Raw genomic sequence first — 57,671 nt, forward strand, 5'->3', positions numbered from 1 at the left:
CCATAGACCAGCCAGTCACCGATCACAAAAGCAATGCCGCGCGCGGCATTCCCCAGGGAAGGGGCGACTTGGCTCCATTCCTCAAAGGTTAGAGGCGCGAGGACATCCAGACCCGTGGGAGAGATTTGGATCTTGGAATGGCTGGGCAGGGCGAGACTCATGCAGGAACTGGATCACGAAACCATGACAGTGACCGCCGGACAAGCTCATCGGCGAACAAAATCAGGCAGCACCAGTCTGGGCTGTAGCAGGGCCACAATCTTCATTTTCACGGAACCAGAAACCGCTTTCCGGCCCAGTGCGCTATGGGCAGGTAGTGTAGGGCTTGAGGCGGTGGTGAAGGCGAGGCACCCGATAAGACTGGAATTTCTCTCTGCGCTTGTGACAAGCGAACGGGGTCAATCCTCAAACCACTGCTTCACAGCTTCGGGACTAAATCTGACCAAGCGACCCAGTTTGCGATATGGAAGGCCCTTCTGCTCGCGGAGCGTGGTGACATGGCGGGTGCTGCAACGCGCATAGCGGGCAACATCATCAACCTTCCAAAGAACGGATTCAGACTGGATGGCGGACTGAGGATCAGGAGATGGTAGTGGCGTATCTGGGTGAGTTTGAGATGGGCTCATAACACAACAAATAACCTGACCAAATCTTGGCGCTAGTCACCCTTTGAGGTTTCGAGGGTGCATAAGAACGTTGATCGTTTGAGGGTGCGTTCCGTTGCTCGGATGGGATGACATCTATTGTTCAATCCTCAAACCATCGTTTCACTGCCTCAGGGCTAAACCGGACCAGGCGACCAGTCTTGCGGAAAGGCAGGCCTTGGTTTCGCAGATTGCTGACATGTCGAGTGCTACAGCGTGCATATTCAGCCACATCCCGAACAGTCCAGAGGACGGGTCTGTTTTGGGTAGAAGAGTTAACGGCAGCAGGGGTTTCAGAGGGATTTGGGGTTGCGTTCATCGCCATGATTAGCGTGTCAACCAGTGGGTGCATGTCATCACCATTAGCTTCCACACAAAGCAACTTGTTGCGCAACGAGCACTGCTGCACCTCTGGGCACCCTCACCATTCTTTGAAAAGGGTAGAGATTCGTGTCATGACAAGTTGTGACAACCAACTTTCAAAGTCATTCCATGATGAGCACGATGCCAAAAACCAAGGGGAGAACTATAGCCAGTGAAATGGAAGAGGATGGCAGTATGGTGAACAATGATTGCCCGATAAGTATCCATTGCCAATCGAAGCTACATCGCCGCCAGCGTCGTCGTGAGCAGCTTCCAGAACTTCTGCACGGAGGAAATGCTACAGCACTCTTTCTCAGAGTGAGCCTCATGGATGTTCGGGCCGAAGGAGATCATGTCGAGATCGGGGTAAGAAATGGCGATGACGCCGCATTCGAGACCGGCGTGGCATGCGCTTACTTTGACTTCATGGCCGAAGAGTTCGCGATAGAGTGTCTTCATCTTCTCCAAGATCGGCGATTCGGCGCTGGGACTCCAGCCGGGATAGGGGTCGCCAGATCGGACGTAAGCACCGATGAGTTCAAACGGTGCGCGGAAGGCACAGGCCACATCGAGCTTGCTCGACTCCACGGAACTGCGTTGAAGGCTGCCCCACTCGGCCTTGCCGCTGCCGAGTGCGATGGTGGAAAAATTTGAAGATGCCTCCACCAGTCCGGGCACGACTGGACTCATGCGATAGACTCCGTTCACAACCGCCTGCATGGCGAGGACGAGGGACTTCTGATGCTCTGCGCACATCGTTTGAACGTCGGCACTTGCGACACTCACAGGGGTCGTGGTGATGTTCAGTCCCGGTTCGATCAGGCTAAACTCTGCGCGAATGCCATCGGCTTCGCGTTGAAAGCGTTCCTCAAATCGCGACTGATCCAAAATCACCACATGCGCCACGCATTGCGCCGGGATGGCGTTGCGCGCGCTGCCGCCGCGCATCGTCGAGAGAGCTGCGACATCCTCGCCGCACGCATGGAGAAGCCGTGTCATAAGCTTGATCGCATTCGCACGTCCTTCGTGAATCTGCAGCCCGGAATGCCCGCCGCGCAGACCGCTGATCTGGATGGCGACCATGGGTGCGGTGGTTGCATGGGTAGTTTGGGTGTATTCATAACATCCCGTCGTGTCGATGCCGCCCGCGCAGCCGATGGTGAAGGTGTCGTCTTCCTCCGAGTCGAGATTGAGCATCGTTTTGCCCGTCAACAGCCCGGGTTGCAACCCCAGCGCACCGCCCATGCCCTGTTCTTCATCCAGGGTGAAAAGCGCCTCAATGGGGGGATGCGACAGGTCTTTAGAGGCCAGCACCGCGAGGATCGCCGCCACGCCGAGGCCATTGTCTGCACCTAGCGTGGTGCCGCGCGCCCGCACCCAATCGCCATCGACCCACATGTCGATGCCCTGCGTGTCGAAGTCGAATTTCAGCCCATCCGCCGCCTTGTGGACCATGTCGAGATGCGCCTGCATGATGACCGCTGGCCTTCCATGTCGATCCGGTGTTGCTGGCTTCTTCACGATGACATTGCCAGCGCTATCGAGCATCGACGTGAGGCCGTGGCGCTCTGCAAAACTGCGCACAAAAGCCACGACACGTTCCTCGTGCTTCGAAGGCCGCGGCACGGCATTCAGATCGACAAAGCAGTTCCAGAGAGGGCGAGGTTCGAGGGCGCGGAGGTCAGACATGTGGCGAATGGTTAAACATACGCTGCATTCAAAGCCAGCGCGCATGTTTCATTTCAACGAGCCATGGCCAATTCGGGTGGTTGTTACGCCTCCGCGTAAGCCTCGCCCAGCTTGGTGAGGCTGCCGCTAGCATCGAAGAGGGCCGAGCAACCGGTCGCGCTATTTCCCGGACCGGTGCCGAACCATGCGTAGCGCTGCACATCGTTCGAGCGCTCCAAACGCGGCAGCGCATCCTTGATGAAGCGAAGCACGTCTTTCTCCGCGTGCTGGTTCTTGCCGGTCTTGGTGGCGCTCCAGTCAGCGGGGCAAAACTCCGTGATCCACACGGGCCGCTTGTAGAGTCGCGCGATCTTGTCCACGTGCGAGGTGAGCTGCGACGCGCTCGGACCGCCATACCAATGGATGGTGATGAAATCGATGCGGTATTTGCGCTTCAGCGCCTCCTTCATGAAGGCCTGCATCCACGGGCTATCGGCATGCACGCCCGCCGGACTACCGAGTGGCAGATTGAGCTCCTCCAGCTTCGGCCAGACCGCCAGCGCCTGCTCGACGGTCGTGTTGCCCTGGTCCTTGCCTTCGGGTTCGTTGAAGCCGAGCACGGCGGGCGGTTTGTTGGCCAAATCGCCGCGGATTTCCTCGACGGCCTTCGCAGCAAACTGGTTCTCGTTGTCTTTGAAGACCATCGGCACCCATTCGATGCCTTCGGGAAGTCCTGCGGGGCGTTTCGAGGTCCAGTTGTAGATCCACTTCACGTTCAGCTCGGAGAGCTTGGTCGGTGTGACCGCGCCGCGAAGGCCGGTCGCGTAGCCTTTTTTACCGGCCTTCTTGCTGGCGGACTGCGCTTGAGCCGCGCCGGAAATGAGCAACGTGGAAAGCGAGAGGCTTGAGTGCAGAAAGTGACGGCGCGTGGGGAGAGTGATCATGCGCAGTGTTTGTATCAGAACGGCTCTGCCACGGTCAATGAGCATGTTCAGCCCCCAATCGGCCGCACACTCGGCCCATCGACCCAGCGCGGCGGGATCATGATCTGCCGTGGCACCGCGGGAACGCCGTGCTCGTGCTGCGAGAGCTGCGTGACGACCAAATCGACCGCAGCCGCCGCCAGATGATCGCGTTGCTGATAAATGCCGGCGAAACCGGTCATCTTCGGCGTCCAGTCGTGAACGACGAAGCCGATGTCTTGCGGCACACGCAGACCGAGACGCTTCAGCCAGCCGGGCACATGCGTGTCAAAGGTGATGAGCGCGTCTGGCTGGTGCTCGCGCATCCATTTCGAGAAGGCGTCGAAGCCCTGGCTGATGTCGTTGCTCGGAAAGAGCAGCAGCGGCACGCGATCCGCCTCTGGCAGGCCGTGCTGCCAGTGAAACAGGCCGCCGCTGTAGCCGAACTGCGAGCGATTCACGATCCACTTCGTCACCGCCACCCCGATGCGCTGGTAGCCGCGCGCCGCGAGCTGCTCAGCGGCCATGTGAATGCCCAGCGTCATGTTTCCGGCGCACATGTGCAGCGCGGGCGTGCTCATGGCATTGCCAAAGGTCACCACCGCGAAAGGCGAGTAGTCGAGCCTGCTGCACGGCAACTGCATGCTCTGCGGCGACACGATCACGCCCTCGATGCCGCGTGCGTGGAGGATCTTTTGCAGCTTTTTCGGCGTGAGGCCGTCCTTACCGAGATAAAACTCCTCCACCGCATAACCATGCCCGTGCGCACGACGTCGGATGTCCTCGATGGGCACATATTGATACGAAGGCCCCAGCAAACCATCCTGCGGCACATGCTCACGGATCACGGCGATGACCGCCCGCAGCCGCTTCTCCTTCTTCCCGCGCACGACCTGCATCATGCGCATCAAATGCGGGTCCGGTTGGTAATCGAGCCGCTTCGCTTCCTTCAAAATGAGTTCCCGCTTCTCCGTCGCCACTTTCGGCGCCCCACGCAGCACCCGCGACACCGTCATGATCGACACGCCCGTGGCACGGGCGATGTCTTTGAGCGTGGGTTGTCCGGTGGTGGGCATGATGTTAGCATAACACGCCACGCCACCATTCAAGACGCGAAATGCTTCCGCCGCTCCCGTTTTCTCGAATCATGTCTCTTCGATCCCTTTCCTGCTTTCTCGCGATCTCCTGCAGCGCCTTCATCCATGCGGCGGACGTGCCCACCTTTGCCGGGCCTACTCCGGGCACCTTGCGCACCATTTCGATTCCGACCGTGGACATCTCGGCCGATGCGGCACGGCATGTCATCATCGCCCGTGGCACGGAGAAGGAATACCAGGGCCATTGCGATACGGTGCTCATGGCGGATGGCCGGGCGATGTTCACGGCATGGTGCATGAATCATGCTGGGCACCTCGGCCCGCTCGCCCGCAGCGATGACGGTGGCCTCACCTGGACTTCGCCTTTGTCCACGCCGCCGGACTGGCAGCTCGTGAAAAAGACCACGCCTGTGCTCCATCGCCTCACCGATCCGCAAGGCGTCGAGCGCCTCTTCATCTTCGGTGGCTGTGACTTTCCTGGCAATCTGCGCAGCGCGTTCTCCACGGACCTTGGCAAAACGTGGTCGCCGATGAAGGAACTCGGCCTCGTGGGCGAAGTCGCCCCCAAGAGCATCCTGTCCTTCGATGGCGGCAAGCGGCTCGTCATGTGGTCCGACCGCCGCGATCCCAAAAACGCCAAGGATCCGCATCCCGTCGTCTGGCAGAGCGAATCGCTCGATGGTGGTCTCACTTGGAGCAAGGAGCGCGTCATTCTCATCGTCCCGGGCCAATGGGCGCAGCCGAGCGTGACCAGATCCGATGATGAAAAGCAGCTCGTCATGCTCCTGCGCGAGAACACGCGCCAGCACCACTCGCTCTACTCGATCAGCACCGACGACGCACGCACCTGGAGCGAGCCCAAAGAACTCCCCGCCGCGCTCACGGGGGACCGCCATGTCTTCAAACATGCTCCAGATGGCCGCCTCGTGATCGCCTTCCGCGACATGGCAAAAACAAGCGCCACCTACGGTCACTACGTCGCATGGGTCGGCACCTTCGAGGACATCGTGAACCGCCGCGAGGGCCAATACCGCATCAAGCTCCTCCACAACGCCAACCACAAGCCCAGCGACCTGCCAGGCACCGGCAACACCGATTGCGGCTACTCCGATCTCGAACTCCTCGGCGACGGCACCCTCATCGCGACCACCTACATCCAGTATGCCGCCGGTCCGGAAAAGAGCAGCGTCGTCAGCACTCGTTTCAAGCTCAGTGAGACCGATGCTCTGGCCAAGAAGGCCATCGCATCCACCAAAAGCCTCCTCCCCGCCAACTGGGACCCCGCGCTCGCGGGCGACATCGTCATGCAGGGTCTCGTCCGCGTCTCGGCACCGCAGGTGAAAGGGGCGCATGATGCGGAGTTCGTCTGTGTGGGCGAGCGAGCCTACCTCGTCGAGCATGACAACGACGTGTCACCCGGCCATGGCGCGGGTGCGGCGATGTATTGTGTGCTGTCGGTGGTGAACCTGAAGACGCTCCAGGTCGAAAAGACGCACCTGCTTGCCAAAGCGGGCCAGGCATTCGCCAACGTCACGTTGCCACAGGCGCAGGTTTTCGTGCCACGCATCATCCGCAAGGACGAGCACACGTTGCGCACCTACTTTTGCAGCAAGTCGGCGAGCGAGCTGACGTGGTATCGCGACTTCGATCTGCGCACACAAAGTTTTGAGGACAGCATTCACAAAGCCAAGCTCAAGACCGCAGCCGGCACCTTCGACATGGAACCACGTCATTTTCATGCCGATGCAGCAGCCCTGGGCTTCAAAAGGCCCGCCGTGAACCACGGCCTCTACATCTTCGATTCGTTCAAGGAGTTCGACGGCCGACGCTACGTCGCGCTCAACAACTTCCCCGGCAAACAAAACGCCCTCGCCGTGCTGCATGATGACTTCACCACCTTCGAAGTCATCGGCCACTACAACGAGCCGCAGTCGCAGCAGCTCAGCGAATCCGCCGTGAACCGCCTGCCCGACGGCACCTGGATGGCCATCGTGCGCAACGACGCGGGCAACTACCACTTCACCACCAGCCAGGACGGCAAAACATGGACCGCCGCCGAGCCAAAGCCCTTCGTGCCGAACGGACTGAACTCGAAACCGACCTTCGACAAGTTCGGTGGCGTCTATTACCTCGGCTGGCAGGAGAACACCAAGATCCAGAACTGCAATCGCAGCGTCTTCAACGTGGACATCTCCCGCGACGGCAAAACCTGGCAGCGCAAATACCGCTTCGAGTCCCCGCATTCCTTCCAGTATCCCACCTTCCACGAACACGAAGGCACGCTCTGGCTCACCGTCAGCCAAAGCGACCACGGCGGCTCTACCGACCGCATCATGTTCGGCAAACTGGAAGCCGTGGGCGACTTCGAATCGCAAAAAGGCCAAAAACGCATCGAATGGCCCGCACCGCCGCCACCCGCGCCCGCCGTCATGAAACGCGGCGTGACGCTCTTCACCGACCGCGACTACGTCATCGATGAAATGCCCGCTGAAGTGCGTGATCGGCTGTTTCTGCGCACGAGCATCGAGAAATGCGCCGTCGAGGTGAAAAAGCCAGGCGTGCTTTTCGCGCTCACACCAACGATTCGTCCGGGGGCGGCGAGTCAGGACCCGGCTTTGCTTCGTCAGGGCTTCACGAAGGTGAATGTGCCCGAGGTGCAGCTTTTTCCCGGCGAGATCAATCGCGTGAGTTTGTATCAAAAGACCGCGAAGGCGGGCGAGCGGCTGCGATTCACCAAGATGGTCGTGCTCATCATGGGCGAAGGCTGCGAGATCGGCCTCTACGAACCAAAAGCGCCGAACCCATGGCCGACGAACAACGGCGAGAAGCTCTACAACGGCATCGTGCTGCCGAAGGTGTGGCCGCCGGAGCATTACGATCAGGATTCAGCCGAGCCGATGCCGGTGCCGTATGTGCAGCATCCGCCGAAGGTCATTCCGATTGATGTGGGCCGTCAGCTCTTCGTGGACGATTTCCTCATCGAGAGCAGCACGCTGAAGCGCACGTTTCACACCGCGACGAAGTTCAGCGGCAATCCCGTCTTCAAAGCCGAGACGAAGCACGAACTCGGCTCCTCGGGCGGCGCGGAAGGCGCGCAGGAGGCCGTGACCTACCTCGGCCACGGCGGCGTGTTTTACGATCCGTCGGTGAAGCTCTTCAAGATGTTCTACACCGCCGGCTGGCGCGGTCCGCTGGCCCTGGCGACGAGTCCCGATCTGAAAAAATGGACGCGACCCAGTCTCGGCATCCGCGAGGACAATCTGCTGCGCGACAAAGGCAACGAAGCCGGCGGCGACAACTGCGTTTGGCTCGATCTCGCATCGCAGGACGCACGCATCAAGTTCATGACCGATCGCGGCAAGCTCGGGCATCAACTGCAAACCTCCGCCGATGGCCGCGAGTGGACGCAGCCCGTCTTCACCGGCCCTGCGGGCGACTACTGCTCGTTTTTCTTCAATCCCTTTCGCGAGCGCTGGGTTTACAGCATCAAACAAGGCAGCAAACAGGGCCGCAATCGCTGGTATCATGAATCGCGCGACTTCATCGCGGGCGCGGATTGGTCCAAGTCGGTGTTTTGGGCCAACGCCGACCGCCTTGACCTGCCTGATCCGCAGATCGGCAAACCCGCGCAACTCTACAGCCTCAGCGCCGTCGCGTATGAGAGCGTGATGCTCGGGATGTTTCAGATTCACCTCGGCCCTGACAACAAAGTCTGCGATGCCGGCAAGTTCCCGAAGATCACCGAGCTGAAGGTCGGCTTCAGCCGCGATGGCTTTCACTGGGATCGTCCCGACCGCCGCGCCTTCATCGCCGCCACGCGCCGCGAAGGCGATTGGGATCGCGCGTATCTGCACACGACCGCAGGCGTGTGTGTGGTGCTCGATGACCAACTCGTCTTCCCCTACTGCGCCTACTCCGGCATCGCGCCGAATGGCCATCGCGGCATGTATTGCGGCGGCAGCATTGGCCTCGCCACGCTGCGTCGCGATGGCTTTGCCTCAATGGACGGCTCCGGTGAGCTGATGACACGGTCTGTTCAGTTCAAAGGCAAACATCTCTTCGTGAACGTGAACGGCGAGTTGCGTGTGGAGTTGTTGAATGAAGCTGGAGAAGTCGTCACGACCTCGAAACCGATCTCGGGTGATCACACCAAAGCCAAGCTGGAGTTGCCTGAGCTATTGTCGTTTGTTGGCAAACCGGTGCGTTTCCGCTTCCATCTCACGAAGGGCTCGCTGTATGCCTTCTGGGTCACCGACGATGCCAGCGGCGCCAGCCACGGCTTCGTCGGCGCAGGCGGACCGCAGTTCAATGGCGTGCGTGACATCTCGAATTGATCCCACATGAAACGCTTCCTCGATTGGTTCAACAATCTCTACCCCGTCTGGCTCGTCACGCTGGCGGTCATCTCATTCATCAAGCCGCAGACGATGCTGTGGTTCGACAAGCCGTGGATCTTCTGGTCGCTGGCCGCTTCGATGCTCGGCATGGGGCTCACGTTGAGCCTCGATGACTTCAAGGCCATCGGGAAGATGCCGGGAAGCGTGGCGCTCGGCTTCGTAGCACAATACACGATCATGCCGTTGTCCGGCTGGCTCGTTGCCACGACGTTGAAGCTTGAGCCAGGCCTTGCCGTGGGCATCATTCTCGTGGCGAGCTGTCCGGGCGGCATGGCGTCGAACATGATCAGCTACCTAGCCAAAGCGAACGTGGCGCTCTCGGTGGTGCTCACGCTTGCCTCGACGATGCTCGCATTCTTCTTCACCCCGATGTGGACGAGCACTCTGGCAGGCAAATACGTGCCGGTGGATGCGTGGGGCCTGTGCGTGTCCGCTTTTCAGCTCACCATCGCGCCGGTGGTGATTGGCGTGCTCATCCGATGGAAGCTGCCGCGCACTGCGGATCGCATTGGTGCCTGTGGTCCCACCGTGGCAGTGCTCGCCTTTACGCTCGTGAGCGGCGGCATCGTGGCCGCGAGTGCGGACGCCATCGCATCCAACTTCGGTCGTCTGGCACTCGCTGCGTTCGTTCTGCATGTCCTTGGCTTTGGCGTCGGCTACGGAGTTTCCAAAGTGTTGCGTTATCCCGAATCCGTGGCCCGCACGGTGAGCATCGAAGTTGGTATGCAAAACGGTGGCATGGCTGCCTCATTGGCACGTGAGCACTTCGCCACCATGCCGCTCGCGGCTGCCGCAGGTGTCTTCAGCGGCGTCATGCAAAACATCATCGGCGGGCTCATGGCCGCTTGGTGGAAACGCCGTCCGCCGTCCGCATGAGCCGCCGCGACATCTACTACTGGAAGTGCGACCGCCCGGCGGCGTTTCACGGCACGCAGGCGCGTGGCGAGGCGGATGCGGACATCGAACAACAACTCCGTGAAGCCCTGCTGCGCAAACTGAACGCGAAAGTCGTGAAACTAAGTCCTGGAGCGGGGCAGGGGAATCACCTCACCTGGAATGCCGAGGTGGATGGCAAGGCGATGTTTGTGCGCGTGGAGAACGGGCCGGAGAAGGATGATCATTTGGCGATTGAGTCTGCTGTGCTCGATCAAGTGCGTGCGGTCGGCGTCGTCACGCCGAAGGTTTTCGGCTGCGATGCCGCGCGGAGCCGTGTTCCTTTTGCCTGGCAGGCTTTGGAGCGGATCGCCGCACCTGATCTGAATCATTGGTTCAAGCTCGGGAGTCTTGATGTCTCGCGCATTGCCTTCGACATCGGTCAGGCGGTGGCGAAGTGGCAGTCGATTACCTTTGAGGGCTTCGGCGTGCTGGAGCACGACGATGTAGGCCGGGTGTGGCGACAGCCCGCCCGGCTGTTAGCGGTCACCGAGGAGCCGGGCGGTTCGGCGAAGGAATGGAACGTGTCATCGGAGTCTCATCCGCCGAACACACCCGGCCTACGAGGCTGTCGCACCTCTTACGCCGACTACTTCCACCTTCGTCTCGAAGAGCATCTCAAATTCCTCGTTTCGCGCGGCTTCCTCACAGTCACACAACTCGACGAAATCGCTGCCGATCTCAAAAACCACCGCGCCTTGCTCGATCTGCCGCAAGGCTGCCTCGTCCACAAAGACCTCGCGCTCTGGAACATTCTCGGCAGCGAACATGAAATTGCCGCCTTCATCGACTTCGATGACGCGATCAGCGGCGATCCGATGGACGATCTCTCGCTGCTCGCCTGCTTTCATGATCAGGCATTTCTTCAAAGAGCTTTTGAGGGCTATCAAAGCATCCGCGACTTGCCGGAGCATCACCTGCGTCGCTTCTGGCTGCATCTGCTGCGGAACATGATCGTGAAGGCCGTCATTCGCGTCGGCGCGGGTTACTTTGATCGCGATGACGGCTTCTTCCTCATCAGCAGCGGCTCCTCAGGCTCAAACCTGCGCGAAATGACGCATTTCCGGCTCGCCCTGGCTTTGCGCGGCTTGCGGGAGGGCAGTGGCCTCGACATTCTCTCACCATGAAAACACACATCGGCACCTTTCTCTCCATCGGATCACCAGCAGTCACGGAACTCGCGGCGGAATGCGGCTTCGACTGGGTGCTCATCGACCTGGAGCACGGCTGCGAATCGGAAGCCGCATTGCCAAACCAACTGCGTGCCCTCCGCGGCAGCCAGACGCTGGCGATTGTGCGTGTGAGCGCTCCGCATCCTGACTTGATCAGCCGTGTGCTCGATTGGGGCGCGGATGGCATCATGGTGCCTCATGTGGACACCGCCGCGCAGGCGCAGCACTGTGTGGACGCGGCGTATTATCCGCCGAAGGGGCATCGCGGAGTTTCACGCACCGTTCGGGCTTATGGCTACGGCATGAGGCTTCCTGCGGGTGAGATGCCGAAGCCGATCATTCTGGCGCAGATCGAAACTGCTGATGCCGTGGCGAACGCGGATCAAATTGCTGCCGTGGAGGGTATTGATGCGCTCTTCATCGGTCCGGCGGATTTGAGCTACGACTTGAAGGCCCGGAACTCGCCGCTGCCTTACGATGACTGCGTGAACGCCATCGCGAAAGCCGCGAAGGATCACGGCAAAGGCTGCGGCATCCTCGTCCGACATGCGGATGACAAGGAGAAGCTCAAAGCCTTGGGCTTCACCTGGCTGGCGATGGATTCCGACCTCTCGCTCGTGCGCGAGGGCTTCAAGCGGAATCTGGAGATGGCTCGAAGCTGGTAAGGTTCATTTCGATAGCTCGGCCACCTTGGCAGCCAGCGCTTCAAACGAAAGCCGGTCCGCGTTGCTCTTGCCAACATAACGAAAGACCTCCTTGCCATCCGGGCCTATCACAATGGTGGCGGGATAATGCACGACTTGGCCGTGGAACTTGTAGCCATCAGGGATGTCGAAGGCTTTGGCGATCTTGGCGTAGGGATCGCGATAGATGGGATTCTTCGCGAGATCCTCGGCAGGCAGTTTCGCGGCCCATGCCTCGATCTCGTTGTCAGAGTCGGGCTTGAGGAAGACTTGGACGACGTTTAATAGCGCGGGCGCTTTGGTGAAGTAGTCGCGCGTGTGTTTGAGGCACAAAGGGCACTCGGTTTTGAGGAGAAAGTGGATCGCCACGAATTTTCCACGAGCCTCTTTGAGAGCGAAGCTGCCTTTGCCCGCAGCAGCTCTGACGATGAAGTCCTCAGGTGTGGCGGCATTGGCGGAGAGTGTGACGAGTAGCAGGCTGGCAAGGAGGTGTTTCATGGCGCGTCATGCTGTGAGCCGGTGCGGCGGTAAATATTCCGACTTTTTCCTGCGCACCGGGCTTTTTTGCCTACCCTCGCGGCCCCATGAACGCGTCCCCCCAAATCAAATCCAAGATCGTCGAACTGTGTGAAACCCTTGTGGCTGACAACGAGGTGCAGAGCGCCCGCGAGAAGGCCGAGGCCTTCCTCGCCAATGAAGAAGCCGTGTCGCTCTATCGTGAGATGGCCACTATGGGCCGTGCGCTCCACCAGAAGCAGCACAATGGCGAAGAACCCACAGGCGAGGAAATCAGCCGCTTCACCGACCTGCAGGACACTTGCGATGCGAATCCGGCCATCTTGAGCTTCATCGAGGCGCAGGACGTGCTGCGCGGCATCGCCGAGGTGGTGACGAGTTTCGTCGGCAAGAGCCTCGAACGCGGCCAGGTGCCAACTGAGGCGGAAATCTTTTCCAAGGGCTGTGGCGAAGGTTGCGGCTGTCATTAAACCATCGCATGCGATGAAAGCGATCGTCCTGCTCGTTTCGCTGCTGTTTTGCGTCTCGTCCGCGCTGGGCGAGGCCAAAACGGTTCGCATCCTCACCATAGGCAACAGCTTCTCCCGCAATGCGACGAATCATCTCGATGACCTCGCGCTGGCGGGCGGGCAAACGTTGATTCACACGCCGCTGGTGATCGTCGGCTCGTCGTTTCAGGTGCATTCGGATAAGGCGAAGACGGAGGGGAAGGCGCGGTTGTACACGAATGGCCGTGATTTGATCGCGAACCTCACGGCGGAGAAGTGGGACTACGTCACGATCCAACAGGCGAGTATCAAGAGCCACGACTTCGCTACTTACCAGCCGTATGCGGGCATCCTGCGCGACTACATCACCGGGCACGCGCCGCAGGCCAAACTGCTGATTCATCAGACGTGGGCGTATCGGAAGGATGATCCGCGCTTTACGAAGCCTTCGGACAAAGCGGGCGAGCCGAAGACGCAGGAGGAGATGTATCGTGGTCTGACCGCGGCCTACGACAAGATCGCCGCTGAACTCGGCGGGAAGGTGATTCCGGTGGGCGATGCGCTTTTCATGGCCGACACGGATGCGACCTGGGGTTATCAAACCGACACCTCGTTTGATCCCAAGACCGCCAAGCAGCCCGCGTTGCCAAACCAGAAGCATTCGCTGCATGTCGGCTGGCGCTGGGCTAAGTCGAAGGATGGCAAAAAGGTGTCGCTCGGCATGGACGGGCATCACGCGAACACAGCGGGCGAGTATCTCGGGGCCTGCGTGTGGTATGAGGTGTTGTTTGGCGAGAGCGCCAAAGGCATCAGCTTCATCCCGAAAGGGCTCGATGTGGAGTTTGCGCGTTTTCTTCAAGAGACCGCTCACCAGGCGGTGCAGGCACGGATAAAATGACTGTCCAAATCGCGGTCTTCGTGACCTACTGAAGGCCATGACACGTTTACTCGCCTCCTTTTTTCTCCTCGCCTTTTCATGCCATGCGGCCACGCAGGCAGATGTAATCGTTTATGGAGCCACACCTGGCGGATTCTGCGCGGCCATTGCGGCGGCGCGTGAAGGCGCGTCCGTCATCCTGCTGGAGCCGACGGGGCACGTCGGGGGCGTTAACACGGGCGGTCTTTGCTTCTCGGATTCAAACCAAACGGTGCGCAGCACGGTGATGGGGCTGTTTGAGGAGTGGCATGCTCGCGTCGAGGCGGACTACAAGGCTCGCGGTGTCACGTTGCCCTATCAGGTGAGTGTGAAGGATCACGCGCACTGGACTTATGAGCCGCATGTGGCGGCCAAGATCACGCGGGAGATGCTCGATGAGGCGAAAGTGAAGGTGCTGACTCGGCAGGTGCTGAAATCGCTGATCAAAGACGGCACGCGCATCGCGAAGCTTATCACGAGCGGCGGCGAGTTTGAGGCAAAGATGTTCATCGATGGCACTTACGAGGGCGATTTGATGGCGGCGGCGGGTGTGAGCTGGACGATTGGTCGCGAGGGCCGGAAGGAGTTCGGCGAGTCGCTGGCGGGGAAGCAGTATCCGAAGCCGAAGATGCGCATCTCGGGTCTCGGTGACGATGGGAAGCCGCTGCCGTTGATCACGACGACGGATGCGGGGCCGGAGGACGCGGGAGACAAGAATGTGATGGTGTATAGCTTCCGTCTTTGTGTGACGAAGGACGCGGCGAACCGCGTGCCGTTTCCGAAGCCGGCGAAGTATGACCCAGCGCGGTTTGAGGTCGTGCGGCGCTATTTCGCGAAGGAAAAGCGGCCTGTTTTGCCTTGGGATCTTTATCCGCTGCCAGGGAACAAGTTCGATGCGAACAACGGCATCGGAAAACAATTCTCGATGGGCCTCGTGGGTGCCTGCAACGGCTGGAGCGAAGCGGATGAGGCGGGTCGTGCTGCGATCTGGGAGGCGCACAAGCAATACACGCTGGAGTTTTATCACTTCCTCACGACGGACGCGGCGGTGCCGGAGAAGATCCGGAAGGAGATGGGCGAGCTGGGGCTGTGTCGCGATGAATTCGCGGACTATGAGCACTGGTCGCCGCAGCTTTATGTTCGCGAAGGTCGGCGCATGATCGGCGAATACGTCGTCTCGCAGAAAGACATCATGGAACAGCCGAAGAAGGATGACGCCATAGTCGTGTCGTCCTTCCCCATCGACTCGCATGACTGCCAGCGTGTAGGCACTGCAAAGTTTGTGGTCAATGAAGGCACCATCATGCCAGTGCGTGTCCCAGGTCGAAAACATGGCTACGCGTATCACATCCCGTATCGCGCCATCACGCCAAAAGCGGCCGAGTGCGCGAACCTGCTCGTGCCGGTGGCGCTGTCCTGCACGCACGTGGGCATGTCGTCGATCCGCGTGGAGCCGACGTGGATGATCCTCGGCCAGAGCGCAGGCATCGCTGCGGCGATGTGCGCGAAACAGAACGTCACCGTGCAAAAGCTGCCGTATCCCGCGCTGCGTGAACGGTTGCTCGCTCAAAAGCAGGTGCTCGATCTTCCCATCCTCGCTGATCTGCCACCTGAACCGAAAGGCGCGATGAATATCGACCCGAAGACGCTTCCCGGCATCGTGCTCGATGACAAACAGGCCGATCTCAAAGGCGAATGGAGCCATTCCTCCGGCTTCAAGCCACACATCGGCACCGGTTACCTCCACGACGACAAACGCGCCGATGGACAGTCCATCGCCATCTTCCGCTTCAAAGCACCGAAGCCAGGCCAATACGATCTACGCATGGCCTACTCCGCGCACGAAACCCGCGCCACGAAAGTGCCGGTGACGATTGAAAGCGGTGGCCGCAAGATCGAAATTAAAGTTGATCAAACGAAGCCGCTGCCCGCTGGCGAGGCATTTCGAAGCATCGGCACCATCGAACTTAACGGCGACAGCACGATCACCGTCACGAACCAAGAGACAGAAGGCTTTGTGATCCTCGATGCGCTGCAATTGCTGCCTGTGCCTTGATGGCAAAATAGGCAGGTTTTTTTGTAACCGATTTCCTCGGCTGGAATTTCATGAGAAGACGCTCACCCCTTCGCCAAAATGAAACACCCCACGCTCAAATCGCTCGCCTTTCTAGTCGCCACCATCTGCCTGATGAGTTCCACCTTCGGCCAAGGACCGTTGATCAAGCGGCTGCGTGAACGCATGGCGGAACGGAAAGGCTCTGTTGACGCGGTCGAGCTGAGCTACGGCAAAGATCCGCTTCAAAAACTCGATTACTGGAGGCCCACGAAGGCAGGATCGCCGCTGGTGATCTTTGTGCATGGCGGTGGCTGGAAACGTGGCGACAAGAAGAATGCCACGGGTGAAGAGAAGCCGGAGCATTATCTCCAGCAGGGCTATGCCTTCGCATCAATCAACTACCGTCTCGTGCCCGCCGCCACGGTGGAGCAGCAGACGCAGGATGTGGCGAATGCCATCGCGCATCTCATCGGTCGTGTGGAGTCGCTTGGTTTTGATTCGAGTCGTATCGTTTTAATGGGGCACAGCGCCGGGGCGCATTTGTCGGCGCTGGTTGGCACGGACATGAAGTATCTGAAACAGGCCGAGCTGGGACCGAAGTCGCTACGCGGCGTCATCCCGCTCGATGGCGCGTGCTACGATGTGCCGCGCCAGATCGCCGATGGCGGTGATTTCATGCATGACACCTATCTCAAGGCCTTTGGCAGTGAAAAGGATCGTCAGCTCGCGCTTTCGCCGACACATCATGCCACCGCTCCAAACGTACCTGCTTTTCTGATCCTGCATGTGCAACGTGTGGATGGCACGGCGCAATCGCGCGCGCTTGGTGAGGCTTTGCAAAAGGGGGGGCGCCCGCCGAGGTGCGCGGCTTTGACGGTGTGGGTCTCAAAGGTCACGTCGAGATCAACCGCCGCCTCGGTGATCCGTCGTATCCTGCGACTCCGGTGGTAGATGCCTGGCTGGAACGAGTGTTTGCCAAGTGAAAATGGAAAGCAGGCCAGATCGTGTCCAAAACGCCGTTTCAGCGACCTTTCCAAGGTCTCCACACATCATGTCCACACGCCGTCATTTCATCTCCGCCCTCACCGCCGCTCTCGGCGGCTCCGTTCTTGCCGCTGATGGCAAACCGAAGACCCTCGTGCTGCAATCCGCGTGGGACACCATCAACATCGGCGACATCGGCCACACGCCGGGCACACTGCGTGTGATCGAGCAGCATCTGCCGGAGCTGAAGGTCATCGTTTGGGCGATGAAGGTGGACGAGCGCATCCTCGCGATGCTGAAGCGCCGCTTTCCGAAGGTCGAGTTCCTGCAAGGTAAGCTCGACGGCAAAAGCGAGAAGGACCTGAAGCTTCAGGACGCGATCAAGAGCTGCGATCTCTTCATCCGTAACTCCGGCATGGGCCAGGACCTCAGCTACATGAAGTTCTGCCGACAGCACGGCCGCCGCTACGGCCTCTTTGGCCAGTCGTTCTTCCCCACGATGGTGCAGGGCGTCGACGCGGCGGAGCGCATCGAGCTGCTGAACGCGGCCGCTTTCATCTACACGCGTGAAACGAAGACGCTGAGCATCCTCGAAGGCGCGGGCGTGAAAGCGCAGTTCGGACCGGATGGCTGTTTCGGCATCGACGTGCGCGATGACGAGCGCGGGCTCGCCACGATGAAGAAGCTCGGTTTGGAGGAGAAGAAGTTCATCACCGTCATGATCCGTACCAACACGCCGAAGTACCCCGGCGTAGATGATTCACGGCCCGAGAAGCTCAACCCGCTGCATCCCACGCCGAAGCAAATCGCCGATGACGAACGCCGCGCGGCAAAATTCCGCGAACTCGTCACGCAGTGGGTGAAAAAGACCGGCCACAAGGTGCTCATCGCGCCGGAGACCATCAAGGAGATGGGCCACAACAAGCGCCTCATTCACGATCCGCTGCCGCCGGAGATCCAGAAGCACGTCGTGAATCTCGAAACGTTCTGGAATGCCGATGAAGCCGCCTCCATCTTCGCGAGAGCGCACACCGTCGTCTGCCACGAGCCGCATTCGCCGATCATCGCCCTCGCGAACGGCACGCCGATCATCCACACCTACTCCGAGTTCCACTCGCCGAAGTGCTGGATGTTCAAAGACATCGGCCTGCCCGAGTGGTTGCTCGAAATGGACGAAACACCCGTCGAGAAGATCCTCGAAACCCTCAGCGCCATTGATGCTGACTATCCCGCGGCCCAAGCCAAGGTGAAGAAGGCCATGGCTTATGTGCACGAGTGCTTTTCAGGCTCGATGAAGCATGTGAAGAGCGTTGTAGGCTGATCTCATGCTCTCCCGCCGCGCTTTACTCCAAAACAGCACGCTCTGCCTTGCCGGCTTCAGTGGTCTTCAAGCTGCCAATTCGAATGCCAAACCGCTCATCAAGGTCGGTTTGATGACGGATCTGCACTACGCGGACAAACCGCCGACCAAAACACGCTTTTACCGCGAGGTGCTCGCGAAGCTCGATGAGGCCGTGGAGGTCATGAATCGCGAAAAACCGGCTTTGGTGGTCGAACTGGGTGACTTCATTGACCAAGCTGACTCTGTTGACCGGGAGATCGAGTGGCTGCGGACGATGGAATCACACTTCGCGCGGCTTTCGATGCCCCGGCATTATGTTTTGGGAAACCACTGCGTCGGCACACTCACCAAGCAGGAGTTTGCGGCCAATACGAAGGCCAGCGGCGGCTTTGAGAGCTTCGAGGCTGGTGGCGTGACCTTTGTCATTCTCGATTCCTGCTTCCGTAGTGACGGCACGTCTTATTCACGCAAAAACTTCGATTGGAAGGATGCGAACGTGCCGAAGGACGAACTCTCGTGGCTCGACAGCCAGCTCAGCAAGGCCAGCGGGCCCGTCATTGTGCTCGCGCATCAACGTCTCGACGCCGACAAGGCCCACGCCGTGCAAAACGCCGCTGAAGTGCGCTCGCTGCTCGAAAAGTCCGGCAAGGTGCTCGCGGTCTTCCAAGGTCACTCGCACAAAAACGACTACCAGCAGATCGCAGGCATCCATTACACAACTTTGGTCGCGATGGTGGAAGGCAGCGGCGTGGAGAACAACGGCTACACGATGCTGGATGTGTTCGCGGATGGCTCGCTGCGACTGAATGGCTTCCGCAAACAAGCAAACCGCGATTTGAAACACGCATGAAGGCTCTTCTCTTCCTCCTCGCCACTTCCGCTTGGGCCATCGAACCCGGCTTTGAGGCTCTTTTTGACGGCAAGACGCTCGATGGCTGGAAACACGACGGCAACTGGGCTGTCGTGAACGGCAAGATTGCTCGCGTGAAGAAAGGCGGCTCGCTGGTGTATGAGAAGGCGAAGGTGCCGGATGATTTTGAGCTGCGCTTTGAGTGGAAGGTCGCCAAGGGCTGCAACAGCGGCATCTACTACCGACCGGGGCAGTATGAGTATCAACTCCTCGACAACGCCAACAGCCCTTACGGCGAAAATCCGCGTCAGGCGGCCGCGTCGCTCTTTTTTGGCATGGCACCGACGAAGGACGTGGTGAAGCCGCACGGCGAATGGAACGAAGGCCGCATCGTGTGCCAAGGCACGGTCATCCAGCACTGGCTGAATGGCGAAAAGGTCATCGATTACGATTACAACGACCCGCGGTGGTTTCACGAACTGGAGGTGCTGCGCATCCGCGGCGGTGATCTGACCAAGCGAGGTGCGAATCTCTCACTGCAAGACCATGGAGCCGATGTGGGGTTCAAAAACCTGCGCTGGCGGGCCATTCCGGCCTCCGAGAAGCTCGTGAGCGAGAATTTGACGCCCATGCCGATTCCTGATGTCGCTTTGCGCAAGGAACAGGCACGCCTCGACAAGATGCTCGCCGGTCAGAAGGGCGAATGGCGGCATGAGGAGCTGAAACGCTTCAAGGCTGATGAAGCGCATCAAGGTGTCGCCATCGATGCGGAGCACTTTTATGCGATCACGAACGCCGCCATCGGCAAATATCGCAAAGACAGCGGCGAACGTGTCGGTGGCTGGAAGGAGACCGCTGGCCACATCAAGCATCTCAACGCCGGAATCGTGCTCGATGGCAAATTGTGGTGTGCGCACTCGAATTACCCCGAAATGCCGATGAAGAGCTCCGTGGAGGTCTTCGATCCGAAGACGATGCAGCACCTCGAAAGCATCGATCTGACGAGTGTGGGCGGTTCGCTGACGTGGGTCGATCGTCGTGATGGCTGGTGGTATGCCTGCTTTGCCCAATACGCGAAAACGGGTGATCCAGCTCGCACGCGTGTCGTGCGCTTTGATTTGAACTGGAAGCCTGCGGCGGAGATTCGCTTCCCACCAGAGATGGTGGCGAAGTTTGGCAAGAACAGCAGCTCGGGCGGCAGCTTTGGACCGGACCGGCATTTGTTCATCACCGGACATGATGCGCAGGAGTTGTATGTGCTCGATCTGCCGGTGGAAGGCGATGTTTGGACGTGGAAGACATCGATTCCGATCACCGCGCACGGCCAGGCATTTGCCTGGGATCGGGGTGAAGGCGGCGTTTTGTATTCCATCGACCGGAAGACGCACGAGGTGATTGTTTCGCGAGTCACGGGTGATTGACAAGATGGCGGCCCGGTGGATGACATGCGGCATGTCCGCCAAACCCAACCCCGCCTCGCTGCCTTGCAGTCCTCTCGATGAAACCTGCGGTTTGAAATACTTCCCGCGCATGCTGGGCAAGATCCGGCTGCATGCGGCTGGCAAGCTGTGGGAAGATCTGCACGCGAATCTTGGCAAAGGCAGTGATGGCGCTCTGGTGGACTTCCTGCATATCAATTACGAAGCCCTGAAGGCACGCGTGCTCCAAGGCGGCACGGACGAGGAGATCCTGCAATGGTGCCAGGATCAAACGCGTCCGCTGAACGATACCGACAAGCTGATCTGGAACCACTACGTCAAAGCACTCGGCTGGAATGACCACATCACGGCCATTCTGGCGAAACGTAAGGCCGATGGAGGCCTCGGTGATCGCGATGACATCCAGACCATCGCGCATTACATCGACGTGGATGAGGGAAGGCTGCCGTGAATGAGTGAGGAGGCGTCCCAGCCGGTTTCGTTCTGGCGCAGTGTGAGGCAATCGCTGCGCGGGGAGGAGCATGATTACACGTCGCTGCCGCTGAACCGTGCGGTCATCCTGCTTGCGGTGCCGATGGTGCTGGAGATGATCATGGAGTCGTTGTTCCCGGTGGCGGATGTGTTTTGGGTCTCGCGGCTAGGCAAAGAAGCGGTGGCTGTCGTCGGCATCACGGAGTCGATCATGACGCTGATCTATGCCGTGGCGATCGGCATCTCGATTGCGGCCACGGCGATTGTATCGCGCCGCATCGGTGAAAAGCAGCCCGAACTCGCGGCGCAGGCAGCAGGGCAGATCGTGCTGCTTGGTGTCCTTGTCTCGGCGGGCATCGGCATCGTACTGGGCATCTTTGCGCCGGATATTTTGCGGTTCATGGGCGCGGGCGAGGAGTTCGTGGCGCTCGGCTCTGATTTCACACGTGTGATGCTCGGCGGCAATGTCACGGTGTTCATGATCTTCCTCATCAACGCCATCTTTCGCGGCGCAGGCGATGCAGTGATCGCCATGCGTACGCTCTGGCTTGCGAACGTGCTAAACATCGTGCTGGGTCCGTGTTTTATCTTTGGTTGGTGGATTTTTCCCGAGATGGGTGTCACCGGCGCAGCCGTGGCGACGAACATCGGACGTGGAGTCGGCGTGTTGTATCAGCTCTGGCATCTCGCAGGTCATCACAGCCGCGTGAAGGTGCGCTGGTGCCATTTCAAACCAGAGCGCGAGATCATCGGCACGGTCTGGAGCAAGTCCGGCAGCGGCATCGCGCAGCTTTTGATCAGCACCACGAGCTGGGTGGGTCTGTTCAAGATTCTGGCGATGTTTGGAAGCACCGCGCTAGCGGGTTACACCATCGCAATTCGCATCGTGACCTTCGCCCTGATGCCTGCGTGGGGTTTGGCGAATGCGGGCGCGACCCTTGTGGGACAAAACCTCGGCGCAGGCAAGACGGAGCGCGCCGAGGAAGCGGTGAAGATTGCCACCAAGTTCAACATCCTCGTGTTGAGCGTCGTCGGCATCGGCTTCGTGCTGTTTGCGGGGCCTTTGATGCATTTGTTCAGTTCGGAGCCGGAGGTGCTGGCCTTTGGGACCCAATCGCTGTGGATCGTGAGCCTCGCGTTCCCACTGTATGCCGCCGGGATGTGCTTCGAGGCAGCGTTCAACGGCTCCGGTGACACCTGGACACCAGCGCGGCTGAACTTCATGTGCTTGTGGGTCGGGCGGATTCCCATCGCCTGGATCTTGTCGAAATCACTCGGCTTCGGCCCTGTGGGCGTGTTCATCTCTGTGCCTGTGGCGTTCTCCATGCTCGCCATCTGGAGCTGGTTCTTGTTCAAACGCGGGCGGTGGAAAATGCAGAAGGTCTGAGCGTAAATTTCAGCCATGATCTTCCGCACCCTCATCTTCCTTTTTGTTGCCGACCTGCTCTCTGCTGACACGCCGGAAGAAGCCGTCAAAAAAGCGCACGACGAGTTGTGGCGACGCTTTGTCTATGAACACGATCTCATCCTCGACTACGTCGGACTCAAAGGTGAGATCGTGCGGCCCACGCCGGAAGATTGCCGCGAGATGAAGCCGAGCGCTCTGAGCTGGGGCGTGCCGAATGAAGACGGGCCGATGTTCAACGGCTTCTACCTCGATGCGATGTGCACTCGCTGGCTGATCACTAAGGATGACGAAGATCGTGCGAAGGCGCGACGATTGATCGACGGACTTATCAAGGACTCCACCATCGGCAAAACGCCGGGCTTCATCGCCCGTGGTCTAGCCACGGATGGCAATACGACCTGCCCGATGGGCTCGAATGATCAGACGACACCATGGCTCTACGGCATCTGGCTTTATGTGACCGATGGGCTGTCCAAGGATGATGCCGAGCGGCAGGACCTCGTGCAGCGCTTCATCGCGCAGGTGAAGGTGCTCGAAAGCCACGCGTGGAAGGTGCCCACCGACGGCCCGCCATCGAAGTATCGCGGTGACTTTGCCAAACCGACCTGGGAGGCCGTGCCGAGGCTGCTTTTCATCATGAAAGCCATGCACGCCTTCACCGGCGACGCTTCGTGGCAGCAGCGCTACATCGCCGCCGCGCATGAAATGGTCGGTAAAGGCCAGCGTGAGCGATTGGAGGTCTGCCGCATCGGCATGGTCTTCGATCCCGGTTAGAGCGAGCGACACTCATGGACCGGCAGTGAGTGCGTCATCTGCCTGCGCGGCCTTTGGGAGATGGAAACGGACATCACTTTGAAAAAAATCTATGCCGAAGGCCTGCGCCACAGTGCCGAGGTAGCCACGCAAAGTCTGCCTCTCATAAAAGTTCGGCGTGAACGGCACGGAGCCTTTCAACGTGGACTGGCGCGTGATGAACGCCGCCTGGCCGCCCCAACACAGCGAGGCAGAAGCCGTCGAGGTGGCTCTGGCTGGCCTAAAACTCCAACACGCTGCCTCACCGCGCATGACCATCGAGAAAGACTACCTCCCCGAGCCGTGCTTCGCCGCGTGGGTGGTCACGCTTTGCCCGGATCGCGAATTCGTGATGTCGAACCGCCCCGCCATCGAAAAGGTCATCACGCACTATGATTTCAGCCGTGTGTATTTGAGCCAGTTCTTCCCCGTCGAGTCCGCGTGGTGGCGGATGCGGTTGTTGAAGTGAAGAGCTACTCCCACGCCACCCGCAAATACTCCGGCGAGGGGCCTTTCCAGAGCGGGACTTCGTTGGCTGGGAGGCCGTGGTTGGCGCAGAGGCCGAGTTGGTCGATTTCGGACCAGTTTGACGGCGAGCCTTCGGCAGAAGTGAAGTCGCTCAGAGCGAGCGTGAGGGTTTGTGGAGCATCAGAGCCTTGAATCTCGCGCTGGCAGACGAAGGTGCGGCGCGGGCCGCGATAGCTGCGCCATTCGTTTTGCTGGAGGACGATGCTGAGGCGGTTGGTTTGCGGGAGTTTGAGCGTGATAGCGAGTTTGGAGCCTTCGGGGCCGCGCCAGATGGGATCGGTGACTTTGCGCGTCCAGAGTTGCTGATGCGTGGTATTGCCGGCGTTGAGCGCATACCAGTCGCGGGTGCCGTGGGTGAAGTCGTCGATGAGCGTGGACGGTTTCGCGGTGAGTTTGGGGTTCGCTTGCTTGATTTCGTCGGCGCTGTGCGAGTGGAAAAGGCTGCTGAGGCAGACTTCGGTGACCGGTTTGCCGTAGCCGGGGATCTGCGCGAGCGATTCGGGCTTCGGCAGAGTGTGGTAAACGTTCGCGAAAGCAAAGAGTGGCAGGTCAAGCGTATGGATCGGCAGTTGGGCGATGTAGCCTTCGGATTCCTTCACGACCTCGGCGCTGCGCCAGAAGCGGGCACGGGGATCGGGATCGGTGCTGTAGTAGATCTCCACGCGGGCCACGGGCAGCGATTTCGCATCCGGCCGCACGCGAAGCATCGGCACGTCGTCGTTGGATTCGAGGCGAAGCTCGCTCTGCGGCGTCTCCGGCAAGGCGGTGCCGCCTTTGAGATGCTGATCAAACCACAGCGGCATCGTGATGGCGACCTCGGGCGTGAGGCGGTGGTTCATGTGCGGCACCCAACTGTATCGCGTGGGCTGTTTTTTGATGAGTGCGTTCGTGCGATACACGTCGTCCATCCAACCGTGGAAGTCGTTCGTGGCGCTGCGATGCAACACCGGGCACTGGATGAGCGGCGCGTAGCTTTCAAAGCTCAGCGTGCGCTGGAAGACCTCGACATCGCCTTTGATCCGGTCCTGCTGGTCCATGCCGCCGATGAACTCGTGTGCCTGCCAGCGCCAACCCTGACCGCCAACGCCGGGAACGGCGGCCTTCACCCGGCGATCGGTGCCCGCGACATACATCGTGAGATTGCCGCCCATCGAGTAACCATGCACGCCGAGGCGCTGCGGATCGACCTGCGGCTGCTGCTCGAGAAACGTGAGTCCGCGACGACAGCCGAGCGTGAGCAGATACCAGTTGTTGTTCTTCGGATGCTCACGGTCCTCGAGGAGTTGCCCCGGACCGGGCAGCATCGTGCTGTAGCCCTGCACATTGAGCTGCGAGGGATCGACCGCACCCCAGTCGGTGTTTGGATCGCCAGGCTCGGACTTTTCGCAGGTGTTGAACGGTGCCCTGCCCGTGCCGCTGCCGCCCCAGTTCACCGACAGCGCCGCGTAACCTCGCGCCACGAGCAGCTTCACCTCGCTCACCGATCCACGCTGCCCGCCGCCATGGATGTGCATCACCGCCGGGAGTTTCTCCCTCGCACCCTCCGGAAAACCATACACCGCCGCCATCCGCGCCGGCCTGTCTTTGAACGTGCCGATGAAATACCGCACATGGCGAAACACGCCGCCGTCCTCCTTCCACTCGCGGATCACCTCGACCTCCAGCGGGTCCTTCCTCGGATCAAAGTCGGCCCACAACTCCACCACCGATTGCGGCACGCCCTCCGCGGCAAAAAGCGAGTGCAGATCCAAGAGCGAAAGCGATGCGATGGCTCCAGTTTGAAGAAGGGTGCGGCGGGTGGTCATGGAGTTATTCTTTGCTGGCAGGGGAATGTCTGGGTCACATGCTACTTCGCTGCCGGCATCACCTTCAGCACCTCTTCCACGCACTTGTCGCCGAGGATTTGATAGGCGGGCCCGTTCCAGTGAAACTTGTCTTTGCCGCCGCGGGCGAGGTCGAGCTTGTCCACGAGCAGGGCGTAGAAGTCGCTCACGGGCACGCCGCATTCGGCCATGACTTGGGCGGCCATGCGGTTGTGCTCGATGATGGTGCCGTTGATGACGGGATCGATTTTTTTGACGTCGCCTTCGAGCAAAACAGGCGTGCTGCTGGCCCAGATGAGTTTGGCGTTCGGCAACTTCGCGCGGATGGCATCGACGTAGCCTTTCGTGAGCGGCTCGAAGGTGCCGGGCTTGATGCGGCCCTCCTGCCAGCCGTGCAGGCCCATGTTGAAATGAATCACGTCATACGGGCCTTTCGCGAGCACCTCGGGCAGGATCTTCGTGTTGAGATGCTCGGACTGGTTGTAGGGGTTCACCCAGGCATCGACGTAGGCCATGCCGTCGAGCTTCTTGATCGCGTGCGCCATGTAACCGCTCAGGATCGAGTCACCGATGAGCAGCACGCGCGGACGCTTTGGGTCTTTGATAGTCGCCTGGTTGAGCTTCCAGCCTTTGCCGTCGGAATGCAGCCGCGGATCGGTCTCGACCGTCGTTTCGGCGGCGAAGGTGTGAAAAGCAAAAACAGTGGCGAGGAGGAAGGCGAGGCGGTTCATGGTAGGATGCAGATTTAACGATGCGCGGAGATTCCGTCTTCAGTTTAGGCAGTAGAATGGGGGCAGAAGAATGGATCTCGTCATCATTCTACTGCCTACTTTCAGGCTGATTCGGACAGATCATTCATTCACAGGGTCCAATACGACCTCCATCTCGCGTTCTTCGCCCGCAGCGACATTGCAGACGATTTGCCAGCGCTGCGTCGCGGCATCCCAATTCGTCTGCCAATGCGTGAGTGGCTGGCCGTTCACGAGCACGCGATGGCCCTTCGGTGACTTCAGATTGGCAAAAGTGACCGGCACATGCCCGAGTCCGCCTTTCACGATGACTTGCGCACGCTGCTCTTCATCGACTGCAACGACGAGCGGATAGCTTTTCGTGATCTCACCGCGTTTTGCGATGGGTGTCAGCGCGTTGCTTTGGGCCTCGCGATGCACGGGACGCCAGGTATCGGCATCGCGGGCGAGCATGTCTCGCAGCTTGGCATCCGGGCCGTAGTAAGAGGCGGCATCGGCGGGGAAGATGACGAGTTCCAGCTCGGCCTCGACGAAATCACCAGGCTGCAACTCGCTGATGTCAGGCGGTGGCGCGAGCTCGACAGCGGTGCGGTGATTGTTCTTGCCCCACTCGGTGCAAAACGTCGCGAGATGCGGCGCGGCGGGTTTTCCACCGAGCACGGCACGCCACGAGCGCAAGATGAGGCCACGACTCGCGGCAGCGTGGCCTTTTTTCAGCACGGCACGCTCCACGCCATGCACGGAGACCCACGCGCCCTCGCCTGCGAGCGGCAGTGCGGTGCGATCAACCTCGTCCTTCGCGCGGCGCGGTTCCCATTCCTCGCGCAGGCCGGTGACATCGCCGATGGCCACGCGACGCGCAGGCACGTCGTTGTAGAAATCCGCGCCGAGTTGGAAGAACGCGAGTCTTTGCCAGCGCACCGGCTTTCGCACGTCGTAGCGCAGTCGTAGAAAGGTGCGCAGATGATCGTTCGCCGCGGGGACGGACACATCCATGCGAGCCGCGATCTCGCCGCCGCTCGATTCCTCGCGGTAGCGCACGTCGGTGAGGCACGGGCCTTGCGCTCGATACTCGGTGCGCGTGCCTTTCATCTCCTGATAGCGACCCTGCGCGTCCTTCCACATGAGAAAATCGCCGCCGCCACAGTTCTCGGCCCAGCCCCAGCGTTTCGCCTTCGCTTCGACGGGCAGCGTCATGAGCGGACGCACGTCCGTGATGAAACAACGCCGCTGCACACGTCCCGGCTCGAAGCAGATGCTCTCGCCAAAACTTCCCACCGCCGCCTGATCCCAGAATTGATTGTGCCCCCAGCCGATGAGGCAGAGCTGCGCATGCGACGCCGCGCACACGCCGCCGTAGCGGGCATGCACCATCTGGAAAACGAGCTCGCGTCGCGACTTCGGCGGAACACGCACCCACGCGAAGCCATGAAACCACTGCCCGTCATGCGGCAGCCGGCCCTTCTCCGCGCGGATGTGCCAGTTCTTCGAAATCTGCACGGGAATGCCCGTGGGCGTGCCATCAAGCTCGCAAAGCATCGGCGTGAAGCCCGTGATCGGCAGATGCTTCTCCTGCGTGAACATCAACCGCGCCACCGTGGGCTCATCGGTGTCATTGCGCAGCGTCACTCGCCAGCGGTCGATGCGATCCAGATGCTCCTCCGGGTAATACGTGCCGCCTGCATTGCTCCATCGCTCCTCCGGCAGGGCCAGCCGATGACAACCCAGCGCCTCATCCCGCGTCACCAGCAGCTCGGATTCCACCACGGCCTTCGAGTCACTCGCGAGCATCTCCAGCAACACACTGCGACTGCCGCTCACCGTTTTCCCGCCATGCCGCAACTCCATCACCGCCTCGCTTTCACTCTCCAGACGAAACGCCAGCCGGTCCGGCCACGCGCTGATCTCCAGCCGCGCCGTGCCGTTGAAGGCCTTCCCTTCCGCATCCGCAAACGTCAGACCCTCGATCACCACCCGCTGAAAAAACCGACCGCTCTCCACGAAGCGCACCGGCTGCTGCCACTCGTCGTCCGGCTGCGTGCGCCCGTTGCAAACATAGCGCCGCCCTTCCGCGATCACCACACACTCCCACTCGCCCTCCACCGGCCGCACGCGTCGCGTGTCGAAAAGCATCGTCTGCTTCCCAAACTGAAGCCCGAGGATCTCCTCCTTCGTCCGCTCCGCTCGCTGAAACATCTGCGGCGGCCCGTTCACCCACCAAAGCCCCGTTTGATCCTCCACCCGCGGCATCCAATCGACCATCGACGGCTCGGCCGCGAAGGTGTGTGAGGTGAGAAGAATGAGAAAGAGAGTGTTGAGAGGCCGCACGCCTGCACTGAACGCGAAGAAGGGTGGATTTTCCACCTCAGCTATGGCTTGTGCGACTTTAGTTTGTCTGGAGCCCAGATTCGCTCCATGACACTACTCCTTCACAGCGGGCGTGCTTCGATGCTCGGCGGCTCCGATGTCGCTGGGGGCATCGGTGCGGCGGGGGTGGGAGTTGAAGTCGTCGGCGCAATCGGCGGTGGTCAGGGGTGGGCGGAGTTTTTCCGCTGCGCTGACGATGCTGGTGACGGGTGATTTCAAATGCAGATCGCAGCCGGCTGGGTCGGTAAACATTGCGGGTGTCGCTTGGGTGAAGTTGCCATACACCTCGGCTTCGGCGTCGTTGCGGGAGAGGATATTGGCGTCGGTCAGGTTGTTGGCGATGATGACGCCCTTGGTGTTGGCGAAGCGATACTCGATGGCGTTGGGACAGGTGCCGTTGGTCAGGATGGTGTTGTGCAGGATTTTGGTGCCGGGTGAGTTCCAGGCCAGAATCGGCGCGTCGGCATTGGTGATGCGGCGTGAGGAGTAGAAGAAGTTGTTTCGAATGACGCCGCCGGAGTGGTCGCTGGGGCCGTCTTTGGGTTTTTCATTCACGCCAAATTGGACGCCGCGGTCGCAGTCGAGGAAGACGCAGCGCTCGACAATGGAGTCGCGCGAGTCATTCCACATGAGCACGGCCGGGCCGTGCTGGAACCTCAGCCCCGGCTTCACATGCATGTTCCGAAAGACGCAGTCGCGGACGATGTTGCGGTCGCCACGGTGGATGTCCACGCCTTGCGTATAGCCCTTATTCGCGATGGGTCCGATGTCGGTGTATTCGATGAGGCAGTGCTCGACGATGCAGTCTTTGGCTCCGATGCGGCCTAGTCCGCCGCTGGTGCCTTTCACGAACTGCTGGCCAGCGTCGAAGAGGCGGAGATTGCGCATGCGCACGGCACGGCAGCCGAATCGGCCATGCAGCATGATGGGGTGATGGAAGAAGTCGCCGATGGACATGTCGGCGACCAGTGTGCCATCCACGTTGTTGAACTGGAAGCAGCTTTGTGGGTTCCCCTCCGTGTTTTCCTGCCCCGGCCCACGAATGACGACGTCCTCGCGCTTCCCGGTCTCGCCACGGAAGGCGATGTTGCGCAGCGGCTCCGATGTCTTGGCCCCGAGCACGAGGTCGTGGGTGATGCGGTATTCGCCTGCGGCGAGCACGATGGTTTGACCCGATTTCATGGACCGAACTGCCTGCTCTAGCTCCGTGGCGGTCTTCACTTGCACCACCTCGCCGTCGGGCTTGGGCAAGGGTGCGGGGGCTTTTTGTTCGAGCAGCACTTTCGCGACCTCAGGCGGCATTTCTGCATGCAGTGGGCTGCCAGCGATGAGAACGGCGATGCTCAAGATGTGGGTGAAGCGGGAGATCATGTTGTTGGTGCTTTTAGCAGGGATTATCGACAGAAGAATGGGGACAAAAGAATAGGGACAAAAGAATAGGGCTTCAAACGCTGGGAGGGATGTTGTCATCATTCTTCTGTCCCCATTCTTCTGTCGAGTTATAGCCACTTTTCAAACCACGCCCAGGCATCGGCCTGACGCTCGGCGTTGAACTCGTGCGGGCGTTCTTCGATGATGCCTTTGAAGTGATCGGGGGCACCGGCTTTGGCGTAGCATTTCGCCAGTTTTTCATGAGCGGCGCGGACGCCATCGGGCTCGAACAGCGGGTCCTGGATGCCATTGATCACCAGGAGCGGCTTCGGCATCGCGAGGGAGGCGATGTCGGGATGATCCATGAGGCGGTAGATGCCAGGGATGATTTTGGTGTGGCCGATGGTGTTGCGGATGTGCTTCGCGAGTTGATTGGGAAATGAACACATCCATCCGCACACGACTGCGGCTTTGATCCGATCATCCAGGGCCGCAAGATAGGCGCTGCGCAGTCCGCCGACGCTGTGGCCCACGCAGCCGATGCGCTGCGGGTCTACCTCGGGCCGCGTCACGAGATAGTCCACCGTGCGGATGTCATCCCACGCGAGGATGCCCGACCATGTGACTCCCGCGCTGAGCAAGGTGCGGCCCATGAGTTGCTCGCTGGCATTGCTGCGCTGGTTGAACTTCACCACCGACTCGCTGCTGATGCCCGCAGGCCTTTCCTTCCACTCGGGCGGATCGTCTTCGAGCACCATGCGTCGCTCGCCCCAGAAAAACATGTCGATGCTGATCACCACATAGCCGCGCCGCACCATCTCGGTGCCGATGGCCTTCTTCCCATAGGATTCCCGCATCTCGATGAGCGTGGGATGCACGTCATCGCCCTCCAGTTCACGCTCACGGCCCCACATATAATAGGCCCCATGCGAATGCAGCAGCACCACGGCAGGCGCGGGCTTGGTGAGCCCCTTCGGGATCAAAACCGTGCCCGGCACGCGAAATACCGGTGTGGTGTTAAACCTGATCTCCTCGCGAATGTAGTCGCCGCAGTCCTTCCGCGAGATCACCTCCGCCTGCGGGTCGCACGCCTCCGGCGAGTAGTGCAGCAGCTCCAGCATCTTCGCGCGGGCCTTTGCCCTCCAGGCCGCGAGATCGGCATGCTCGTCGTTGAGAAACGAAAGCGGCACCTCGCCCCGTGGCTTCAACTTCTGGACGAAAATATCCAGTGTCCCCGTGTGTGGCCCGACCTTCGGCGGCGTGGGATTCATCGAATAACGAATCTCAGGCTTGGATTCAGCCGCGCCCGCCTTCGACGAGACCGCAGCGGCTCCAGCAACCGTGGCGATGAATTTTCGGCGAGTGTTCATGGTTTGCTATGTGTGCTCATCCACCGCACCGCGTTTTCGATCACGCGCAGCGTCTCGGCTTGCTGGAAAATGGGATAGGTTTCGTGGCCGGGGCGAAAGTAGAAGACGCGGCCCTGGCCCAAACTCCACACGCAGCCGCTGCGGAAGTGCTCGCCTTTGTCCCACTTTTCCTCGAACACGACTTCATCCGGTTGCGGCACGTGGAAGGGCTCACCATACATCTCGGTGCGTGGGATGTCCCACTGCGCGGGCAAGCCGGCGGCGATGGGATGCTGCGGCAGCAGCGTGGTGACGTGCGAGGGCATGCCGTCGTTGCGATACGCGGGAAACACGCACTGCGGCAGCGTGAGCCGCAACACCGCGCCCTCGGCCTTCTCGACATACGGCGTGATGCGCGACGCACGGCCGATGAGCTTGTAATACGGCGCGTCATTGACGAATTCCCACTTCGCCGTCGCCCGCTCCGCCTCCGGCACCTGCTTCAGCGCGTCGGCCTTCGCCCGCTCCTGCATCAGCCGCACGAACGGCTTCGCCCAATGCGCCGAGTGCAGGCCGATGAAGCCGAGTTTGCCTTCCTTCACCCGTTTCACCACCGCCCCCGCCCTCACATCATCTTGCTCCTTCGCGCGACGATGACTCCAAAAGATGAGCACGTCCGTCGCATCCAGCGCAGCATCGCTCAGCCCTTGATCGGCCTCGTCGAGCTTTGCCGTCTTCACGGCGAGCCCCGGCAGCTTCGCCAGATGCGCCGCGAGCGTCTCGCCGAGGAATTTTGCGCCATAGCCCTGCTTTTGCTCCGGCTGCTGCTCATCCCACACGAGCACGCGGATGGGCTCGGCGGCGAAAACCGGACAAACGAGAGAACAGAGGAGCAAAACGATGCATTTCATGGTTGGAGGAGGATGGGGAAACAACGTGTCACTTCAACTCCGCGATCGCCGCACGCATCGCCGTGAGCACTTTGACGACCTCGGCGGCGGGATCGTAGTCTTTGCGACCCATGGAGAGCGTTTCGATGGGCACGAAGCCGCGATAGCCACCGTCGTGGATGATCTTGGTGAGCTTCTTGAAGTCGGTGGGCGGGGTTTTGAGGCTGCTGCCGAGGGTTTCTTTGATCTGCCAGTTCACCGCGTGCGGCACCAGCATCGCGATGTCGGCATAAGGATCGGCGGTGAAGTATTTCCCGGTGTCCACCAAGGCACCGCACCAGGCATGATCGACGCGCTTCAGGAGGCTGATGTGCTCCGGGCCGGTGCTGAGGAAGTCGCCGTGATTTTGCACCGCGATGATGACGCCGAATTTCTCGCCATGCTCGGTGCATTCGCGTAACGCCTCGGCCATCCACTTCTCCACCTCATCGCGCGAGGCACCTCCAGCGGCACCTTGCCAGTCCTTCGCGTTCTTTTGCTGCGGACCTGCAAACACGCGCACCACTGGCGCTCCGAGCCGTGCCGCGACCTCGATCCAGAGCTTCGTCAAAGCCACGCCCTCGGCTCGCACGGCTTTGTCCGCCGTGGCGAAATCATTCTTCACGCCCGTGCCGCTGATCGTGATGCCGCGATCATGCGTGTAGCGCTTGATGCGGGCAATGTAGTCGTCCGACGGCGCTTTCGGATAGCCGGGAAAGAAGTAGCCCGTGAGATCCACCGCCTCGATGTCATGCTTCACGCAGAAATCGCACACGCCGAAGAGATCAATGCCCTTGGTCGGATCGGCGATATTGGCATTGAGCTGTTCAAGGAACGAATACGCATTCAGCGTCGGCGTGAAGCGTGCTTTGCCCGTGCTCGGGAGTGGCGAATAAGCAGCGTGCGCCGTGGTAGCTCCGAGTGGAGCAAGACCGGCGAGTTGAAGAAGGTGACGGCGGTTCATGAGAATTGAAATAGGCAGAAAAATGGGGGCAGGAGAACGAATTTGATCATTTCCCATCTTTGAGCAGAGCCGCACGAATCATTTCCGCCACCTGCTCCGCCATCACGGACGAGCCTTTGGCCTGGAAGTGGACATTGCGCGGTATTTGCAGCTCGGCCTGCCGTGGCTTCACGAGGGACCAGAGGTCGTTCCAGGTCACACCTTCCTCGGTCATGACCTGTTTCGCGATCTCGTTGTAGGGCAGCTCGGCGTCCTTCACATACTTCGCGGCATCGCTCTCGGGCACGGGCGTGGTGCTGGCAAAGATGAGCTTGGCCCCGGTTTGCTTCAGCCGCGCGGTGATCTGGCGCAGGTTCTTTTCATACTCGCCCGGCGGCACGTTTTGATGCCCGCCGTTCGTGGGCGAGGCATATTCGCCCTTGTCATTCTTGTCGCGATCATCGGCGAAACGATACGAGAGGTCGTGCAGGCCGTGATTGAAGTGGATGACGTCCCATTTCTCATTCGAGTCCGGCAGCCAGCGTTTGAGGCCGTAATAGCCGACCGCCACTTTCGTCGAGCCACAGTTCGCCGGCACGCGATGCACGTTCGCCACGCCCGCGAGCAGCTTCCGCACCTCCAGGGCATACGCGATGGAAACCGAGTCGCCCATCAAGAGCACGCGAGGGAGCTTGGAATCATCGGTGATGGCGACAAACTCAGGCGGTGTGGTGGTCTTGGGCTCCGCCGGAAGGTCGGCGGCATGCAAAGCCGACAATGATGCTAGAAGAACGATGGTGAGAAGTCGGGTCGTATTCAGCATGGTAAAAGACAATCGTCGTGAGCGACGAAGCTTTACGGTCACGATGCGGAGAATCTACCGCCGTTGCGCATACATGCTCAGCCGCGCTGCCTCTTGGAGTTCCCCAAGCCGCCTCGGCAACCGATCGCAGATGCACTCGGCGTAGTCGTGGGCGTCGTGGTTGTCCGGCGCGGTGGGCATGGGGAGCAAGCATCAAGGCGAGGTGCCTGGTTCTACTTCGTCTCCTTCGCATACTGCTGCCACGCGGCTTCGATCTTGGCGTTGGCAGCGTCGCCGGTGTGAAAGAGGAAGCGGTGGTGGAGCTTCAGATGCTCGCCGGGTTTCAGCGTGGTGGTGCCATCGGGCAAGGTGGGGTCGTAGTCGTGCTGGGCGAAGGGATTGGCAGTGAAGAGGCCGTAGGTGCGGACGTGCCAGCGCGTGGGATAGCGATAGCTGGCGGGGTGATTGAGAAAGGCGATGCCGAGGTGCTCGCCTTCCACCGGGCCATGGTAGTCGCACCACTTGGCGGGTTTGCCCCAGGCGTCTTTGTCGGTGAGACCGTCGCTGTTGATGATCTGGCCACCCTGTTTGCTGTCCACCGCCATGCTGGAGGGGATGCGTATGGATAGTCCGGCGTCCTTGCGGTCGGCAAAGCGCACTTCGCCATCGGTGGCGGTGAAGGTTTGATCCACGTCAATGGCTCGCATCTCGCTGATGACGAGGAAGGTGAGGCGACGCTCTTCTGAGAGGAAGCGTTTGCCACTGGGGTCGAGGTAATCGCACAACTCGACGATGGTGGCTTTGTCCGCATCGGCCTTCGCCTCGGTGAACTCGCGATGCCGGATGCTAGCGACCATGGGCAGGCGTTGCTTGCCGCGCAGTGCGAGCTTGGGGTTCTGCATGAACTCTTCGAAGGTCATCCGCTCATGCCAGGTGTCGCCGCCGCCGCTGTGCTTCTCGTCGCCGGTGATGGCGCTCCATTCCTCATTGGTCCCGGGGAATTTCCAGGTGCCGCCGCCGATGCTCTCATGGCCGAAGGTGATGCCGCGATGATGTGGGTGATCGCGCTGCTCCTTGGGCTCGCTCGACGCATCCTGCATCGGATAGGCGCGGGTCATCGCCTTGCCGGTAGGTCCATAGATGGGCCAGAGGTAAGGCTTGTTGGCCTGGTCGATGACGTAGCTGGCAAAAGCCTTGCCATTCACGCTGACGCTGATGCCGTGGTCATTCTTTTCGAGGGTAAAGCCACTGTCAGCGGCGTGCAGAGCCGCTGCGGTGAGGGCGGCGAGGATGGTGATGAATTGTGGTTTCATAAGGGGGATTTGGATCGTTTGGGGCAGGAGCCGTTTTGAACTATCCGATTCTGGCATGAGTCACGCCAGGATCTCCTTCACCACCTTGCCCTTCACATCGGTGAGGCGGAAATCGCGGCCACTGTAGCGATACGTCAGTCTTTCGTGATCGAGACCGAGGAGGTGCAGCATGGTGGCGTGGAGGTCGTGGATGTGGACCTTGCCATCGACGCCCTCGGCGCCGTAGTCATCGCTTTCGCCGTGACGGTAGCCGGGCTTCACGCCACCGCCGGCCATCCAAATCGTGAAGGCGCGGTTGTTATGGTCCCGACCGTCACTCTGGGCCGAAGGGGTGCGGCCGAACTCGGTGCCAAAGATGACGAGTGTGTCATCGAGAAGGCCGCGCTGCCGCAGATCGGTGAGCAGGCCGGCGATGGGCTTGTCCGTGGCGGCGCAACTGGCGGGCAGGAGGTTTTTGATGTCGTAATGATGATCCCATCCGCTGGTTCCGATCTCGATGTAGCGGACACCGGCCTCGGCAAACTTGCGTGCGAAGAGGCACTGGCGGCCAAAGCCGTCCGTGGGCGACTGGCCGATGCCGTAGAGTTGGCGGGTCTCGGCGGATTCCTTGCTCACATCGAGCAGCGAGGGCACTGCCGACTGCATACGGAAGGCCATCTCGTAGGATGCGATGACGCCCTCGAGCTCCGGGTTCACCTCGTCGATGCTGAGGCGGCGCTGGTTGATCTTCCGCAGCAGGTCGAGCTGCGCCCGCTGCTGGGCGGAGCTGAGGTGAGCGGGCATGAGGTCAGGCACAGGCAGCTTCCCAGGCGCATCATTCGACGATCCGGGGCTGACCATGGTGGCCTGGCAAGCGGCGGGCAGGAAGGCGCTGCCGTGGTTGTTACCGCCGAAGGAGTTCAGGGAGTTCATCGCGATGTAACCGGGCAGGTCCTCGGTCTCGGAGCCAAGGCCATAAACGCTCCACGCCCCGGTGGAGGGCCGCGCCTGGGAGGCGATGCCCGTGTGGAAGAACGGCACGGCGGTCTCGTGCGCCTGCTGGTCGGTGTGCATGGCGTGGAGCATGCAGAGCTGGTCCGCGTGCTTCGCGACGTGGGGATAGAGTTCGCTGACCCAGTGCCCGCTCTGGCCGTGCTGGGCGGTCTTCCACATGCTGCCCATGAGCTTGGACGTGCCTTTCGAGCCAAAAGGCTTGCCGGCATCCGCGGTCAGCTTTGGCTTGTGATCAAAGGTGTCCACATGCGAGACGCCGCCCTGCATGAAGATCATGATGACGCGCTTGGCTCTGGCGGGGAAATGCGGCTGCCTGCCTGCGGCGAGCGTGGTCTGGGTGCTCAATCCGGCAAAGGCGGCATAGCCGAAGCCGTTGAGCGCGGTGCGCAGCAGGTGGCGGCGGGAATGGAGGATGGGGGCGTTCATGATCAGTAGAGGTAGCGGAACTCGGCGGAGGCGAAGAGCGTTTGGCAAAAGGCGGCGAGGGCTTCGTCTTCCTTGTCGCCGGGGAAGCCCGTGAGAAAGGTGGCAGCGTCGCCACGCTCACCATCCGAGGGTGCTCGGGCGAGGATGAGCTGGTAAGCGGCCTCGATGCGCGCGGGTGTGTCCTTCCCGAGACCTTTCACACGCCGCGCAGTGTGGCGGGCGTGCTCGACGATGAGGGGGCTGTTCATCAGGAAGAGCGCCTGCGTGGGCACGGTGGTGACACTGCGGCGGCCGGTGACCATTTCCGGTTCGGGGAAGTCAAAGACGCCCAGGTCGGCGGGCACGTTCTCGTGCATGATCGGCCGGAAGATCGTGCGATGCCGCTCGCTGGGCGCGAGGACCTTCGCGATATCGGTGGATTTGGTGCGGCTATCCTCGACGCGAAGATGGATCTGGGACTCGAGAGGCGGCGGCGTCAGGACGAGACGTCCGCTGACAGCCAGCAGGGAGTCGCGCAGGGCATTGGCATCGAGGCGGCGGCGGTTGGCCCTCCAGTTCAGCCGGTTGGCGGGATCGGCCTCGTAGGCCTTCGCATCGTGCGCGGTGCCGAGCTGGTAAACCCGGCTGCTGGTGATATCGCGAATGAGCTGTTTCACCGACCAGCCACTGGCGATGAAACGCTGCGCGAGGTGATCGAGCAGGGCGGCGTTCGCCGGTGTCTGGCCGGTCTTTCCGAAGTCGTCGCAGGATTCGACGATGCCGGCACCCATGAGGTGCTGCCAGATGCGGTTCACCATGACGCGGGCCGTGAGCGGGTTGTCCTTGCCGGTGATCCAAGCGGCGAGTTCGAGACGCCCGCTCTGGCTGCGGTTCACTTTTGGCGTGGTGGGTGTGGTGAACACTGCGGGGAAGCCGCGCGGCACCACCTCGCCCAGCTGCGATTCCTCGCCGCGGATGCGGACGGCGCAGTCGGCGGGCTTTGCCGCGTCCTTCATCGCGGAGGTCAGGAAAGGCAGGAGCTTGTTGAGCTTGTCGTTGTGCCGATCCACGATCTTCTGGAGCCGGTCCATCTCGTTCATCACCTCCATCACCTCGGGGCGTGTCTTGTAAAACGCTTCCTGCTCGGCAGTGGAGGCTTTGGTGAGGCCCGCCTCCTGGAGAGCGGCCCGCTGGACCTTGTAGCGCTTCCCATTGAGATCCATGCGGGTCTTGGCCGAGTTCAACTGCTCGGTGAGCTCCGCATCGGACAAGACGTCAGGAGCGCTCGAGAGTGGCTGCAGAGCCTGGGACCATTTCAGGAAATGGCGGCGCCAGGCTCCGGCCAGCGGCTCCGAACTGCGAAGAATGCCGGCGAGGGCATAATAGTCCCGCGTGGAGATGGGATCGAACTTGTGATCGTGACAACGGGCGCAGGCGAGAGTCAGGCCGAGCACGGAGCGGCCCATGCTGTCGATCTGCTCATCGACCACGGTCGTGATGTAGCGCGGATCGTTTTCATCGAGGGTGTTCTTGGTGCCGATGCTGAGGAAACCGGTGGCGATCAGCTGCTCGTCGCGCTGCGCGGCATCCTTCGCGGGCATGAGATCGCCGGCGATCTGCTCGCGCAGGAACTGGTCGTAGGGCTTGTCGGCATTGAAAGCGGCGATGACATAGTCGCGGTAACGAAAATTCACGGGCAGCACCATGTTCTGCCCGCCGCCGGTCGATTCACTGTAGCCCGCGATGTCCAGCCAGTGCCGCGCCCAGCGTTCGCCAAAGCGCGGGCTATCGAGCAAGGCGGAGACATCCACCGCGCCCGCCGGCTCCGAAGGATCGGGCGGCAGGCCGGTGAGATCATAATGAAGCCGCCGCCGCAGGTCATGCGGCGCGGCATCCGCCACCGGGCGCAGTCCCTTGGCCTCCAGCGAGGCGAGGATGAAGCGGTCGATGTCCGTGCGCGGCCACGACTTATCCTTCACCTCCGGCACGGGCGGATTCGAGAGCGGCTGAAATGACCAGTGCTTGCGCCCTTCCTCGAGATCGATGGTAGAGACTGCACCGGCCTTCCCTTCGCGCGGATCAGGCGCACCCATGGCGATCCACTTCTCGAAATCGGCGATCACTTCTGTAGGCAGCTTCTTCTTTGGCGGCATCTCAAAGTCGGGGTCCTCGTAGCGGATGGCCTTGATGAGCAGGCTTTGGGACGCATCCCCCGGCACCACGGCCGGACCAGTGTCCCCTCCGCGGCGGATGCCCTCGCGGGTGTCGAGCAGCAAGCCGCCCTTGATCTTTTTTGCCTCTGGACTGTGACAGGAATAACAATGCTCGACCAGCACGGGCCGGATCTTGTTTTCAAAGAAGGCCATATCCTCCGCGCCAGTGGCGAAGGCGGTGGATAGCATTAGGGCGGCAGGCCATTTCATGGTTGAAGTTATGGGTGAAGGTTCATTCCCGCATCCCAGCCGGACACGACGTCGCGCCAGGTGGTGCCGATGCGGATTTCCTCGATGCGTCGCGGTTTGGGGCCGATGGATTCCAGGACAACTCTGTCGAGAACCGCATCCAGTCTCAGACCACGCGTGACGACATCCCACGAATCCGGTTCGACCGGGCCCGGTGGTTCGCCAGCTTCAAAAACGCGCAGAAACACCTCGTCCTCGCCTTCCCGCCGCGAAAGAATCTTGCCCGCCATCATCAGACGCCGGCCTTCCGCCACCCGAACCCGGCTCTCGAAGCCCTGCCCGGCACCGGACTCGATGATGGGGTGCATGAGATAGTTTGTGCGCAGGCCGACCCGCTGCCCCGGCCCGGAGTCGCTTGCGCCGCGCAGATCAATCATGAGGTTGGCCATCGGCCAGAAATCGAAGACACGCTGTTCGGGAGGTAGCGCTTCCTCAAACCACATCAGACTGACATAGCGCACCGCATCTTCCTTCATCGACAGTGGCTGGGCGAGCATCCGCTGGCACCGGGTCTTCCCGACAGGAGAAATCCACGCCTTGCGTCCCTCGAACGTTCCCATCTCCATCTGATGCATTTTGGCCGACCACGGCTGCTCGGCATGCTTGCCTTGAAAAATCGTCCAAGGCCCCGCCCAGCCGACGCCTCCCGTGAGATCGGCGGGATCATGATCGCCCGCCGGGTAGTCAAAGGTCTCGTGCAGCAGCAGCTTCCCCGCTCGCAGTGCATCCTTCCCGTCCTTCGCCCACGGCTGCCACGGTTTGTCCGCTACACGCGCGATGATCGGGTGTGTCATTCCTTGGCGGTCGAGGGCCAGCGCCTTGCCAGTGGTGAGCCGGTGCACCACGCCATCGCCATCCGGCACCTCCACCTCGCCCTTCACGACGCTAACCTCCGTCTGTCCCTCGCGATTCACGCTGGTGATGAACTCGGTGCCCAGGTCCACCACCTTGCCTCCGGGTGTGTGGATGGTAAAACCCACCGCTGCTTCCGGCACCTCGGCGCGGACTTCCCCCGCCAGCAGCGTCACACTGCCGCCATCATCGAGCCGCAGATCCACCACGCCGCGCAGCAGCAGTTCCGCTCCACCATCGAGCCGCAGCATCGCATGCCCCCCGCGCAGCCGGACTGGCCCCGTGGACAATCTGCCTCCCTCCAGCGGAGCCTCCCCGGCCCAGACCGCGTCCTCCGTGCGGAGAAGCGTGGCCACCGGCACGGCGGGGGCTTTTTCCTGCCTCCAGAATGTCACCGCCATCAGCAACACGATGGCTGCCGCTGCGGCGAGCGGACGCCAGAAGAGCCAAACGGTCCAGCGCTTCAATTCGCTCCGACCCGGCGACACCAACATTTCGGTGACTGCTGCCTGCGACCCTGCATGGGCCTCTAAAGCTACATCCAGATTCATGTAGCGGAGATACAATCTGGCCACGGCATCATCCCGTTTGAGCGAGTCCTGAAGAAGCTCGGTTTCCTCCTCCGTGGTGAGTCCGGCGATGGAGCGCTGGATGAGATCGTGCCAGTCTGTGTTCATGCCAATTCCTCCTGGGACAGGGTGCGCTCAACGCAATCCAGCAATGCCTGCCGGATGCGGTGGAGCAGTTTGTAGAGCGACATTGGCGTCTGTCCGCGCCGGGTCGCGAGATCGTCAATGCGAGTGCCCTTCGTGTAAGCGGCGAGCACCAGTTCCTTTTGGGATTGCGGCAGCTTTTGCAGGCAGTGCTCCAGCACCTCGCGCTCGGTGAGATGTTGCGACTCCTGCTGGACGGCCATGTCAGCCAGGCGGTTAACCAGCTCGTCATCGAAGACATGGCGATCACGCACGCGACGGCGCAGATGCATACGCACCAAATTTCGCGCTACTCCGAAGGCCCAGGGCCGGAACTCGTCCGCCGACGCGAAACCCTGCCAAAGCGCTACAATCAACTCCTGCATCACCTCCGACGCCTCCTGCCGTGTGGGCAGCAGCGAGCGCACAAACGTATGCAACGCCACCTCGTGCTCCGCATAAAGGCGAAGGAACTGGTCATGCTGAGGATGGACTGACGGCTGCGACATGGTGACTACACCCTTCTCGTTGCCACTGGCCGCCTCATTTGCCGAAAATAGTTTTTAGAGGGTGAGAATGTCCGGCTGAGGGCACACTCACACGTTAAGGTGGACGTTGCTCAAACCCATCGCTTCTCGGAGCTCCTGCAAACGATGCGGCAGCCAAGTCGCGGATGCGTTGTCCGATGTCTGCGGGTGCAGGTGGGGGACTTCACGGCAGCTCGCGCACGCGCAGCTTGCGGAACTGAATGGGTGAGCCTTCGCTTTCCAGGCAGAGGAAACCTTTCTTGGGCTCGATGGCGGTGCCGCCGGAGACTTCTTCGCCGTTCACCCAGAGGCGCACTTCGCCGTTGATGGCGCGGATGTAGTAGTGGTTCCATTCGCCGTGGCCGTGGGCGAGGTGTTTGCGTGGGAAGCTGCGGCTGCCATCGGGCGACAGTGGCGGGAAGGGCGTCATCTTCACGCGCACGGGGAAGACATCGCCATTCGTGCCAAACCAGTCGGTCTTGGCTCCCTTGGCCTTCATCATGTCGGTGAAGCCGTGATCGAGGATCTGCACCTCAGTGCCATCCGGCAGACCCGGCTTGCCTGCGGCAGTGAGTTTCTCAATGGAGGCCGGTGTGGTCCACACGAAGACGCCGGAGTTGCCAGCGGCTTTCTCATGCATCCACTCGACGACCATCTCGAAGTTGCCGAACTCCTTCGTCGTGCGCTGCACGCTGACGGGCTGGCCGGTGCAATGCAGCACGCCGTCTTTCCATGACCAAGTGTCATCCGCGCTGTTCACCTTGGTGAAATCCGCTGCTGTGAGCGAGCGCCAGCCGGGGCCTTCATCGTCGATGAAGGCACGAACGGGGGCTGCGGTGTTGCTGGTGGTCGATGCGGCGGGTTTGTCCTGTGCGAAGCCGATGATGTTGGCCGTGACGAAGATGAGGGAGGTGGTGAGGAGGGTGCGTTTCATGGGATGTTGATTCAGGACTGGTGGGATCAAATCACAGGTTTCAAAGCCGCTTCACGCTCTCACCCATGCAGTGAAAAATCTCGCTGTGGCGTCCGCGCAATTCGACCGTGATGCGGCCCTTCTCCAAGAGCACTTCCACAGTCGAAATCGCTTCTTCGGATTGCCAGGGGTTCACGGCGAGGATGATCCACTCATCGGCGCTGACGCGCATCCGGCGGATGAGGGGACGCTTGGCTTTCCAGAGGACGTGCGCGGGTTCGTCAGGCATGAGTTTGGCGGCGGCGATCTTGGCGGAGAGATCGGAGACGCGGCCGAGGCTGGTCATGAAGACGGGGAGCGTGTGGTAGTATTGCCCTTGGCGCTTCGGCTCGGAGCCCCAGAGCGCGAGGCCGCGTGCGCCGCAGAAGTAGGGCAGCACGGCCATGGCTTCGGCCAGCCAGGGGGCGACTTCTTGGTCGGCGAGTTTCTTGTTGGAACTGTGGTAGCGCAGCCACTCGTAGGCGTAGAGCGGCTTGCTGCCGTAGCGGCGGGTGCGCTCGATGTTTTCCTCCACGTTGGCCGCCATGTAGTAGATGGAGTCGGGCTTGTCGTAGAAGACGTAGATGCTGGCGATGTAGTAATCGACGAAGGGATCGATGTGCTGCCACAACTCGGCATCGCTGTGATGCGTGCCGTCGATTTGCTGCGCGGATTTGCCGGAGATGCCGAAGTAATCGCGACGGAACGGCTGCGGGCCGTAGATGCCGATGGGGGTGCCGGGGAAGCGTTCTTTCGCCCACTGGCAGGGCAGTGTGAACCAGGTGGCCCACTCGCGCAGGTAGGCATCGGCGAACTGCTCGCGGGTCGTGGCCTTTGATGCGGCGCGCAACACGGGATCGGCCCAGACTTTGTCGATGTCCTCCTCGAAGCTGAACTCGATGTCGTGGACGAAGATGGCGTTCTGGTTGCCGCGCTTCTCGATGTTGCGTTTGACGATGCGCTCGAAGAACTCGGGCTTCTGCCAGGGATTGGTTTTGTTGGTATCGAGCGTCTTGCGGATGTTCTCCTTCTGCCTGCCAGGGTAGTCGGAATAGGTGCTCAAAAGGTCCACCATCTCGAATCCATGCGCAGCGGCCTCGCGATAGTTCGTCGCATTGTCACCACCCGCCACATTCCAAAAGGCCCGCAAGCCACCGCTCATCGGCACGCGGCGGATTTGCTCCCAAGAGGGCGGCGGCGCGGTGCTGGCGTCGCTGGTTGTATTGTTTGGCTGTAGTAGAGGAGCGGGTTTTGAGGACTCCAGTTTGCCAAACATGATGCGATCCGTGCTGCCGCCGGTGCCTTGGGTGACGGTGAACCAAATCGAGCCCTCATGTTGACGGAAGGTGGGATACTGGAACGAGCTCGGGGACTCGAAGCGGTATTTGCGCTCCCAGTTGATGCCATCGCGCGAGACCTCAACATTGAAGATGTAGCGTCCGACACCGTGGCCGTCGGTGATGCGCGTGGCTTCCTGCCAGCCGAGGTAATAGATGCCGTTGAACTTGTCGAAGGTGGGCTTGGAGTTGCTGCCTTTGCTGACAAAGGGTCGAGCCTCGCCCTGCGTCCACGTCTTGCCGTCCTTGCTCGTCGTGAAGACGTAGTTGCGGTCGCCGCTCTCGGTGCGGCAGATGGCCATCCAGGTGCCATCAGGCAGGCGATTGACGGAGGACTCCGTGAGCCTGCGCTCGGCGGGTTCGTTGTAGTGGCCGATGACTTCGATGGTGTCGCGCGCGTCATTCAGCATCGCGAGCGCGTTCTGCGCACCGGGGAAGTTGTTGATGGCGAGACAGGTCTTGCCGTCGATGACCTTGAACGCATCGAGCAGGTAGAAACCGAAGGCCTTGGCGGGTTGCTTGAAGCCTTGCTTGGCAGCATCCGCGTGGAAATACTGCGGCTGCATGTCGAAGGTGCCGTCGCTGGTCTTGAGCTTCACCCGATGGATGTCCGGCGCGAAGGTGAGCGAGGCGATGTCGAAGTCGCGATACCACGTCTGCGACTGGCGCTTGCCGCTCTGATCCTCGCAGACAAAGAAGCAACGTAGTGTGGTGTCGTTCATCTGAATGATGCGCGGGACAAAGCAGGCTCCCGCCGGCAGTGTTTCATTGGCGAAGGCTTGTGCAGACTTCGCCATCGGCACGACTCGCTCCACGCTCATCGTCTTCACATTCACGACCGTCAGCACGCAATACTGCGCCTTCCCCGCGCCGTGACCCGGCTTGATGTCATTGTCGTGCTCGACGATGAAGGCTCGCTCGCCGACCAGGACGAGGTCTGCATCGTGCGCACCCTTCACCTGCGGTGCGCTGACTTTGATCATCTTGGACAGGACTTCATCGCCTGCCCGTTTTGCGTTCCAGTTAGCAGGTAAAAGCTTGGGGGGCTCGGCGTGCAGCGCCGCAAGTGGCACTAGCAGTTGGGCGGTGAGGAGGATGTGGTGGATGATTCTCATAGCGTTATCGGTGTCGAGGAATCAGGCTTGCTCACGCACCTTGGCGATAACGTGCTGGACCTCGCTCCACGGCACGTCATGCGGAGCGGCCTTGTTTTTCGCGGCGACGGCGGCGGTGGCTCCGGCGGCTTCACCCATCGCGGTGGCGTTGCCGGTGACGCGGTAACTAGCGTGGGCGATGAAGTCGCCGCTGATGCAGCGGCCCGCCATCATGAGGCCATCGACATCGCGAGCAATGAGTGCACGCAGTGGGATGTCGTAGGGCTTCGTCTTCACGCCGGCGTTGTGGTAGGCGGCCTTTTTGTTGTCCTCGGCACTCAGGGCGTGGATGTCCACGGGGAATGTGGCGCGGACGACGGCGTCGGCTTGCACCGCTCCTTTGACGAGGTCTTCGCTTGTCATTATGTAGCGTCCCCGGATGCGGCGGCCATCGCGGACGCCGATTTGTTCAGGCGTGGCGGCGATTTGCAAGCCGTCCCAAGGGCCGCCGAGCTTGCGCAGGCCGCGCACGATTTGATGAATCTCGCCACGGGCGCGGAGAGTCGCCTCGGTGACTTGCGCGGCATCGGTGGCATTGATGCCGTATTCGTGGTTGGCCATGAGCAGCACGAGATTTCCCTGAATCGGGAACAAGCAGGCGTGGCCGTAGCTCGGCGTGACGCCGGCTCTCTTCAGCGTGTCCTGAAAGGCCTTCGGGCCGACATGGCGACCGCCATCGCCGGTGCCGTGGATGCAGTCGGCGATCTGCGCCACGTCCTTCACCACGAGCAGGGCATACATCGTCATGGGCTGGCAGGGACAGGCTTTTTCCCGGCCGATTTCGAACTCGCATCCCGCTTGGGCGCCGAGATCGCCATCGCCGGTGGTGTCGATGAAAACGGGGGCCCGCCAAGCCTGCCGTCCGCTCTTGGACTCAGTGACGATGGTGCGGAGCGTGCGCCCCTCGCGATACGCGGCGGTGACGCGGGTGTGGAGCTGCACTTTGACACCCGCAGCGGCGCAAAGCTCTTCCAACAGCAGCTTCATCTCCTCTGGCTGATAGCTCAGGCCGTTCATGCCGCCGCCGTTGATGGCATCGCGCTCCCGCAGGCGGCGCACGAGTTCCACGTTGAAGCCGGGCTTGTCGAAATCGAGCAAGTAACCGAGCAGCGAAGAAGTCCACACGCCGCCGAGCGAACCATGCGTTTCAAACAAGCGCACCTTCGCCCCGGCGCGTGCGGCAGTGATCGCAGCGGTCACTCCCGCAGGCCCCGCGCCGCAGACGATGACATCAGCGTCAGTATTGACGGGCAGGTCGCGGGCGGCTTCGAGAAAACCCTTGGGAGCACTGCCATCGGCCGCCGGCAGTGATCGGGCCGCCAGCAAACCGGAGGCGGCGGTGAGACTGCCAAGAAAGTGGCGACGGCTGGGGATGTCCATAAGAGAGGGGTTTGGCTGGGTGAGATGTTAAATTGACCGAGCGAGCACCTGCATCGTGTGACGCTGGCGTTCTTCGACGAAGACTCGCGCTTTCACTGCCTTCCCTTTCGCCGCTGCAGGATCCTTCGCAATGGCCAGCACGGCGGCAGGCATGGCTTTGATTTCGTCTTCGTTATCGAAGTCGAAAAGCCACTCACCGAGGCCGATGTCGCGCCACATGATGCCTTTGCTGGTTTGTTCCTCCCAGCGGCAGACGATGGCGGGGATGCCGTTGCCGATGCACATGATGGGGCTGTGCATCTCCGCGCCGAAGAGACCGGCGCTACGGATGTAGGTGCTGAGAGCTTCGCCAGTGAGCCAGAAGTCAGAACGCCAGACGACGTTCGCCTTCACATCGGCGGGAAGTTTGTCGAAGAGCATTTCTTTGCTGAGGGCCATCTGCGTTTCGTCCTCGGGGCAGAGAAGCACCTTCATGCTGGTCTGGCGGACGACTTCGACGATGGCCTGACGCAGCGGCGCGAGGTCGTGCTCCTTCATCGCTTCATTGCGGGCTTGCTTCGTCTCGTCCAGCGGTGTCTTCCGCGCGGGAATGGTCCAGTAAGGTGTGTAGCGAAGGCGTGGGATGCAGCAGAGGAAGCGGCCTTCTTCCAGCTTGTGCGCCTGAAGAAAGGCGATGGCGCGGGCGTCATCGCGCAAGTCGGTGGCAAAGGCTCCATCAGGGCCGAAGCCCATGACCGGGCAGCTGCAGCCGCGCTTCTTCGCCTCGGCAAGTGACACGGAATCGCGGAAGAAAACGAACTGCGCTCCACTCATGATGGGAATGCATTGCTGGAACTTTTTCACCAACTCGGGCTTCGCGGTGGCGGTGTCGGGCGCATTGAAGGTGATGCCATAGACGCCGTAGGGCTTGCCGGTGGCATCGCGCCATTTGGCGATGTCCTGCGCCGCGACGAGCGACGGGCCGGAGCCATGCAAAAGGAAGTCACACTCATCGAATGCGGCCTTCAACGCCTCGGGCGTCTGGATGATGTGGAGCTTCGGAAAGCGTGCGAGGAGCATCTCTGCCACGCCATTTCCCACGCTGCTGGGCCAAAGCCTCACCTCGACCTCCGGCAGATGTTTCTCCAGCAGAGCGAGCACGCCGGGTGTGTGCGCGATGTCGCCGATGTTCACCGTCTGCCATGATGAACGCAGCACGATGCGCCGTGGCCGTGATTCCGCCGCAGCGAGGCTGGCGATTGCCGCGCTGAGGCTGGAGGTCAGAAAGTGACGGCGGGAAGTTTGGCCGGAGCGTTGAGTGGGCATCGTGTTTTGAAAGTGGTTTAGCGCCCGCCTTTGGCCTTGAGGTCCTCTTTGCCCACGCCGCGTTGCATCAGCGTCTTCAAGTCATCGAGATGCTTTTCATACACGCCGCGTGGCGTGGTGGTGTTTTGTTTGCACAGGGAGGCTGCCATGCCGAGCACCTCGCCCATCATGCCGGTGGTGCGCTGCACACGCACGGTGCCAAGCGCGATGTGGGTCACACTGATGTTACGGCCGGCCATCATGAGGTTGCTGATATTGCGTGAATACAGGCACCGGTAAGGAATCGGGTAAGGCTGGATTCTAAACTGCCGGGCTTCGGATTGGAAGGCCTCGCAGGCGCACATGGGCTTCTCCGGGTAGTGCAGGTCGATGGTCCAGGTCGTGGTGACACTGGCATCGGGGAAGGGCCGCGCCGCCACGATGTCCTGCTGGCGCAAGAGCACATCACCGAGCAGGCGACGGCTCTCGCGCTTGCCGCCGATGTAGGCCACCCAACTGAGCTTCTGCCGGGCGAACTCGTCTTTGAACTTCGGATGATTCTTCAGCGTGGCCCAGTTGCCATAGACAACGCGCAGGCCGTAATCGCGGATTTCCTCGATGTCGGTGATGTGATTGCGCATGGCTCCAGTCTCCCAGTCCCAATCACCGCGCTTCGTTTTAATGGCGTGATCCGCGTCAAACTTCAGCGCCCACGGACACTCGGGGAAAGTGGAAGGCTCGGAGCCTTCCTCGGCGAACCATTGCACCGACGTGCCCATGACCAGTTCATCCGCCTTTTCAGGGGCGAACTCTTCGCCATGCTCCTCCTTGCTCTCGCGGCCATAGGCAGAATCCGCTCCCGCCAGTGCGCCGATGACACCATCGCCCGTGCAGTCGGCGACAAGCGCAGCTTTGAATCGCAGCCGCCTGCCGGTCTTGATCTCCTGAGCCAGCACCGCCGCGATGCGCTGGCCATCCATCTCCACGCCGTTCGCACGTGTGCTGAGATAGAGCGTGATATTTTTCTCCGTCGCGACGACGGCGAGCTTCTTCTCGTCCTCGTAGTTGGTGGACGGTCCGGCATTGTGAATCCGGCGCTGTGGCTCCTTCTCAAACAGCGCGATGACTTCCTGACTGCGCGGCAGGTCGCGGGATTTTTTCGCCTGTTGCAGACTCCAGTAACCCACCGGGCCGAGTTCTTCGAGGAGATTGCCGAGCTGCGGATACGGCATCTGATGAATGAGGCCGGACAAACCCACGCGCACCTCGGTGCTGTTGTTCCCACCCAGCACCGGGCGGTCGTGAATGAACGCCACCCGGCAGCCGAGCCGTGCCGCGCTCACCGCCGCACAGCACCCTGCTGCCCCACCTCCGACGACCACAAAATCAAACTCACCCGCCGCCTCCGGTTTCTCCGGCAAGCCCAGCAGCTTTCGACGCAGCGGGGCCAGCGTGGCCGCATCATTCGGTGGTGGAGTCGGTGCAGACTCCGGTGAAAAAAACAGCGCATCGCAACGACCCGCAAAGCCCGTGAGGTCATGTAGCGCGACCTGCGCCGTCTTCCCAGCGACCTCCACCACGCCGCCATCCTGCCAGTGCCAGTCCTCACCCTCATTCCCAAATGTCGTCGCCAATGTTTTGCCATCCACGATGACCTGAAAAATGCCCGGCGTGCCCTTCGCCCGCATGTCGGGATGCGTCTCCGCCGTCTTCCACGGTGCCACCCAGTCCCGCGTGCGCACCCACAGCCGATACTTGCCCGGCTGCGGAAACGCGACCGTCGTCGTCGCATCCGCCACAGGAACACCCATGCCGTGCGCCAGTAGAAAAGCGGAACCCATCACATCCATCGACTGCTGATCCATCACCCAGCCGCCATTGTCTTTGAAGCCCTCAGCCTCCACCAGCACCGCGTCAGCCGGTGCGGCGTGGAGTGCTGATATCTGGATGGAAAGGAAAAGGGCAACAGAGGCGAGCAAAGAGTGTGTTTTCATCATGGTGAGGGGCTGATTTCGGGCGGAAGAGGGACGTTGACGCAAAGTTTGGGCAGTTCGCGCACGCGTAATTTGCGGAACTGGATGGTCGAGCCTTCGCTTTCTAGACCGAGGAACCCTTGTTGGTTCTTGATACGGTAGGTTTGTCCTCCGCGAAGCCGATGATGGCGGCGGTGGCGACGATGAAGAGGGTGCATTTCATGGGTTGGCTCAAGGTTTCGTTCATCACACAAACTTTGTCACCCCAGGGATCGGACGCGGTGTGGGCTCGAACTTGTCGTTCCATTTCAAGGTCTCTTCCGGCGCGAGGTCTTGTTTGGACGCGAGGATCTGCTCCCAGGTGAGGCGCTGGCCGGTGTAGGCGGCCTCGCGGCCCATGATCGCGGCGAGCGTGGAGCGCATCATCCAGTCGCCATCAAACACGGACTTGCCACTGCGAATGGCGGCGAAGAGTTCATCGTGCTCGATTTGATACATGTTCTTTTCCTCACCACGGAAGCGCCAGCGTTTGGCGCCTTCGGCAAATGGGGCGCTACCTTTGCCGATGACCAGCTTGGCTTGGGAACACTGGATGTAGTCGATGTTCTCGTTGGAGCATCCCGTCATCTGCCGTGAACCAATGTGTCCCATGACGCCGTTGGCGAACTCATAGGCGACATGGAAGTGATCGAAGATGTTGCCGCCCTCGGCAGGCGTCTGGCGACCGCCGGTGGCGATGCAACTGACGGGCGGCTGATCACCCATGGCCCACATCAGCTTGTCCACTGAATGGACCGCCTGCTCCACATAGTTGTCACCCGACAGCCAGGAGAAACTGTTCCAACTGGCAAGCTGCCAGGCCAGATCGGTCTGCTCGGGCTGCCTTGAGGATGCCGGAGGCATGAGCCTAATCGGGCTGCCATAGTAGGTTCCGAAGTAGCTCATGAGATCGCCAAACTGCCCGTCCTTCAGCCGCTTGAAGCTCTCCCGGCGTGAGGTGTTGTAGCGCCAGCAGAAGCCAGCCGTGACATTGAGTTTCTTCTCCTTCGCTTTCGCCAGCGCCGCCATCGCCACATGGTAACCCACCGCATCCACCGCCATCGGCTTCTCGCAAAACAGGTGCTTTCCGGCTTCAACGGCCGCCGTGAGATGCAGCGGACGATACCCCGGCGGCGTGGCCAGGATCACCACATCCACCTCCGAGGCCAGCAGCTTCTGATAAGCATCCAGCCCGACGAATCGATGCTCCGGACTCACCGTCACACGATCCGGTGTCTTCGCCGAAAGCGAAGCGATGGCCGTGTCCATCTGCTTCTCAAACACATCCGCCACCGCCACCAGTCGCGCATTGTAATCCGCCTGAAGCGCCTGCGATGCCGCCCCCGTGCCGCGACCACCGCATCCGATCAAGCCGATGCGCAGCGTTTCATTCGAGTCTGCCTTCTGCTGCGCCCGCAGCGTGGTCGCCGCCGTGATGACGGCCGGAGCCATGAGCGAAGCGCTGCCAGAGCGGAGAAAGTGACGACGAGAAAGGGTAGTTGAGGGTATTTCCATAGCTTTAGACTTACATCCGCAAATCGCATTTCTTGACCGCTGTGTTTGCAAATCTTCCTAATGCCCGTTCGTTCCAGCCTAATGCCCAAGAAATCCGCATCACCCAAATCACCCGCACGCCGCTACTTCAAAGAAGTGCGCTTCCGGCAGATTCGCGCCCTCGTCGAGCTGTCGCGTCAGGGCAGCTTCGCCGCCGCCGCCACCTCGCTCGGTCTCGCGGTGCCGTCGGTGTGGCAGCAGGTCCGTGCTCTGGAGGACGAATACGGGGTGCAACTCGTCATCGCCCGTGGCTCCCAACTTTCCCTTACTGAAGATGGGCAAAGCCTCGTCGAGATGGCCGCGCCACTCGTCGAAGGCTTCGATTCCCTCCGCGAGATGTTCGCCGACCGCCACCGCATCACGCCGCGCACCCTCAGCATCGTCGCTCCTGCCCCGATGCTTCACGGAGCCCTGCGCAAGCCCATCGCCGCCTATCGAAAAAAATTCCCCGCCGTGAACCTCACGCTCATCGACCGCCCCTCGCAGATGGCCCGCGAGTTAATCGAAGCCGGTGCTGCCGACATCGCCATCATCGGCATCGCCCAGGGCGACGACCCGCTGCCGCAATTTCACGTCTGGCCGCTCGCCAGCTATCCCTTCCAACTCATCTGCCCGCACGACCACCCGCTCGCCACCACACGGCGCACCACCTTGGCCGACATCGTCCGGCATCCGCTCGTGCTCAGCGTTGAGCAATCCAGCTCCCACCGCCAAATCCGCCACATCTTCACCCAGGCAGGTTTAGGCGGACGCATGAACGTCACCACCACGGCGACGAATCGCGCCCTTCTGCTCGACTACGTCGCCATCCGCCTCGGCATCGCCATCTGCACCCGCGCCAACGACGCCAAACTCCCGCGTCCCGGCCCCGGCGAATGCGAACTCACCATGCGCCACCTCACCTCCCTCTTCGGCCACGAAGAAGTCTTCCTCCTCCAACGCAAAGGCCGCCACGAACTGCCGCATGTGAAAGCGTTTCGTGAAATCGTGGAGAAGGGCATGAGGGAGACCTAGGCCCGCATGTTAAGCCAAGGGCTCGCGTTGGCCTGGCGGTCCGATTAGTTGCAAGTGATCGGGAAAGTGAGGCCGCCTCGGCAGCCACTCGAGGATACGCTCGGCGTAGTCGTGGACGTCGTGGTTGTCCGGCGCGGTGGGTATGGTGGTTCATTCCCAGAGTTCGTTGAACATGAGTTGCTTCTCGGTCGCGTTGAGAGGAGAGCGCGAAACGGCGTTCCAAGCGGTGTTGATGTCTTGTTTGGGCCAGCTCTGAGCTATGAGGGCGGCGAGTTTCGAGCGCAGCTTAGCACAAGGGACCTTGGAGAGCAGTTGAAGTGCTTTTGCATGTTGCCCCCGCTCTCAAATGCTCGCGGATGCGTTCGCCGTTTTCGTGGGCGGCATGGGCGGGTGAAGGGAGCAAGTTTGCCTGAGTGATTTCAAAAGAATGTAGGAAACGCTGAGGGCTGGATTCATGCGGGGTGGCTTCGTTTTCATTCTCTCTCGCCGGGAGCGAGAAAGAGAATCTCCCACGCGGAGCGCCCTTTCAGGAAGAAGCGCGCCTTCCGCCCGGCACGTTTATCGGTTTCGCCTTTTCCGATGCCGATGATTTGCGGATACCAGTCGCCACTCGAATGGATTTTCTGCGGTTCTGTCCAGCCGGATGGATTGGAGAGGTCAGAGTTGAAGGTGACGTAGATCCCTTCCTGCTTCCAGCTCGTGTCCTGGGCGCGATTCATGAGGATGACGTAGCGATTCAGGTGCGTGTTGAAGTGGATGGAGGGTCCCCAGAAAACGTCGGGATCCGATTGGTGCCAACTGCGCTTTGCCGGAAAGACGGGGGTCAAACGACCGCCATCGCCCGGCTCCGCCCATCTTCCGTTGTGCCACTTGAACACCTTTCCAGCCGGGGCGTCCCTGTCCGCGTAGCTCATGCGCGCTACACCGATGCCCTGCTGCTCTGTCTCGCCCCAATAAGAGCTGAAGAAGAAGTAGAAATACTCCTTCCTGGCATCAAGCAGCACGGAGAAGTCCCCGTTCCCTCCCGCGAAGAACCTGTTCTTGGTGCCGCAGTCAACGCTCTGCGGCGGGGCTTGGAGGATGAATCCCAGATCGGTCCATGTCTTGCCATTGGCTCTCGACACGAGTGCACCGATTCGCGGTTCGGTCAGTGCAAATGACCGCTTCAACTGCGGGCAGCAGTCACCGGGCTCGTTGTGATACCAGCCGTAAAGGTTGCCAGACTTGTCGTCCTTGTGTGTCGCCTCGATCCAGCGGCCCCAACGGCCATGGTGGAAGACATCGTCATTGTTGATGCGGCTTTCGATGGCATTGCCGAGGTGGAACAGATCGGAACCGGTGGCCCGCTTCGTCAGCGGCTTGGGAATCCCGCCGCCGGACATGAAGACATGGAGCGTATCGCCCTCCCAATGTGCCGGGTTGTTGGCATCCACAGAATGCTTCTGGTCACCGGCGGGCAACACCAGTTCTGGCGCGGGTTTCAGGGTTGCGGAGGGCAGCGGGCCGTTTCGGTCAGATCGTTCGGCGAGGGAAGGCTCCAGTCTCAAGACGCCGTTCTCTCGCACGACTCCCAGATGAGCATCAATCGCTGCACCCACCGGGTCCAGGCCGGTTTGGCCAAGTCGGCGGCGGATTTCCTTCCGCAGCCAGACATAGGCGGAGTAGTCGGCATACGGCTTGTTGCCATGCGGTTCGCCGGTGACGGTGTTGATGTCCTCGCTGAATCCCGGATACCTCACGAGTTCGAGTTTGATGCGCTCGATCAAACGCGTGTCCACCTCGTCAGCCGGCAAGCCGTGCGCTCCGGCCAGGAGGTAGTTGCCAGAGTCGCAGAAGAACCAGGATCCCCCGAAGCAATAGATGCCATTGTGCCCTGGCAGCAGGGAGCCGTCCGCCTGGGAAATGACGCGCAGGCCGTAGGGTGATTTGACCTTTTCAGAGGTGTGGTAGTGCCTCAGCACCTGCTCATCGGTGAGCACTTTCCGCCCGAAGACGGCGTAGGTCAGTGTCGCGCCGTAAAACACGTCCTGGCCCAGTATGTCCTGCTGTTTCATGCTCGTGGGCATGAAGCCGAGTTTGGCGTTGAACATGCGTTGATACGCAGCCATCGCCCGCTGGATGTCTTCCTCCGTGACGGGCAGGCCAAGCTCCTTGGCGGCCATCAGCGCGCCGCAGTGGAAGCCTTGATTGCTCGCGGGCGCATCGTCATCGTCGTAATGGAGGACATCCATGTAGGTCTTCCATCCTTTAGGGTGCGTGGCGTTTTCGAGCGGCGGGGGGATGTAGGCCCCGTCTTTTTCGTGCTTCCGTATGAACTCGTAGGCGCGATGCACCAAAGCATCGTTCAAGGTGCCACCGGCCCGCTTGGCCAGCGCTGCCCAGATCAGGTAATACTGGGCGTTGTCTTCATAGTCCATGCGGTTCCAGAAGACGGCGCGTTGCGCTTCAGCCGTCACCTCCGGATCGTCCAGTCCGAGAGCCGAATAGATGCCCGTGCTCACCCACTGCTTCCACCCATAGCCCATGCCGGAGATGAAAATGTATTCCCCGTCCCGTGGACGGTCATTCTCGTCCCGCATGAGATTCCGGCGCAGGAGATACAACGAGGTGTTGCGCAGGATGGCTTCGAGGACGCTCGAGTTCCAGCCCTTGGCATTGGCCACGGCCAGGTGCATCGCCACCTGACGGTCGTAATGAGTGCGCGCAGGGCTGGCGAAAACCCATGTGGTGTAACGCCGCGTCTCTCCAGCAGCCAGCGACTGCCAGCCGCTCATTTGATACTGATAGTGATCGCGCGCATCCTCGCCGCCCTTTTGCCCAGGGATCTGCTTCTTGATGAAGATAGGATACGGATCGCTTCCATCTCCAGTCATGATCGCGATGCGTCGTTCTGGCGTCGGGGAAACAAGAACGTCACACCTGTTCTCCCAGAACCCAGGCGAATCCGCGACAATGCCGAACACGCGATCTGGGAGGTGAGCCATCGCCACTGGGAAGGTCTCTTTCTGCGGGCGGGAGCGTTCCGTTCCAAAGACGGTTCGCTTCACGACCGGTCCGGAGAAGGAAGAGACCTCGCCTTCGATCGCCAGATCGAGCGGAAACGCCGCTGTGAACTGCTGCGCTGCATCCGCCGTGACTTCCAGCGTGCGCTCGACCAGTGAAGGTGTCTTCTGCACCAGCCTCCAGCGCAGGGTGAGTGCACCGATCTTCTCCGGCCCGAGTTCCATGACACCATCGCGTTCGGTCTTCGCACGGAAGCGGACCGGCGTCCATTCTGCTCCGGGGAACTTCAACTCGACGCCTGCTGGCGCGGTGTCGGCGGAGCGGGCGATGAGGTTTTCTCCTGTGTGGTATTCGATCCGTTGAATGCCGTCCTTCTCGACACACACAGGACGAATGGGGGCATCCGCTTGAAGGAGCGTTTGCGAAGCAAAAGAGAGACCAAAGAAAAGATAGGCAGCGCGATGCATGATTCGAACTCTCTAGCAGGACGTCCACGGTCGTAAAATGGCCGAACCTGTCGAAAACATGGCAATTCCTGAACGGTCAATGTGACGAATCCAGTTGGCTGGACGCGTTCAGTCAAGTCACACTCAGGAATACCCATCATGCATTTCGGAGGAAACTTTGATCTCGACGGCCAGCGATTCAGCGCGCGGCTCGTCAGCGCCTTGACAGAGGTCCGGCAGTTCAAGTCCGACTGCTGGTTTCCCTCGTGCTGGAACCACTGGGTCATCGACATGGTTCACGCCGACCAGCATCACCGCATCGGTGACGGAAAGGCGTTTGTGCGTGAGGCGGGCAGCGCTGTCATCTATCGCCCGAAACTACGCTACTGGGAGCGGCAGGAGGCCGGGAAGTCCCAATACGAATCGTGGATCATCTTCAACCTCGGCGGGCAGTTGGAACAGACGTTTCAATCGCTGGTCGGCCGGGCTGGTTACTGCCACTTCCGCGATCCCGACCATGTGGTGACGAATCACCTCCGCAACATCAGCGAACACGCTTTTCATCGTCGGCAGGGATTTGAATTGCTGGCTCAGGGAGAAATGCTCGGGCTGCTGGGCAGATTCATTGCCGCGCCACAGGTCGGCTCACACCTGCGTGAAGTCCGCAGTCTGGAGTCCCTCGCCCAGGCGGGCAGCATGGAAGCCCGGATCGAGGCATTCATTCGTGCCCACATCAATCAACCCCTGACCGTCGCCGACCTTGCCGGACACTTGAACCAGAGCGTGTCCGCCTTCGGCCATGCCTATGCCAAGCAAACGGGAGAGACTCCCTATCGAGCGATCACCCGGCTGAAGATGGAAGCGGCCAAACGGCTTCTGATCGACCAGGGGAGCAGCGTGAAACAAACTGCCCAGCATCTTGGTTTCTCATCGGAGTATCAGTTCTCCCGCGCCTTTAAGCGTAACGAGGGAGTAGCTCCGAAACTGTATGTCAAAGCCATGACGGCCAAACACTTGGACTGACCGGGATGGCCTGGGAAATCAGGAACGCACTCGTCGCCCCCGCTCTTGACGCGTTCGGCGCTTTCTCGCACAGGTTTGTCGATCCTCAGCTCGGTTCTTCTACCTAGCATCATCTCGGCACCCTCCCCGGCTCCAAGCCCACCGGCTTGCCATCGCTCGCCTTGCTCAGCGGATTCTCCGCAGCGGGGATGAAGTCTTCAAAATTGAGCGCGGTGAGGGTGCGGCCGGTTTGGTGGAGTTCGGTTTCGCGCCAGGCGGTTTCGATTTTTTGCCACTCGGGGGCCGTTGCTGTTTGGTTGTCTGTTATTCTCACTTCTTCACCGCAGGCCAGTCATCGGTGCGGAAAGGCGAGGCAGGCAGGCCCGCGCCATTGGCGAGGCTGTAGTCGGGCCAGTCTTTCCACGCGTAACGAACGGCCACGGGCTGTGCGACCTCGGCGCTGCGGATGACGACGGTTTCGCCGACGATCTTGGCCTCAGCGGGCTTCCATTGTTGATCGGCTCCGGCAATCTGGAAGCCGGTGAGCGGACCGCCGGTGATGGATTTGAGGCCGCCATTCGTGTGCTGGAAGGAAACGGTGATCGCATCGCCGTTGATCGTCGAGCCAGCGGGCAGCGGGCCGCTGATGGCGGGGACGTTTTTGCCATAGACGGTGCCGAGCGCCCAGTAGGAGAGGCGTTTGCCGACGTCCTGCTTGTTCTTCGGATGGATGTCCTTTGCATCGCCGAGGTCGATGGTGATGGCCATGCCGGTCTTTGGCAGGGCGAGCGTTTTGAGCATGGATTCACGCACGCGCGGCCAGCCTTCGCCGGGGGCGGTGTAGTTCGGCAGTTGCACCCACGCGAAGGGCACTTCATCCTGCCAAAGTGTGCGCCAACTGGTGACGAGCTGCGTGAGTTGCTTGTGGTAGAGGCCGGCATTGCTGCTGGCGTTTCCTTCGCCTTGATACCAAAGCATGCCGCGCAGCGTGTAGGGCACGAGGTTCACGACTTTGCCATTGAAGAGGCCGGCGGGGCCGCCTTTGAGCTTCCACATCGCGAGCGGGTCCTTCGGCGGCGGGGTGACGAACGGCGTGCCATTGGCTTTGGCCTTCTCGGACGCGGCTTTCCAGATGGCGAGCTGCTTTTGATGCAAAGCGGGCGCCTGCGCGGGATCGAACTTCCGATGGGCCTCCAGGCGCGTGTCGTAGTTCGCCTTCGTCTCGGGATCGGAGGACTGCACCTCGG

44 protein-coding genes and 1 pseudogene (1 of these 45 running past the window's edge) are annotated in these 57,671 nt (G+C 60.9%); 17 read left to right on the plus strand and 28 right to left on the minus strand.

The window, feature by feature from the left end; translation table 11 throughout:
- Positions 1-398 precede the first annotated feature (398 nt).
- The 5 genes from ACILSI_RS14685 to ACILSI_RS14705 form a co-directional block, all read right to left on the minus strand.
- Positions 399-626, minus strand: a complete 228-nt coding sequence (locus ACILSI_RS14685; RefSeq protein ID WP_395722642.1) for a helix-turn-helix domain-containing protein — start codon at positions 624-626, stop codon at positions 399-401.
- 121 nt (positions 627-747) lie between these two features.
- Positions 748-996, minus strand: a complete 249-nt coding sequence (locus ACILSI_RS14690) for a helix-turn-helix domain-containing protein (protein WP_395722643.1) — start codon at positions 994-996, stop codon at positions 748-750.
- A gap of 251 nt (positions 997-1,247) precedes the next feature.
- Complete coding sequence (locus ACILSI_RS14695) at positions 1,248-2,696, minus strand: aminoacyl-histidine dipeptidase (protein ID WP_395722644.1); 1,449 nt, start codon at positions 2,694-2,696, stop codon at positions 1,248-1,250.
- Between the two features lie 83 nt (positions 2,697-2,779).
- Complete coding sequence (locus ACILSI_RS14700) at positions 2,780-3,619, minus strand: glycosyl hydrolase (protein ID WP_395722645.1); 840 nt, start codon at positions 3,617-3,619, stop codon at positions 2,780-2,782.
- A 47-nt stretch (positions 3,620-3,666) separates the two neighbouring features.
- Complete coding sequence (locus ACILSI_RS14705) at positions 3,667-4,713, minus strand: LacI family DNA-binding transcriptional regulator (RefSeq protein WP_395722646.1); 1,047 nt, start codon at positions 4,711-4,713, stop codon at positions 3,667-3,669.
- 71 nt (positions 4,714-4,784) lie between these two features.
- Between ACILSI_RS14705 and ACILSI_RS14710 the strand changes: the two genes are divergently transcribed.
- The 4 genes from ACILSI_RS14710 to ACILSI_RS14725 are packed head-to-tail and all read left to right on the plus strand — an operon-like array spanning position 4,785 to position 11,901.
- Positions 4,785-9,068 (plus strand): sialidase family protein, encoded by a 4,284-nt coding sequence (locus ACILSI_RS14710; RefSeq protein ID WP_395722647.1) that lies wholly within the window; start codon positions 4,785-4,787, stop codon positions 9,066-9,068.
- Between the two features lie 6 nt (positions 9,069-9,074).
- Positions 9,075-10,007 (plus strand): bile acid:sodium symporter family protein, encoded by a 933-nt coding sequence (locus ACILSI_RS14715; protein WP_395722648.1) that lies wholly within the window; start codon positions 9,075-9,077, stop codon positions 10,005-10,007.
- The gene (locus tag ACILSI_RS14720; protein ID WP_395722649.1) at positions 10,004-11,191 is read left to right on the plus strand and encodes a phosphotransferase; all 1,188 of its coding nucleotides are present in this window, start codon (positions 10,004-10,006) and stop codon (positions 11,189-11,191) included. Before ACILSI_RS14715 ends, ACILSI_RS14720 begins: the two co-directional genes overlap by 4 nt.
- Positions 11,188-11,901, plus strand: coding sequence for an HpcH/HpaI aldolase/citrate lyase family protein (locus tag ACILSI_RS14725; protein WP_395722650.1), 714 nt, complete (start codon positions 11,188-11,190; stop codon positions 11,899-11,901). The genes ACILSI_RS14720 and ACILSI_RS14725 overlap by 4 nt, the downstream gene beginning before the upstream one ends.
- A gap of 3 nt (positions 11,902-11,904) precedes the next feature.
- Here the strand turns inward: ACILSI_RS14725 and ACILSI_RS14730 are convergent, their stop codons facing one another.
- Positions 11,905-12,417 (minus strand): peroxiredoxin family protein, encoded by a 513-nt coding sequence (locus ACILSI_RS14730; protein WP_395722651.1) that lies wholly within the window; start codon positions 12,415-12,417, stop codon positions 11,905-11,907.
- 86 nt (positions 12,418-12,503) lie between these two features.
- Here ACILSI_RS14730 and ACILSI_RS14735 point away from each other — a divergent pair, with 86 nt between their 5' ends.
- The 11 genes and pseudogenes from ACILSI_RS14735 (at position 12,504) to ACILSI_RS14785 (ending at position 23,650) form a co-directional block, all read left to right on the plus strand.
- Positions 12,504-12,905 carry a YlbF family regulator gene (locus tag ACILSI_RS14735; protein ID WP_395722652.1) on the plus strand — a complete coding sequence of 134 codons (402 nt, stop codon included), beginning with the start codon at positions 12,504-12,506 and terminating at the stop codon, positions 12,903-12,905.
- Positions 12,906-12,918: 13 nt separating this feature from the next.
- A complete protein-coding gene (locus ACILSI_RS14740) occupies positions 12,919-13,821 on the plus strand; it encodes a DUF4886 domain-containing protein (RefSeq protein WP_395722653.1) in 903 nt (300 codons plus the stop codon).
- A 37-nt stretch (positions 13,822-13,858) separates the two neighbouring features.
- Positions 13,859-15,895, plus strand: coding sequence for an FAD-dependent oxidoreductase (locus ACILSI_RS14745; protein WP_395722654.1), 2,037 nt, complete (start codon positions 13,859-13,861; stop codon positions 15,893-15,895).
- A gap of 183 nt (positions 15,896-16,078) precedes the next feature.
- Positions 16,079-16,878: pseudogene (locus ACILSI_RS14750) on the plus strand (alpha/beta hydrolase).
- Positions 16,879-16,946: 68 nt separating this feature from the next.
- Positions 16,947-18,200, plus strand: a complete 1,254-nt coding sequence (locus ACILSI_RS14755) for a polysaccharide pyruvyl transferase family protein (protein ID WP_395722655.1) — start codon at positions 16,947-16,949, stop codon at positions 18,198-18,200.
- Between the two features lie 4 nt (positions 18,201-18,204).
- Positions 18,205-19,071 carry a metallophosphoesterase gene (locus tag ACILSI_RS14760; RefSeq protein WP_395722656.1) on the plus strand — a complete coding sequence of 289 codons (867 nt, stop codon included), beginning with the start codon at positions 18,205-18,207 and terminating at the stop codon, positions 19,069-19,071.
- Entirely contained in the window at positions 19,068-20,492 is a 1,425-nt protein-coding gene (locus ACILSI_RS14765; RefSeq protein WP_395722657.1) for a DUF1080 domain-containing protein, read from the plus strand. Before ACILSI_RS14760 ends, ACILSI_RS14765 begins: the two co-directional genes overlap by 4 nt.
- Before the next feature lie 31 nt (positions 20,493-20,523).
- On the plus strand, positions 20,524-20,961 hold the full coding sequence (locus tag ACILSI_RS14770) for a DUF5069 domain-containing protein (RefSeq protein ID WP_395722658.1): 438 nt from the start codon (positions 20,524-20,526) through the stop codon (positions 20,959-20,961).
- The gene (locus ACILSI_RS14775) at positions 20,962-22,368 is read left to right on the plus strand and encodes an MATE family efflux transporter (RefSeq protein WP_395722659.1); all 1,407 of its coding nucleotides are present in this window, start codon (positions 20,962-20,964) and stop codon (positions 22,366-22,368) included.
- A 15-nt stretch (positions 22,369-22,383) separates the two neighbouring features.
- Entirely contained in the window at positions 22,384-23,163 is a 780-nt protein-coding gene (locus ACILSI_RS14780) for a hypothetical protein (RefSeq protein ID WP_395722660.1), read from the plus strand.
- Between the two features lie 157 nt (positions 23,164-23,320).
- Positions 23,321-23,650: a hypothetical protein gene (locus ACILSI_RS14785; RefSeq protein WP_395722661.1), complete on the plus strand. Its 330-nt coding sequence runs from the start codon at positions 23,321-23,323 to the stop codon at positions 23,648-23,650.
- 4 nt (positions 23,651-23,654) lie between these two features.
- Here the strand turns inward: ACILSI_RS14785 and ACILSI_RS14790 are convergent, their stop codons facing one another.
- From ACILSI_RS14790 to ACILSI_RS14880, 19 genes are all read right to left on the minus strand, one after another.
- Positions 23,655-25,514 carry an alpha/beta hydrolase family protein gene (locus tag ACILSI_RS14790; RefSeq protein ID WP_395722662.1) on the minus strand — a complete coding sequence of 620 codons (1,860 nt, stop codon included), beginning with the start codon at positions 25,512-25,514 and terminating at the stop codon, positions 23,655-23,657.
- A 41-nt stretch (positions 25,515-25,555) separates the two neighbouring features.
- Positions 25,556-26,263 (minus strand): SGNH/GDSL hydrolase family protein, encoded by a 708-nt coding sequence (locus ACILSI_RS14795; RefSeq protein WP_395722663.1) that lies wholly within the window; start codon positions 26,261-26,263, stop codon positions 25,556-25,558.
- A 120-nt stretch (positions 26,264-26,383) separates the two neighbouring features.
- Positions 26,384-28,609, minus strand: a complete 2,226-nt coding sequence (locus ACILSI_RS14800; protein WP_395722664.1) for a hypothetical protein — start codon at positions 28,607-28,609, stop codon at positions 26,384-26,386.
- A gap of 93 nt (positions 28,610-28,702) precedes the next feature.
- Positions 28,703-30,019 carry a hypothetical protein gene (locus ACILSI_RS14805; RefSeq protein ID WP_395722665.1) on the minus strand — a complete coding sequence of 439 codons (1,317 nt, stop codon included), beginning with the start codon at positions 30,017-30,019 and terminating at the stop codon, positions 28,703-28,705.
- A 128-nt stretch (positions 30,020-30,147) separates the two neighbouring features.
- Positions 30,148-31,389 carry a dienelactone hydrolase family protein gene (locus ACILSI_RS14810; RefSeq protein WP_395722666.1) on the minus strand — a complete coding sequence of 414 codons (1,242 nt, stop codon included), beginning with the start codon at positions 31,387-31,389 and terminating at the stop codon, positions 30,148-30,150.
- Positions 31,386-32,279, minus strand: a complete 894-nt coding sequence (locus tag ACILSI_RS14815) for a ThuA domain-containing protein (protein ID WP_395722667.1) — start codon at positions 32,277-32,279, stop codon at positions 31,386-31,388. The genes ACILSI_RS14810 and ACILSI_RS14815 overlap by 4 nt, the downstream gene beginning before the upstream one ends.
- A gap of 28 nt (positions 32,280-32,307) precedes the next feature.
- Positions 32,308-33,261: a sugar phosphate isomerase/epimerase family protein gene (locus ACILSI_RS14820; RefSeq protein WP_395722668.1), complete on the minus strand. Its 954-nt coding sequence runs from the start codon at positions 33,259-33,261 to the stop codon at positions 32,308-32,310.
- A 46-nt stretch (positions 33,262-33,307) separates the two neighbouring features.
- Positions 33,308-34,063, minus strand: coding sequence for an SGNH/GDSL hydrolase family protein (locus tag ACILSI_RS14825; protein ID WP_395722669.1), 756 nt, complete (start codon positions 34,061-34,063; stop codon positions 33,308-33,310).
- Positions 34,064-34,275: 212 nt separating this feature from the next.
- A complete protein-coding gene (locus ACILSI_RS14830; RefSeq protein WP_395722670.1) occupies positions 34,276-35,355 on the minus strand; it encodes a PmoA family protein in 1,080 nt (359 codons plus the stop codon).
- Positions 35,356-35,415: 60 nt separating this feature from the next.
- The gene (locus ACILSI_RS14835) at positions 35,416-36,774 is read right to left on the minus strand and encodes a DUF1501 domain-containing protein (protein ID WP_395722671.1); all 1,359 of its coding nucleotides are present in this window, start codon (positions 36,772-36,774) and stop codon (positions 35,416-35,418) included.
- Between the two features lie 2 nt (positions 36,775-36,776).
- Entirely contained in the window at positions 36,777-39,176 is a 2,400-nt protein-coding gene (locus ACILSI_RS14840; protein WP_395722672.1) for a PSD1 and planctomycete cytochrome C domain-containing protein, read from the minus strand.
- 8 nt (positions 39,177-39,184) lie between these two features.
- Complete coding sequence (locus tag ACILSI_RS14845) at positions 39,185-40,744, minus strand: FecR family protein (RefSeq protein ID WP_395722673.1); 1,560 nt, start codon at positions 40,742-40,744, stop codon at positions 39,185-39,187.
- Complete coding sequence (locus ACILSI_RS14850) at positions 40,741-41,268, minus strand: sigma-70 family RNA polymerase sigma factor (RefSeq protein WP_395722674.1); 528 nt, start codon at positions 41,266-41,268, stop codon at positions 40,741-40,743. The genes ACILSI_RS14845 and ACILSI_RS14850 overlap by 4 nt, the downstream gene beginning before the upstream one ends.
- 202 nt (positions 41,269-41,470) lie before the next feature.
- Positions 41,471-42,220, minus strand: a complete 750-nt coding sequence (locus ACILSI_RS14855) for a DUF1080 domain-containing protein (protein WP_395722675.1) — start codon at positions 42,218-42,220, stop codon at positions 41,471-41,473.
- Between the two features lie 40 nt (positions 42,221-42,260).
- Positions 42,261-44,690 carry a sialidase family protein gene (locus ACILSI_RS14860; protein ID WP_395722676.1) on the minus strand — a complete coding sequence of 810 codons (2,430 nt, stop codon included), beginning with the start codon at positions 44,688-44,690 and terminating at the stop codon, positions 42,261-42,263.
- Between the two features lie 21 nt (positions 44,691-44,711).
- Positions 44,712-46,109 carry an FAD-dependent oxidoreductase gene (locus ACILSI_RS14865; RefSeq protein WP_395722677.1) on the minus strand — a complete coding sequence of 466 codons (1,398 nt, stop codon included), beginning with the start codon at positions 46,107-46,109 and terminating at the stop codon, positions 44,712-44,714.
- Between the two features lie 27 nt (positions 46,110-46,136).
- Positions 46,137-47,414, minus strand: a complete 1,278-nt coding sequence (locus ACILSI_RS14870; RefSeq protein ID WP_395722678.1) for a polysaccharide pyruvyl transferase family protein — start codon at positions 47,412-47,414, stop codon at positions 46,137-46,139.
- A 17-nt stretch (positions 47,415-47,431) separates the two neighbouring features.
- Positions 47,432-49,387: an FAD-dependent oxidoreductase gene (locus tag ACILSI_RS14875; RefSeq protein ID WP_395722689.1), complete on the minus strand. Its 1,956-nt coding sequence runs from the start codon at positions 49,385-49,387 to the stop codon at positions 47,432-47,434.
- Positions 49,388-49,612: 225 nt separating this feature from the next.
- Positions 49,613-50,857: a Gfo/Idh/MocA family protein gene (locus ACILSI_RS14880; RefSeq protein WP_395722679.1), complete on the minus strand. Its 1,245-nt coding sequence runs from the start codon at positions 50,855-50,857 to the stop codon at positions 49,613-49,615.
- A 144-nt stretch (positions 50,858-51,001) separates the two neighbouring features.
- On the opposite strand from ACILSI_RS14880, the gene ACILSI_RS14885 reads away from it, so the two are divergent.
- Positions 51,002-51,973: a LysR family transcriptional regulator gene (locus ACILSI_RS14885; RefSeq protein WP_395722680.1), complete on the plus strand. Its 972-nt coding sequence runs from the start codon at positions 51,002-51,004 to the stop codon at positions 51,971-51,973.
- 473 nt (positions 51,974-52,446) lie between these two features.
- Here the strand turns inward: ACILSI_RS14885 and ACILSI_RS14890 are convergent, their stop codons facing one another.
- Entirely contained in the window at positions 52,447-55,443 is a 2,997-nt protein-coding gene (locus tag ACILSI_RS14890) for a hypothetical protein (RefSeq protein WP_395722681.1), read from the minus strand.
- A 138-nt stretch (positions 55,444-55,581) separates the two neighbouring features.
- On the opposite strand from ACILSI_RS14890, the gene ACILSI_RS14895 reads away from it, so the two are divergent.
- Entirely contained in the window at positions 55,582-56,445 is an 864-nt protein-coding gene (locus ACILSI_RS14895) for a helix-turn-helix transcriptional regulator (protein ID WP_395722682.1), read from the plus strand.
- Between the two features lie 109 nt (positions 56,446-56,554).
- Here ACILSI_RS14895 and ACILSI_RS14900 read toward each other — a convergent pair whose 3' ends face one another.
- Together ACILSI_RS14900 and ACILSI_RS14905 are read right to left on the minus strand one after the other, a co-directional pair.
- Positions 56,555-56,758, minus strand: a complete 204-nt coding sequence (locus ACILSI_RS14900) for a hypothetical protein (protein ID WP_395722683.1) — start codon at positions 56,756-56,758, stop codon at positions 56,555-56,557.
- On the minus strand, positions 56,755-57,671 hold the 3' portion of the coding sequence (locus ACILSI_RS14905; protein ID WP_395722684.1) for a sialate O-acetylesterase. Its footprint extends 634 nt past the window's final position; 917 of the gene's 1,551 nt are visible here — the last part of the coding sequence; its start codon lies beyond the right edge, outside the window — the gene reads right to left on this strand; the stop codon is at positions 56,755-56,757. Before ACILSI_RS14905 ends, ACILSI_RS14900 begins: the two co-directional genes overlap by 4 nt.

Source organism: Prosthecobacter sp., from assembly GCF_044232965.1.
Classification (GTDB): Bacteria; Verrucomicrobiota; Verrucomicrobiia; order Verrucomicrobiales; family Verrucomicrobiaceae; genus Prosthecobacter.

Coding starts and splice junctions, on each gene's coding strand:
- ACILSI_RS14685 (WP_395722642.1), bottom strand. CDS start 626: ATGAGCCCATCTCAAACTCACCCAGATACGCCACTACCATCTCCTGAT.
- ACILSI_RS14690 (WP_395722643.1), bottom strand. CDS start 996: ATGCACCCACTGGTTGACACGCTAATCATGGCGATGAACGCAACCCCA.
- ACILSI_RS14695 (WP_395722644.1), bottom strand. CDS start 2,696: ATGTCTGACCTCCGCGCCCTCGAACCTCGCCCTCTCTGGAACTGCTTT.
- ACILSI_RS14700 (WP_395722645.1), bottom strand. CDS start 3,619: ATGATCACTCTCCCCACGCGCCGTCACTTTCTGCACTCAAGCCTCTCG.
- ACILSI_RS14705 (WP_395722646.1), bottom strand. CDS start 4,713: ATGCCCACCACCGGACAACCCACGCTCAAAGACATCGCCCGTGCCACG.
- ACILSI_RS14710 (WP_395722647.1), top strand. CDS start 4,785: ATGTCTCTTCGATCCCTTTCCTGCTTTCTCGCGATCTCCTGCAGCGCC.
- ACILSI_RS14715 (WP_395722648.1), top strand. CDS start 9,075: ATGAAACGCTTCCTCGATTGGTTCAACAATCTCTACCCCGTCTGGCTC.
- ACILSI_RS14720 (WP_395722649.1), top strand. CDS start 10,004: ATGAGCCGCCGCGACATCTACTACTGGAAGTGCGACCGCCCGGCGGCG.
- ACILSI_RS14725 (WP_395722650.1), top strand. CDS start 11,188: ATGAAAACACACATCGGCACCTTTCTCTCCATCGGATCACCAGCAGTC.
- ACILSI_RS14730 (WP_395722651.1), bottom strand. CDS start 12,417: ATGAAACACCTCCTTGCCAGCCTGCTACTCGTCACACTCTCCGCCAAT.
- ACILSI_RS14735 (WP_395722652.1), top strand. CDS start 12,504: ATGAACGCGTCCCCCCAAATCAAATCCAAGATCGTCGAACTGTGTGAA.
- ACILSI_RS14740 (WP_395722653.1), top strand. CDS start 12,919: ATGAAAGCGATCGTCCTGCTCGTTTCGCTGCTGTTTTGCGTCTCGTCC.
- ACILSI_RS14745 (WP_395722654.1), top strand. CDS start 13,859: ATGACACGTTTACTCGCCTCCTTTTTTCTCCTCGCCTTTTCATGCCAT.
- ACILSI_RS14755 (WP_395722655.1), top strand. CDS start 16,947: ATGTCCACACGCCGTCATTTCATCTCCGCCCTCACCGCCGCTCTCGGC.
- ACILSI_RS14760 (WP_395722656.1), top strand. CDS start 18,205: ATGCTCTCCCGCCGCGCTTTACTCCAAAACAGCACGCTCTGCCTTGCC.
- ACILSI_RS14765 (WP_395722657.1), top strand. CDS start 19,068: ATGAAGGCTCTTCTCTTCCTCCTCGCCACTTCCGCTTGGGCCATCGAA.
- ACILSI_RS14770 (WP_395722658.1), top strand. CDS start 20,524: ATGTCCGCCAAACCCAACCCCGCCTCGCTGCCTTGCAGTCCTCTCGAT.
- ACILSI_RS14775 (WP_395722659.1), top strand. CDS start 20,962: ATGAGTGAGGAGGCGTCCCAGCCGGTTTCGTTCTGGCGCAGTGTGAGG.
- ACILSI_RS14780 (WP_395722660.1), top strand. CDS start 22,384: ATGATCTTCCGCACCCTCATCTTCCTTTTTGTTGCCGACCTGCTCTCT.
- ACILSI_RS14790 (WP_395722662.1), bottom strand. CDS start 25,514: ATGACCACCCGCCGCACCCTTCTTCAAACTGGAGCCATCGCATCGCTT.
- ACILSI_RS14795 (WP_395722663.1), bottom strand. CDS start 26,263: ATGAACCGCCTCGCCTTCCTCCTCGCCACTGTTTTTGCTTTTCACACC.
- ACILSI_RS14805 (WP_395722665.1), bottom strand. CDS start 30,019: ATGATCTCCCGCTTCACCCACATCTTGAGCATCGCCGTTCTCATCGCT.
- ACILSI_RS14810 (WP_395722666.1), bottom strand. CDS start 31,389: ATGAACACTCGCCGAAAATTCATCGCCACGGTTGCTGGAGCCGCTGCG.
- ACILSI_RS14815 (WP_395722667.1), bottom strand. CDS start 32,279: ATGAAATGCATCGTTTTGCTCCTCTGTTCTCTCGTTTGTCCGGTTTTC.
- ACILSI_RS14820 (WP_395722668.1), bottom strand. CDS start 33,261: ATGAACCGCCGTCACCTTCTTCAACTCGCCGGTCTTGCTCCACTCGGA.
- ACILSI_RS14825 (WP_395722669.1), bottom strand. CDS start 34,063: ATGCTGAATACGACCCGACTTCTCACCATCGTTCTTCTAGCATCATTG.
- ACILSI_RS14830 (WP_395722670.1), bottom strand. CDS start 35,355: ATGAAACCACAATTCATCACCATCCTCGCCGCCCTCACCGCAGCGGCT.
- ACILSI_RS14835 (WP_395722671.1), bottom strand. CDS start 36,774: ATGAACGCCCCCATCCTCCATTCCCGCCGCCACCTGCTGCGCACCGCG.
- ACILSI_RS14840 (WP_395722672.1), bottom strand. CDS start 39,176: ATGAAATGGCCTGCCGCCCTAATGCTATCCACCGCCTTCGCCACTGGC.
- ACILSI_RS14845 (WP_395722673.1), bottom strand. CDS start 40,744: ATGAACACAGACTGGCACGATCTCATCCAGCGCTCCATCGCCGGACTC.
- ACILSI_RS14850 (WP_395722674.1), bottom strand. CDS start 41,268: ATGTCGCAGCCGTCAGTCCATCCTCAGCATGACCAGTTCCTTCGCCTT.
- ACILSI_RS14855 (WP_395722675.1), bottom strand. CDS start 42,220: ATGAAACGCACCCTCCTCACCACCTCCCTCATCTTCGTCACGGCCAAC.
- ACILSI_RS14860 (WP_395722676.1), bottom strand. CDS start 44,690: ATGAGAATCATCCACCACATCCTCCTCACCGCCCAACTGCTAGTGCCA.
- ACILSI_RS14865 (WP_395722677.1), bottom strand. CDS start 46,109: ATGGACATCCCCAGCCGTCGCCACTTTCTTGGCAGTCTCACCGCCGCC.
- ACILSI_RS14870 (WP_395722678.1), bottom strand. CDS start 47,414: ATGCCCACTCAACGCTCCGGCCAAACTTCCCGCCGTCACTTTCTGACC.
- ACILSI_RS14875 (WP_395722689.1), bottom strand. CDS start 49,387: ATGAAAACACACTCTTTGCTCGCCTCTGTTGCCCTTTTCCTTTCCATC.
- ACILSI_RS14880 (WP_395722679.1), bottom strand. CDS start 50,857: ATGGCTCCGGCCGTCATCACGGCGGCGACCACGCTGCGGGCGCAGCAG.
- ACILSI_RS14885 (WP_395722680.1), top strand. CDS start 51,002: ATGCCCAAGAAATCCGCATCACCCAAATCACCCGCACGCCGCTACTTC.
- ACILSI_RS14890 (WP_395722681.1), bottom strand. CDS start 55,443: ATGCATCGCGCTGCCTATCTTTTCTTTGGTCTCTCTTTTGCTTCGCAA.
- ACILSI_RS14895 (WP_395722682.1), top strand. CDS start 55,582: ATGCATTTCGGAGGAAACTTTGATCTCGACGGCCAGCGATTCAGCGCG.